This window comes from Citrobacter sp. B72 (assembly GCF_016894305.1).
Taxonomy (GTDB): Bacteria; Pseudomonadota; Gammaproteobacteria; order Enterobacterales; family Enterobacteriaceae; genus Citrobacter; species Citrobacter portucalensis.
Window position 1 is genome coordinate 4,313,551 of record NZ_CP069801.1, and the last position, 57,521, is coordinate 4,371,071.

Here is a 57,521-nt window from a genome sequence, read left to right on the forward strand (position 1 = left end):
TGGATTGCCCGCATGATCATGATGACCATGCACTTCATCAAAGATGAAAACGGCAAGCCGCAGGTTCCGTTCAAGACCGTCTACATGACCGGTCTGATTCGCGACGACGAAGGCCAGAAGATGTCCAAATCCAAGGGCAACGTGATTGACCCGCTGGATATGGTCGACGGTATCTCTCTGGCAGAACTGCTGGAGAAACGTACCGGCAACATGATGCAGCCGCAGCTGGCTGAGAAAATTGCCAAGCGTACCGAGAAGCAGTTCCCGGACGGCATCGAGCCGCACGGCACCGACGCCCTGCGTTTCACCCTGGCGGCGCTGGCCTCTACCGGTCGCGATATCAACTGGGACATGAAGCGTCTGGAAGGTTACCGTAACTTCTGTAACAAACTGTGGAACGCCAGCCGCTTCGTGCTGATGAACACCGAAGATCAGGATTGCGGCTTCAACGGCGGCGAAATGACCCTGTCTCTGGCGGACCGCTGGATCCTCGCTGAATTCAACCAGACCATCAAAGCGTACCGCGAAGCGCTGGATAACTTCCGCTTCGATATCGCCGCGGGCATTCTGTACGAGTTCACCTGGAACCAGTTCTGCGACTGGTATCTGGAGCTGACCAAGCCGGTCATGAACGGTGGTTCCGAATCTGAACTGCGCGGCACCCGCAATACGCTGGTTACCGTGCTGGAAGGTCTGCTGCGCCTGGCGCACCCAATCATTCCGTTCATCACCGAGACCATCTGGCAGCGCGTGAAAGTGATTTGTGGCAACACTGCAGATACCATCATGCTGCAGCCGTTCCCGGAATATAACGCAGCGCAGGTTGATGAAGCGGCGCTGGCCGATACCGAATGGCTGAAGCAGGCGATCGTCGCCGTACGTAACATCCGTGCGGAAATGAACATCGCCCCGGGCAAACCGCTGGAGCTGCTGCTGCGTGGTTGCAGCACTGATGCGATGCGTCGTGTGAACGACAACCGCAGCTTCCTGCTGAACCTGGCACGTCTGGAAAGCATTACCGTGCTGCCAGCCGATGACAAAGGTCCGGTCTCCGTGACCAAAATCATCGACGGCGCCGAACTGCTGATCCCGATGGCTGGCCTCATCAACAAAGAAGATGAGCTGGCACGTCTGGCGAAAGAAGTGGCGAAAATCGAAGGCGAGATTGCCCGTATCGAAGGCAAACTTTCCAACGAAGGTTTCGTTGCCCGCGCACCGGAAGCAGTCATCGCCAAAGAGCGTGAGAAGCTGGATGGTTACGCAGAAGCCAAAGCGAAGCTGATTGAACAGCAGGCGGTCATCGCCGCGCTGTAATTGCCTATGCCGGATAGCGCTGCACTTATTCGGCAAACGGGCACCGTCATCGTAGGTCGGATAAGCGTAGCGCATCCGACACCACAGACGATAAAGCCTCTGACGCATATGCTCAGAGGCTTTTTATTGAATTATCCTCGCTTGCGCTTCCCCTCACCGCAGTGGTATTAACTGCATATGTCTCACTTTTATGTCATGAGTTCGCTATGAGTGCCATTACCTCCGTCGCGGCAACGCTGCGCCGAATTTCTGCCGATGATAACGCCGCCATTGCCCGTGTTATCCGCAAAGTTTCCGCTGAATACGGGCTTACCGCCGATAAGGGCTATACCGTTGCCGACCCTAATCTGGACGAACTGTTCCAGGTTTACAGCCAGCCAGGCGCGGCCTACTGGGTGGTTGAGCAAAATGGTGAAGTCGTGGGCGGCGGCGGCGTTGCGCCGTTAGGATGTAGTGAACCAGGCATTTGCGAGCTGCAAAAGATGTACTTCCTGTCGAGCGCGCGCGGTCAGGGGCTGGCGAAAAAGCTGGCATTGATGGCGCTCGAACATGCCCGCGAGCAGGGTTTTAAACAGTGCTATCTGGAGACCACAGCGTTTCTGACTGAGGCAATCCGCCTGTATGAGCATTTAGGCTTTGAGCATATCAGCGAAGCGCTGGGCTGTACCGGGCACGTGGATTGTGAAGTGCGGATGTTAAAGCCCCTCTGACCTTATGCCGAGAGGCTTTAGCCGCGTTACTGCATCTCGGCTGAGAGCATCAGTCGAATAACGCCAGCCGCGCGGGCGGTTGGCAGCTTCAGCACCTGTGACCAGAGATCCTGCACTATCTCACAGGCAATCTTCTCTTTGCCGATCGCTTTAGTCGGATCGGCCATGATCTGAATATCCGGCCCATAGCGCTGTACTAACCCAGGGCTTATTGCTTGCAGATCCTGCAACGCCAGCTGTTTCTCTTCTGCCGTGACCGTATGTTTGTTCGGACCATAGGCAGCACGCATCATACTCATATCACTCGCCATACGACGGTTCATGATCTCACGCGGAACCAGACGTGCCGGGTTAATCCCCCCTTTCACTGCCGGAAACAGAAAGCGGAAGCATTCGTCATCACCTATTTTGGCCACAGCAGCGATCTGCTCAAGGTTAATCTTCATATATTCAATGACATTGGCATCTGGCGCCTGCTGCAATCTTGCCATTTGCAACTGAAGAATTTGTGGTTGTATCGCGTCGATAACCTGCTGTTCGCTACTCCCTGCTTTCTTCATCTGCGCTGCCTGGCTGATAATTTTTTGTGTCAGCTCAGGTTCCTGCTCCTTAATCACCTGAAATGCCGGATTGGAGAGCATCGCCTTTTCAAACTGCTGCTCTTCGGTCAGACCATAATCCGGGCTTTCGCGTGGGATCAGGTAGTGCACATCAAACAGATTCCACGCGATAATCGCCACCACAAAAACCACCGCGCCGGAGATCTTGCCCAGCCAGCCTTTTTTGCGAAACATGCCGACGACGATAGCAATCACCGCCCCGATATAACCTGCCAACAAAACGTGTGCCCAGTTCATTATTATCCTTTAAATCATCCGGAAGTAGCCAACATGGCAAACCAATACATCATAAAAATAATACACAATAAAAAATATACAAAATCAATACCATTCTCTATTTATAAATTCAAGCGCGTTCGTTATTCTTAAAAAATCATCATTTAGTTATTCCGATCACAAAGCCCTGTATTATTAACAACGTTCTGCAGCAAACTGAAGCTCACATCAATACAAGGATGTTTACTGATGCCTACCGCGTGTAAAACTCAGGAATCACACTCATTAATATTTCATGGAAAAGGTTCATCCTTTTTTATCATTTGTCTGGTAAATGTTATTTTATCAGTGATAACATGCGGCATATTTCTACCATGGGCAATCGTCCGTTGCCGCCGCTATATTTTTGAAAATATGGAACTGCGTGGTGCCCGATTTGATTACCATGCGAAAGGCAGAGATATATTTATAAGTTGGATTGCCATAACAGTCATAATGGTTCTTCTCAGTTTTATCGAGTTCGCATTGACTCACTCTGAGACTATTGTCTTTGTACCTTGGATATTTATCCTGACGCTCCCCTTCATGATGGTGAAAAGTCTGGGCTATCACGCAGCAATGACCTCTTTGAACAATGTGCGCTTTGGTTTTCAGTGCTCCATGCTACGTGCATGGTGGATTTTAATTGGCATGCCTGTTCTGGTCTTAGTATTGATGTCTATTGTTTTTATCGGCCTCATGCAGCTACTATGGCCATCAGACCTCGAACCAATGGTTTCGTTAATAGTTTGCCTGATCGTACTGTTCGTAATAGCCATATTCATGCTTAACGGTGTTGTTTACCGTAACTGGATAATGCTTTTTGCCAATAACTATAAGTTTGGTATTCATCGCTTCACTATAAATATTAAAGCATCAAGGTGCACTATTATTTTATTGATCTCATTAATTATCCAAACCCCCTTTATAGCTGTCATTGTAAATATTATGAATTCGCTTTTTCATGACATCTATAATTACGGTTTATTCGCGCTATTGTCCGGTGCACAAAGAACACTCACATTGACATACCTACTATATTTTGTAGGTATTCTGTTCTCGTCCGCTTACGCTTTTTCGGCATTGCGTAATTACACATTCAATCACCTGGCACTCGCGGGTAGTATTCACTTTCACTCATCGTTGAGATTCACCAGAGTGGCCCTCTATCTGCTACTGATAACCTTCATAACAATGATCACATGTGGTCTGGCCTATCCATGGTTGAGAATACGACTTCTGCGTTATCAGATCGAACAAACCGTTGTTATCGGCAACCTTGATGAATTGGATCTTACTAACGATGACATTCCTCTGGACACCGGTGCGTTTGCAATTATCTCTCGTGGCACAGCGACGGCACTGCCATTTATGTAACATCTACGGCCGGGAAACCCGGCCGTTTCTAACGTATCTTCACATTTAACAGGATGCCTTCAGGCCGGAACGCCGCTGTGAAAACGGAATTCATCGTCAGGAGAGGTGATCAACGCGGCTTCTACTTCGCCAAAAAACCGAACCCGGCTGCTGATATCATCGGCTGAAACCTGCTGCGCCAGCGCCAGGTAATCCTGATAATGTCGGGCCTCGGATCGCAGCAGCGACAGATAAAACGCCTGCAAATCGTCATCCAGATACGGTGCCAGTGCGGCGAACCTTTCGCAGGAACGCGCCTCAATGTAAGCCCCGCATATCAGTTTATCGATTAGCGTTAAAGGCTCATGGGTGCGTACCTCTTTGAGCATGCCTTTGGCATAACGGCTGGCGGTAATCTTGATATAGGGAATGTTACGGCTCATCATCGCCTCACGCACCTGCCAGAAGTGATGAAGCTCTTCTTTGATAAGCAAAACCATGCTGTCGATAAGCTTGCGTCCCCACGGGTCGTCGGTTTGCGGCATCACGCTTTTGCTTATCTGTTTATTCAGCGCGATAAAATCCGGCTCATCCCCTTCTCTGAAAGCAAACGCTTCATAGGGTTTCAGCCAGTCCAGCAGCGCCTGCGATCCCTGTTTATCCGCGACATACTTACGCACCAGCAGCATCGCCGTTTGCGCCGCTTTCAGCTCACAGACGAGGTGATCAGTCAATAACAGAGGCAGATTCGCCGGGTCTCGCGCTTTATCAAGCCAAGCCTGGGGCGTTTTACAGTGCAGGAAATTGTGGATCGGGGAGAGTATTTGCAGGTAATCCATACGTTGTCCTTGGCCTGCGGCAGCCTGGGCTACCGCAGGTCAGTAGATGACTTAGTGACGCACGCCGTCATCATCTTCGTCGACGAGGTCTTCATCGTCGCCGTCTTCGCCTTCTTCGCCGTTCGGGTCTTCAAAATAGGTGCCCCAACCGTCGTATTCCACATCATATTTTTCGGCCAGGTTCATCAGCTGCTCAACCTGAGCATCGATCAACTCCGCATTCAGTGCACATTCGCTCAGAATGTCACAGCAAATAACCGTGTCGCCTTCTTCCACTTCCAGCTCTTCCGGCTCGGTCACTTCATAACCCAGCTTGAAGGCTTCTACTGCCGCTTTTTCCAGGGTTTCGAAGTCATCCGCGGAAAGGTGATGCTCAATGGTGTACAGCGCGTCTGGATCGCTGCCATCTTCGAGTAACTCTTCAATAATCAAGCGCGTTTCTTCACGCTGTTCTTCCAGTAGTTCCGGGTTTGCCATGGCTCGTTCCTCATAATGTCCTGCCGATACTCTTATTGTCACATACCGCTGTCATTGCCTCCACCTTTCCAGGAAAGATTTGTTAAACAAGGTTGCAAATGAATAAACATACATATAAATTGAATTTTAATTCAATAAATGGCCTAAGCCATGTGAGGGAACCATGTCTGCGTTTTATCAGAAACATTTTTTGAAACTGCTTGATTTCACCTCTGCTGAACTCACGTCACTGCTTCAGCTCGCCGCACAGCTGAAGGCAGATAAGAAAAACGGCACTGAAGTCGCAAAGCTCACCGGTAAAAACATCGCGCTCATCTTCGAAAAAGACTCAACCCGTACCCGTTGCTCTTTCGAAGTTGCCGCATACGATCAGGGCGCGCGCGTGACATACCTCGGGCCAAGCGGCAGCCAGATTGGCCATAAAGAGTCGATCAAAGACACGGCCCGCGTGCTCGGCCGCATGTACGACGGTATTCAGTATCGGGGCCACGGTCAGGAGATTGTCGAGACGCTGGCGGAATATGCCGGAGTTCCGGTGTGGAACGGATTAACCAACGAGTTTCATCCCACCCAGCTGCTGGCGGATCTGTTAACTATGCAGGAACACCTGCCGGGTAAAACGTTTAATGAAATGACGCTGGTCTACACCGGTGATGCCCGCAACAATATGGGCAATTCCATGCTGGAAGCCGCCGCGTTAACCGGGCTGGATCTGCGTCTGGTTGCACCGCAGGCCTGCTGGCCGGAGGAAAGTCTGGTTGCGGAGTGCAAAGCGCTGGCACAGAAAAACGGCGGCAATATTACGCTGACCGAAGATGTCGCCACGGGCGTGAAAGACGCAGACTTCATCTATACCGACGTCTGGGTATCAATGGGCGAAGCAAAAGAGAAGTGGGCCGAACGTATTGCGCTGCTGCGTAAGTACCAGGTTAATAGCGCGATGATGGTGTTGACCGGCAATCCGCAGGTGAAATTCCTGCACTGCCTGCCCGCGTTTCATGACGATCAAACCACGCTTGGCAAACAAATGGCACAGGAATATGGTCTGCACGGTGGAATGGAAGTGACCGATGAGGTCTTTGAATCTCCCGCCAGTATCGTATTTGATCAGGCGGAGAACAGGATGCACACCATCAAAGCGGTGATGGTGGCGACGCTAGCGAAGTGAGGGCATGGATGAAAAGAATGCCGGATGGCGATGCTAAGCATCTTATCCGGCCTACAATAGTGCTCCGTAGGCCGGGCAAGGCGAAGCCGCCCCCGGCACATACGCTTATGCCACCCGCATTTTCACCACGGCTTTGCGTACCAGCGCTGGTGCACCGACCGCGCACAGCGGTTTATGCACTTCGCCCGGATAAAACACCACGAAATCACCTTCGTTCAGCACCACCGTTTTCTCCTGTCCCCCTTCCGGCAGGAAGGCGATATCTTTATCCGCCAGCCAGTCAGTTTCCGGCGCGCCCGCAGGCTGCGTGCTGAAGGTCATGCCTTCCTGACCTTTGAGCAGGATCTGAATATCCAGATAGCGCGCGTGATACTCAGCGCGGCGCTGTGCAAACGGCTCCGTCATATCTTCAGCAATCAGATAAAACAGACGATCGCCGTCGATGTCGTGCTTACCCTTTTCCGTCGCATCCGTCACATGCGCTTTAATGTGTTCAATCGCCTGACGCAGCTCTTCCGGCAGCCAGGCATCCAGGTTGTGAATATTGCCGACAATCATCTTAAACCCCTTAATTAAAACATCGTTTCATTTTAGTTGTTATACGAAAAAACGGTCTGCCATACTACTGCTATTTGCCGATATTTTGCGTCAACGCATGTTTATCTCATTGTTGCTGTTTGGCATTCAGGGTGAATGAATATTCATGAGAATCGTTTGCGATGAATAATTTGTGCATTTTTCGCTTGATCCCATAACGGAGCTGAGTATAATCGCGGACAATTTGCCGGGAGGATGTATGGTTCAGTGTGTACGACATTTTGTCTTACCGCGTCTGAAAAAGGACGCTGGCCTGCCGTTTTTCTTTCCGTTGATCACCCATTCCGAGCCCCTCAATTGAGGGGCTTTTTTTTTGCCCAGGCGTCAGGAGATAAACATGGCTAACCCGCTCTATCAAAAACACATCATTTCCATAAACGACCTCAGCCGCGATGACCTCAATCTGGTCCTCGCAACAGCGGCGAAATTAAAAGCTAACCCACAGCCGGAGCTGTTAAAGCATAAGGTTATCGCCAGCTGCTTCTTTGAAGCCTCAACCCGCACCCGTTTATCCTTTGAAACCTCCATGCACCGCCTGGGCGCCAGCGTGGTGGGTTTCTCTGACAGCAGCAATACCTCTCTGGGCAAAAAAGGTGAAACGCTGGCCGACACTATTTCCGTCATCAGCACCTATGTCGACGCCATCGTAATGCGCCATCCGCAGGAAGGCGCCGCGCGTCTGGCTACGGAGTTCTCCGGTAACGTTCCGGTACTGAACGCAGGCGACGGCTCCAACCAACATCCCACCCAAACGCTGCTGGATCTGTTCACCATTCAGGAAACTCAGGGTCGCCTGGACAATCTGCACATCGCCATGGTGGGTGACCTGAAATATGGCCGCACCGTCCATTCCCTGACCCAGGCGCTGGCGAAGTTCGAAGGTAACCGTTTCTACTTCATCGCCCCGGACGCGTTGGCGATGCCGCAATACATTCTGGATATGTTGAATGAAAAAGGTATCGCCTGGAGCCTCCACGGCACTATTGAAGAGGTGATGGCGGAGGTCGATATCCTCTATATGACCCGCGTACAAAAAGAGCGTCTGGACCCGTCCGAATACGCCAACGTGAAAGCGCAGTTTGTTCTGCGCGCCAGCGATCTGAACGGCGCCAGAGCAAACATGAAGGTACTGCATCCGCTGCCGCGTATCGATGAGATCACCACCGACGTCGACAAGACGCCGCACGCCTGGTATTTCCAGCAGGCTGGCAACGGCATCTTCGCCCGCCAGGCGTTACTGGCACTGGTATTGAATAGCGAACTGGCACTGTAAGGGAGAAAAAGAGATGACACACGATAACAAACTGCAGGTTGAAGCCATCAAACGTGGCACCGTGATTGACCATATTCCCGCACAGGTTGGTTTTAAGCTGCTGACGCTGTTCAAACTGACGGAAACCGACCAGCGTATCACCATCGGTCTGAACCTGCCGTCAGGCGAGATGGGCCGTAAGGACCTGATTAAAATTGAAAACACGTTCCTGACCGATGAGCAGGTAAACCAGCTCTCCCTGTACGCCCCGCAGGCAACGGTAAACCGCATTGACGATTACGACGTGGTGGGTAAATCTCGTCCGAGCCTGCCTGAGCGTATCGACAATGTACTGGTTTGCCCGAACAGCAACTGTATCAGCCATGCTGAGCCGGTTTCCTCCAGTTTTGCAGTGAAAAAGCGTGCTGATGACATCGCACTCAAATGCAAATACTGTGAAAAAGAGTTTTCGCATTATGTGGTGCTGGCCAACTAATTGGGGTTGGTTATGAGATCCCGGCTCCCTATAATGAGCGGGAACATTCTACTACCGCTGTAATTCAGGAGAAATCATGAGCAAGACTATCGCGACGGAAAATGCACCAGCAGCAATCGGCCCATACGTTCAGGGCGTTGACCTGGGTAGCATGGTAATCACTTCCGGTCAGATCCCGGTCGATCCGAAAACCGGTGCCGTAGCGGAAGACGTGTCCGCTCAGGCACGTCAGTCGCTGGAAAACGTAAAAGCTATCGTTGAAGCAGCAGGCCTGAAAGTGGGCGATATCGTAAAAACGACCGTCTTCGTAAAAGACCTGAACGATTTCGCAACTGTAAACGCGACCTACGAAGCGTTCTTCACCGAACACAACGCGACCTTCCCTGCGCGTTCTTGCGTAGAAGTTGCCCGTCTGCCGAAAGACGTGAAAATCGAGATTGAAGCGATCGCCGTTCGTCGCTAAGTCTTATTAGAGAGCCCTGCTCTGGCAGGGTTCCTTAAGTATTGCAGCCTATAACCGAAAAAATCAATTCTCTTCCATTATTCTTTAAGGTGATGGTTTCATTTTCGATTATCCCCACTCCCCAATTATATAATTCCATTTCCCCTTTCTGCTGTAATTCTATATTCTCTGAGAAACAGGTTTGTCCTAAAACCCAGTTCAACCTTGAACTATAAATATTAAATTTAATATCATCATCACTATCATTTTTCATCTTTTCCAATGTATAAACTATCTTATTGTGAATATTAAAACTAACAATATTGTTATATCTTTCAACTGAATTAATAGAAAAAAAACAGATAAAAATTATAATTAGTAAAAAAAATATTTTTAGAGTAGTTCGTCTTATAAAAGTGTTCATTGGTCATGTCCCCATAAAAAAGAATAGCCAGATGAACCAATGAGCGCTTTATTTTTTTCCTGACACTTAATTATCCCCCATTTCTCTGCGACCAAGGATATATCATTTTCATGTGCAATTTTACGGTAAACGTACCGGTAAGGCTGAAATGGATCGTGTAGAGGAGTGTTCATTTCCCTTACAATAATATTCCCAGACGATTTCTCCAAATAAACATATAAACCATGCCAAGATAAATTCTTTGCATAGTGGGTATTTGAATCATCGTTACGGCACCATTGTACAACCAGAAGATAGTGACTTTCACGCACGGGTAACCAGCAAACCGAAATAATATACAGCATATAACAAAAGGCACAAACTAAAGCGAAAGTGAGTATTTTTTCCATGTAAAATAAAGTGCTATGCTCAGTCATGCCATTTTACCTCTGACTCAATGGCACCAAAAATATTGTACTCTCTGGCCAGACACTCCTGATGAAACCTCCCCATAAAAGTATCACTCACAGGAACTACACTACCTAAACGAACGCCAGAATTTGCGACACTTACATTCCAGTTATACCTGTCAAAAAACTTAAACTGAAATGTCAAATTATAACTACATAATCTACTACCATTGCTCATCTTATTTTTATACTTATCTTCGGTAATTTGCACCCGACCTTTACCCCAGTATTGATAACCTCCTATAGCATAAAACAAGTCTGGATCGCTAGAAATAAAATCATCAGTATTAACATGCGCAGAAGTAAACTCATGTTGACCTGGCGGTAATGTTTTACAAAAACTCTTTGCCTCATTCAATAATTGCACATAATTATCCCTTAACTGGGCTGATTTTCCCATTATATCAGTTAAGTTAATATGTATGTCTTCACCCGTATTTTGCAAATAATGCAGTAAATTTTCTCGTGAAAAAGGATAGCGATACTTTAAATATAAGCTCCCATCAATCAACTGCTCCAGGTAATATTTATAATAATAAAATTGATCTGAAAAATTCCCCGCACTACACCATTCACCACTTCCAACATCAACACTATATTCAGGTTCCTCTCTCCCCAATATATAACCGATCATAATACTTCCTAAGAATAATTAACATGACAAGATGTTAACATTTATAATCTAGCATATTCTGTTGGAAGACACAGGCAATGCCATAATTCAGAAAATATTTAGCTGTATTGGGTGAAACACAAAAAAAACGGGCATGGAAGCCCGGAATGAATTTAGGTTGGCCCGGTAAGCGCGAGCGCCACCGGGCATTTATCACATCACACCAAACAGTTTCGGCAGGAACAGCGAAATCGCCGGAATGTACGTCACGAGCATCAGCACCAGGAATAGCACAAGGTAGAATGGCAACATCGCCTTCACCACCTGCTCTATTTTCTGTTTACTCACCGCACTGGCCACAAACAGCACCGACCCTACCGGCGGCGTAATCAGGCCGATCCCTAAGTTCACCAGCATGATCATGCCAAAATGAACCGGATCAATGCCGAGCGCGTTGGTCACCGGCAGCAGAACCGGCGTCAGAATGAGGATCAGCGGTGCCATATCCATCAGCGTACCGATCAGCAGCAGCATGATGTTAATACACATCAGGATGACGTATTTGTTGTCCGAGATGCTGGTGAAGGCTTCAGTGATACGCATCGGCAACTGCATATAAGTCATGACAGCACCGAACGCGGCGGCAAAGCCTATCAGGATCATGACGATAGTGACCGTTTTCACCGTGCGGAACATCAGCTTCGGCAGCTCAGACCATTTATAGTCACGATAGATAAACATGGTGACAAAGAAGGCCCACAGGCAGGCAATTGCCGCAGACTCCGTTGCGGTAAAGATACCTGACAGGATACCGCCCATGATGATCACAACGGTCATCAGGCCCCACAGCGTATCAACGAAAATCTTCAGTGCCTGGCGAAACGGTACACGTTCTCCTTTTGGATAACCGCGCTTGTGCGCAAAAGCCACGCACATCACCATCAGGCTGAGGCTTAACAGCAGCCCCGGCAGGATCCCGGCGATGAACAGCGCGGCAATCGACACCGTGCCACCGGTTGCCAGCGAGTAGATAACCGAGTTATGGCTGGGCGGCGTAAGAATCGCCTGTACCGAACCGCTGGCCGTTACCGCTGCGGCAAAGTCACGCGGATAACCTTTTTTATCCATCTCCGGGATCATTACCGAACCGATGGACGCGGTATCCGCCACGGACGATCCGGAAATAGCACCAAAAAAGGTTGATGCCACAATATTTACCAGCGACAGTCCGCCGCGGATAAAACCAACAAAAATATAGGCAAAGTTCACCAGTCGCCGCGCAATTCCCCCTTCGGCCATAATAGCCCCGGCCAGAATAAAGAATGGGATCGCCAGCAGCGAAAACTTATTCACCCCACTGGTCAGTTGGATCATTACCGCTTCCAGTGGAATATCTATGTACCAGGCCCCAATGATGGCGCTAATGCCAACTGCGTACGCTACCGGTACCCCAATCGCCAGCATAATGCCGAGCGTAAAGACGAGAATAAATGCATCCATCTGCTTTCCTTTCTGAAATGGGGGCGGTAACTAGCTAGTCGATCCCAGCATGACAACGGGACGTTGGTACTGCGGACCACGGAAAATCTTTTCAGCGATAAACAGCAGCGTTATGGCAGAGCCTATCGGCAACGGAAGATAGTTTTGCCCGGCGCTTAAAAGCGGGAATTCCGCCACAGGCTGGTCCCACAGTTCAAGACAGAGATTGGTTCCGTACCACAGAATGAACAGACTTATCGCCACCAACATAACGTCAGCGATTACCGAGCAATAACGGCGGGAAGCATCCCCCAGACGGTCAATCACCATGCTCACCGCGATATGCGAGCCTGCACGATAGCTCACCGCCGCGCCAATAAAGGTGAATGTCACCATACAGAGAATAGCGACGGGTTCAGGCCATGACAGGGCGTTATTCAGAACATAACGCGCGAATATGCCAATGGGGATAATGGCGACCATGACCAATAATGCGATACCGGCAATCCACATTGACACCCGATAAAGAAAATCCATTACCGATGAATAGCATTCACCCATAATTATCACCTCGAATTAATCAAAAGATTCAGGCGGAGGGTTGATATCCTCCACCTGATGAATTACTTCACATCCTGAATACGTTTGATCAAATCCTGGTGGTCTTTACCATAATTATCCCGCACTGACTGCGTGGCTTTATAGAAATAATCCGTATCAATATCGTGGAACTGAACGCCGTTGGCTTTCATGGTCTCCAGTGATTTCGCATTATAATCCTGCCAAAGTTTTCGTTGCTCTATCTGTGCTTCCTTGGCGAGTTTAATAATGAGATCCTGATCTTCTTTTTTCAACTTATCCCATTTAGCTTTCGAAAACAGAAAAAGCTCAGGAATAATAAAGTGTTTGCTCCAGGTATAGTTTTTCACGACCGGCAAATAGTTATGCGCAACAAACGTTGGCGGGTTATTTTCCGTGCCATCAATAACGCCGGTCTGCATGCCGCTAAATACTTCACTGACGCCCATGACAACGGAGTTAGCGCCCATCGCTTTCAGGGTATCCAGCGCTATCGGACTTCCTTGAACACGGATTTTCATACCGTGTAAATCTTCCGGTTTCACCACCGGATTTTTGGTGATCAGGTTACGCGTGCCGGCATCCATCCAGCCGAGAAACACCAGCCGCGATTTGGTATTGGCCGTCAGACGGTCGCCAATCTCCTGACCAATCATGCCGTCGAGAACCTTATGCAGATGGTCCTCATCGCGGAAAATATATGGCAGGGTAAACACGTTAATTTCAGGGAGAATGGCGGCAACAGGCGTCATTGAGACACGAATAATATCGATAGCGCCTAATTGCGCCTGTTCAATCATCTGTTTTTCATCGCCTAACACGCCACCAGGAAATGTTTTAATCTCCAGACGGCCGTCGGTCGCAGCGCTAAGTTTTTCCCCCATATGTTTCACTGCGACAACGTTCGGGTAATCAGCCGGATGCACATCTGCGGCGCGAAAAGTTTGTGCCAGCGTTGCATGACTCGCCAGGAATACAGACGCGCCAATACACAGACTTAACAGGTTTTTTGTCAGTTTCATTTGTCCTTCTCCAGAAGTTCATAATATCCATTAACAGGAATAGCTTGCAGAGCAAATGACTGCCGGAATTAAAAACGGGCAGCGAGAAACTTTCTTAACGACGTTACCTGCGCAGACTAACTGGTGTAACAATTTATTTCGATGACTGCGTTCACAAAAAATCGCAGACGCTTAAAATTTTTAGCACACTGTTTCATTTTTGCAATGCAGATCGTTTTATTGATAAAAAAACAACGCAAGGAAGGCGATTTGATACTAATAACACCCGTTAGCATTTCAATAAAAATAAAACACTAATGTTGCGAGGTAATATCTTCGAATGAAAATGAGGAATGCAGGATGGTATTAACACCATCCTGCTGAGGCGTTTGATGTTTACTGCCAGCCGTAGCGACGGCTATAAAAACCTTTCACTAATTGAGTCAATGTCATGTAACCCGCCAGAATCGCAATCAGCCACGGGAAGTAGCTCAGCGGCAATGCCTGCAATTGCAGATAGCTGGCCAGCGGCGAGAAGGGTAATGCAATGCCGACGACCATCACCACCAGCGTCATCAGCATCAGCGGCCACGCGGCGCGGCTCTGGATGAACGGCACGCGACGGGTACGAATCATATGCACAATCAACGTTTGCGACAGCAGGCCCACCACGAACCAGCCAGACTGGAACAACGTCTGATGTTCAGGCGTATTGGCATGGAAGACGAACCACATCAGGCAAAAGGTCAGAATGTCGAAGATCGAGCTGATCGGTCCAAAGAAGATCATAAAGCGGCCCAATTCGCTGGGATTCCAGCGCTGCGGCTTTTTGATCTGCTCTTCGTCGACGTTATCAAACGGAATCGCCACCTGGGATACATCGTACAGCAGGTTCTGAATCAGTAAGTGCAGCGGTAACATCGGCAGGAACGGTAAGAAGGCGCTCGCCACCAGCACGCTAAACACGTTACCGAAGTTTGAACTGGCCGTCATTTTGATGTACTTCAGCATGTTAGAGAAGGTACGGCGTCCTTCAATCACCCCTTCTTCCAGCACCATCAGGCTCTTTTCCAGCAGGATGATATCCGCCGCTTCACGCGCAATATCAACCGCGCCGTCAACGGAGATACCAATGTCCGCCGCACGCAGCGCCGGGGCATCGTTTATACCATCGCCCATAAAGCCGACCACATGGCCTTCGCGCTTGAGCAGCGTGACAATGCGCTCTTTGTGCATTGGCGTCAGACGGGCAAACAGCGTGGTGCGCTGAGCAAGCCGAGCCAGCTCATCATCGCTTAACCCTTCAATGCTGCTACCGATAACCACATCCCCCGCATCCAGGCCCACTTCATGACACACTTTTGCCGCCACCAATTCGCTATCGCCAGTGAGGATTTTCACCGTAATGCCGCTGGCTTTCAGCGCTTTAAGCGCAGGTGCGGTGGTCTCTTTCGGCGGATCGAGGAACGCAATATAGCCTTCGAGGATCAGATCTGATTCATCAATACGCTGGTAATCACCTTCACGCGCTGGCAGGTATTTCGTCGCCACCGCCACCACACGCAGCCCCTGGCGGTTCAGCGTGTCCGTAACGCGTTTCACCCGACGCAGCATGTTGTCATCTAACGGGACTATCTCACCGTTGTGACGCACCTGGGTACACACGCTGAGGATCTCCTGTAGCGCCCCTTTACAGACCAACTGGTGCACATCGGTTTCTTCTGCCACCACTACCGACATGCGGCGACGTTCAAAATCAAACGGGATCTCATCGATTTTCTGCCAGCGAGTCGAGAGCTGGCGGGCTGATTCTTCGTCCACACCTTCCAGCACCGCCGTATCCAGCAGATTCTTCAGCCCGGTCTGATAATGGCTGTTCAGCCACGCAGAATGCAGGACATGTTCGCTGGGTTTACCAGAGATATCCGTATGATTCTCAAGTACAATTTTATCCTGAGTCAGGGTGCCGGTTTTATCGGTGCACAGAATATCCATTGCGCCAAAGTTCTGGATAGCGTCGAGGTGTTTAACGATAACCTTTTGTTTTGACAGCTTCACCGCCCCACGCGCCAGCGTCGAGGTGACGATCATCGGCAGCATTTCCGGTGTCAGTCCCACCGCCACAGACAGGGCAAACAGCGCCGCTTCCCACCAGTCACCTTTGGTGTAGCCGTTGATGATAAGCACGATGGGCGCCATCACCAGCATAAAGCGGATCAGCAGCATGCTGACGCGGCTGATCCCTTTCTGGAAGGCATTCTGCTCGCTTTCCTGCTCGCTGACGCGACCGGCCAGTTGCCCAAACCAGGTATTGGCTCCGGTTGAAATCACGATGGCCTGCGCCGTGCCGCTCACCACGTTGGTGCCCATAAAGCACAGAGTATCGCATTCCAGCGGGTTGCTTTGCTGCGGATCGCGACTGGTTGCCACTTTCTCCACCGGCAGCGATTCACCGGTCAGCGAAGCCTGGGCTACGAACAGGTCACGAGCCTGTACCACGCGCAGATCGGCCGGGATCATATCCCCTGCCGCCAGCTTGATGACATCGCCGGGAACCAACTGGTCGATCGGCAGTTCAACCCAGCCGTTCTCCCCTTTCTCGTTGATAACGCGCAGCACCGTGGCGGTGTTGCTGACCATCGCTTTCAGCGCATCAGCCGCTTTGGTGGAACGCGCCTCTTGCACAAAATTCAGCAGCGTAGAGATGACGACCATCAGGGCGATGACGCCAGCGGCAAACAGATCTTCGGTGGCATAGGAAATCGCCCCGAGAATGGTCAGCAGTATATTAAACGGATTGCGGTAGCAGACCCACAGATGCACCCACCAGGGCGACGGCTTCTGCGCCGGCAACTGGTTCTCGCCATGTATTTCGCGGGCGTTTTCGACTTCTGCGGCGTTTAAGCCTTCCGGATGAGCGCCGAACGTTTTCCACAGCGCGTCTTCGTCCATCAGCGCCATTTTCAGGCAATGTTCGCTTAGCGATGGCGGGATCGGCGTGCTGGCAACGGTCTGAGCATTCGGCAATGGATCACGATGCACCAGACGATGCGGTAAATGGCGGTTTAGCCGGGCAAACAGCTGGCGGGTCATATTTTTGAACATAGGCAGTCCCTCTGCACTTGTATAAACAGGCGCAGTAAATCCTTCAGGCGTGGCAAAGCCTTGCCTGGTGGCAATATTAAAATCACAACAGGGACGTCAGAACGTCACTGTCTTACTGCTCCGGTAAGACAGTGAAAGACGGGCTTACCGGAAAGGGTTGTTTCTCCATCTCGGGAGAGGGGTGGGATCGGGATCCATATAGCCTCCGGTAAGTGAATGATTTGCGTCGCGGATTATACGCAGAAAACCATAAGGTTTGTGGCAATTATGGCGGTATGATAAACCATGGAAACTAAACCAAACGTATACCAGACTTTGCCCATTGCTCCGCGCTTGAGTAAAGTTATTCTCTATTTGGCATAACTTCACACGCAACACGGGAAAACAGGATGCAAAATCGGCTGACCATTAAAGACATCGCCCGCTTAAGCGGTGTGGGAAAATCAACCGTTTCCCGTGTGCTCAACAATGAAAGCGGCGTGAGTGAACGCACCCGCGAACGCGTTGAGGCGGTGATGAATCAGCACGGTTTTTCCCCTTCCCGCTCCGCACGCGCCATGCGCGGACAAAGCGACAAGGTGGTGGCGATTATCGTCACGCGCCTGGATTCTCTTTCAGAAAATCTCGCCGTGCAGACCATGCTGCCCGCCTTTTATGAACAGGGCTACGATCCGATCATGATGGAAAGCCAGTTCTCGCCCGAGCTGGTTGAAGAACATCTCGGCATGCTCAGACGCCGCAACATTGATGGCGTGGTGCTGTTTGGTTTTACCGGCATTACTGAAGCCATGCTCGCCTCCTGGCAGGATTCTCTGGTGCTTCTGGCAAGAGATGCCAAAGGCATTGCCTCCGTCTGCTATGACGATGAGGGTGCCATTCGTACCCTGATGCAGCGTTTATACGAACGCGAGCATCGCCATATTAGCTTTCTTGGTGTTCCGCATAGCGATGTGACCACTGGTAAACGCCGCCATGAGGCCTACCTGGCATTCTGTAAAAAACACAAACTACATCCTGTGGCCGCGCTGCCGGGTCTGGCCATGAAGCAGGGCTATGAGCAGGCCGCCAACGTCATCACCCAGGAAACCACCGCCTTAGTCTGTGCGACGGATACCCTTGCCCTTGGGGTCAGCAAATATCTGCAGGAGCAGCGGATTGAGAACCTGCAGTTGGCAAGCGTGGGCAGCACGCCGCTGATGAAATTCCTCCATCCGGAAATTATCACCGTCGATCCAGGATACGCCGAAGCCGGGCGACAAGCGGCCTCGCAGCTGATCGAACAGATCAACGGCCGTAGCGAACCACGACAAATCGTTATTCCTTCCACCCTCTCCTGATCGCTTTCTGAGCATTAATTTGTGATCTTCGCTGCGTTTCGGGAACGTTCCCATTTTTAAATATTCATCGAAGATATACTCTGGCGCCAACAACGAGAGAGTTGCCGAATGACGACGCAACAGCGTCTTTTCCGGTCTACGGGGAACACACACCATCATGAGCAAAATAAAACAAGCAGACATCGACCGGCTAATTGAGCTGGTTGGCGGGCGCGACAATATCGCTACGGTGAGTCACTGCATTACTCGCCTGCGTTTTGTGCTGAATCAGCCTGCAAACGCCAGGCCGAAAGAGATCGAATTGTTGCCAATGGTCAAAGGCTGCTTCACCAACGCCGGGCAGTTTCAGGTGGTAATTGGCACCGAGGTGGGCGATTACTACAAAGCGCTGTTGGCGACAACCGGTCAGGCCAGCGCCGACAAAGAGCAGGCAAAGAAAGCGGCGCGGCAGAATATGAAATGGCACGAGCAGTTGATTTCTCACTTCGCGGAGATCTTCTTCCCTCTGCTGCCAGCACTGATTAGCGGCGGCCTGATCTTAGGTTTCCGTAACGTGATCGGCGATCTGCCCATGAGTAACGGGCAGACGCTGGCGCAGATGCATCCTTCGCTGAAAACCCTCTATGACTTCCTGTGGCTGATTGGCGAAGCGATCTTCTTCTATTTGCCGGTCGGGATTTGTTGGTCGGCGGTCAAGAAAATGGGCGGTACGCCGATCCTCGGTATTGTGCTGGGCGTGACCCTGGTTTCTCCGCAACTGATGAACGCCTATTTGCTCGGTCAGCAGGTGCCGGACGTGTGGAACTTCGGCCTGTTCAGCATTGAGAAAGTGGGCTACCAGGCGCAGGTCATTCCGGCACTGTTGGCCGGGCTGGCGCTCGGGTTTATTGAAACACGCATGAAGCGCATCGTCCCGGATTACCTGTATCTGGTGATCGTCCCGGTGTGCTCGCTGATCCTTGCGGTATTCCTTGCGCACGCCTTTATTGGTCCATTTGGCCGCATGATCGGCGACGGTGTCGCGTTTGCGGTCCGTCATCTGCTGACCGGCAGTTTTGCTCCGATTGGCGCGGCGCTGTTCGGCTTCCTGTACGCCCCGCTGGTGATCACCGGTGTGCATCAGACCACGCTGGCTATCGACATGCAGATGATTCAGAGCATGGGCGGTACGCCGGTATGGCCACTGATCGCCCTGTCGAATATCGCTCAGGCCTCTGCGGTGGTCGGGATCATTATCTCCAGTCGCAAACACAACGAACGTGAAATTTCCGTTCCTGCCGCGATCTCCGCCTATCTCGGGGTAACTGAACCAGCGATGTACGGGATCAACCTGAAATACCGCTTCCCAATGCTGTGCGCGATGATCGGCTCCGGTCTCGCCGGACTGCTGTGCGGCCTGAACGGTGTGCTGGCGAACGGGATTGGCGTCGGCGGTTTGCCGGGCATCCTCTCCATCCAGCCGACTTACTGGCAGGTCTTTGGCATGGCGATGGTCATTGCGATTGTCATCCCAATGGTACTGACCTCATTCGTTTACCAGCGTAAACACCGTCTGGGCACATTACAGATTGTCTAACTTTTCTTCGGGGCGCAGTTGCGCCCCAGCGTATTTCCAGGAAACAACCATGAATATTCCCCACTGGTGGCAAAACGGCGTTATCTATCAGGTTTACCCCAAGAGTTTTCAGGACACCACCGGCAGCGGCACCGGAGATTTACGCGGCGTGACGCAGCGCCTCGACTATCTGCAAAAGCTGGGCGTTGATGCCATCTGGCTGACGCCGTTCTATATTTCACCGCAGGTTGATAACGGTTACGACGTCGCAGACTACACGTCTGTCGATCCGGCCTACGGCACGCTGGAAGACTTTGACGAACTGGTGGCGCAGGCGAAAGCGCGCGGCATCCGTATTATTCTCGACATGGTGTTTAACCACACCTCAACCCAGCACGCCTGGTTTCGTGAAGCGCTGGATAAAGACAGCCCGTATCGTCAGTTTTATTTCTGGCGCGACGGCACGCCAGACTGCCCGCCAAATAACTGGCGCTCCAAGTTTGGCGGCAACGCCTGGGGCTGGCACTCCGAAAGCGAGCAGTACTATCTGCACCTCTTTGCTCCGGAGCAAGCCGACCTGAACTGGGAAAACCCGGCGGTACGCGCCGAGCTAAAGAAAGTGTGCGAGTTCTGGGCCGATCGCGGCGTGGACGGATTGCGCCTCGACGTGGTGAATCTTATCTCTAAAGATCAGGACTTCCCGAACGACCCCGACGGCGATGGACGCCGTTTTTATACCGACGGCCCACGCGCGCATGAATTTTTGCGTGAGATGAACCGCGATGTTTTTACCCCACGCAACCTGATGACGGTCGGCGAAATGTCTTCCACTACGCTTGAACATTGCCAGCAGTACGCCGCACAAGATGGTAGTGAACTGTCGATGACCTTTAACTTCCACCACCTGAAAGTAGATTACCCCAACGGTGAGAAGTGGACGTTAGCAAAACCCGATTATGTGGCGCTAAAAGCCCTGTTCCACCACTGGCAGCAGGGCATGCACAATCAGGCATGGAACGCGCTGTTCTGGTGTAACCACGATCAGCCGCGCATCGTGTCGCGTTTTGGCGATGAAGGTAAATACCGCGTTCCGTCGGCCAAAATGCTGGCGATGGTGCTGCATGGCATGCAGGGAACCCCCTACATCTACCAGGGTGAAGAGATTGGCATGACCAACCCGCACTTCCGCCAGATTACCGATTATCGCGATGTGGAAAGCCATAACATGTTTGCCGAGTTGAACGGCCAGGGACGCGATGCGCAAGAACTGCTGGCGATCCTCGCCAGTAAATCACGCGATAACAGCCGCACGCCGATGCAATGGGATAGCAGCAAACACGCGGGCTTCACCCGCGGCGAGCCATGGATCAATCTGTGTGACAACGCGGCAGACATCAACGTGGCGGCAGCACTGAACGATACCGAGTCGGTGTTCTACACCTATCAGAAGCTGATCGCCTTGCGCAAAGCGGAGCCGGTTATCACCTGGGGCGACTACCAGGATCTGCTACCGGACAGCCCGCATCTGTGGTGCTATCAACGAGAGTGGCAAGGGCTGCGGCTGCTGGTCATTGCCAATCTAAGCGATACCTTCCAGAGCTGGCAGCCATCCCAGACCGACGGAAACTGGCAGGTGCTGATGCACAACTATGCCGAGGTTGCCAGCCAACCTGGGGACATGACACTGCGTCCTTTTGAGGCCGTCTGGTGGTTGCAAAAATAGCTTGCAATTATGTTCAGGCCCGGTACGCATAGCGCTACCGGGCGTTGCTACATACGCTTAGCTTAGCTTCCTGTTTTTGTTGAATAATTAATCAGAATTTTCTGCCCACAATTTACAATCGCTGTACTGCCCGTCATCTGTACGCTCCGATTTTTACTTTGCGCTACATCAAATAAATCGTAAACATCCTTGATGCAAATCACTACATATAGAACTTAAAATGCACGCCGACCCAATATGTTGTATTAATCGACTACAATTGCTACAACTACAGTGCACCGTTTAACGGTGGAATTGTGGATAAAGTGGGTCAGGATTGCGGGAAGTCATTGGCCAGATAGATGAATAAAGCCATGGCCGCTTCTCCAACCTCTGTGGATAACCTGTTCTTATAAATATGGAGTGATCATGACACCGCATGTGATGAAACGAGATGGCTGTAAAGTGCCGTTTAAATCAGAGCGCATCAAAGAAGCCATTCTGCGTGCAGCTAAAGCAGCGGGAGTCGATGACGCAGATTACTGTGCCACCGTCGCAGAAGTCGTTAGTAGCCAGATGAATGAGCGCAGCCAGGTCGATATCAACGAGATCCAGACAGCGGTAGAAAACCAGCTGATGTCTGGTCCGTACAAGCAACTCGCCCGTGCGTACATCGAATATCGCCACGACCGTGATATACAGCGTGAAAAACGTGGCCGTCTGAACCAGGAAATTCGTGGTCTGGTTGAGCAAACCAACTCTGCTCTGCTGAACGAAAACGCCAACAAAGACAGCAAAGTGATCCCGACCCAGCGCGACCTGCTGGCCGGTATCGTCGCCAAACACTATGCGCGTCAACACCTGTTGCCGCGTGATGTCGTCCAGGCGCACGAGCGTGGTGATATTCACTATCACGATCTCGACTACTCTCCGTTCTTCCCAATGTTTAACTGCATGCTGATCGACCTGAAAGGTATGCTGACGCAGGGCTTTAAGATGGGTAACGCGGAGATTGAGCCGCCAAAATCCATCTCCACCGCGACGGCCGTCACCGCGCAAATTATCGCGCAGGTTGCCAGCCATATTTATGGCGGTACCACCATTAACCGTATTGACGAAGTTCTCGCACCGTTCGTGACCGAGAGCTTTAATAAGCATCGCAAAACCGCTGAAGAGTGGCAGATCCCAGATGCCGACGGTTATGCGCATTCCCGTACCGAGAAAGAGTGCTACGACGCATTCCAGTCCCTTGAGTATGAAGTGAATACCCTGCATACCGCCAACGGTCAGACGCCGTTCGTTACCTTCGGTTTCGGCCTGGGAACCAGCTGGGAATCGCGTTTGATCCAGCAGTCCATTCTGCGTAACCGCATTGCTGGCCTGGGTAAAAATCGTAAAACCGCCGTGTTCCCGAAACTGGTGTTTGCGATTCGTGACGGTCTGAACCACAAGTTTGGCGATCCGAACTATGACATCAAGCAGCTGGCGCTGGAGTGCGCGAGCAAGCGTATGTATCCGGATATCCTGAACTACGATCAGGTGGTTAAAGTGACCGGCTCCTTCAAAACGCCGATGGGCTGCCGCAGCTTCCTGGGCGTATGGGAAAACGAGAACGGCGAACAGGTCCACGATGGCCGTAACAACCTCGGCGTTATCAGCCTTAACCTGCCTCGTATCGCGCTGGAAGCTCATGGCGATGAAACCACCTTCTGGAAACTGCTCGACGACCGTCTGATCCTGGCGCGTAAAGCGCTGATGACCCGCATTGCGCGTCTGGAAGGCGTGAAGGCCCGCGTTGCACCAATCCTGTATATGGAAGGGGCCTGCGGCGTGCGTCTGAAAGCAGACGATGACGTGTCAGAAATCTTTAAAAACGGCCGCGCGTCGATTTCTCTGGGTTACATCGGCATTCACGAAACCATCAACGCGCTGTTTGGCGACAAACACTTGTACGACAGCGAGCAGCTTCGGGCTAAAGCTATCGCCATTGTGGAACGTCTGCGTCAGGCGGTCGATCAATGGAAAGACGAAACCGGCTACGGCTTTAGTCTGTACAGTACACCAAGCGAAAACCTGTGCGATCGTTTCTGCCGTCTGGATACCGCCGAGTTTGGCGTGGTGCCGGGTGTTACCGACAAAGGTTACTACACCAACAGCTTCCACCTCGACGTGGAGAAAAAGGTTAACCCGTACGACAAGATCGATTTTGAAGCGCCGTACCCGCCGCTGGCGAATGGAGGTTTCATTTGCTACGGCGAGTACCCGAACATTCAGCACAACCTGAAAGCACTGGAAGACGTCTGGGATTACAGCTATCAGCACGTGCCGTATTACGGGACCAACACGCCAATCGATGAATGCTACGAGTGCGGCTTTACCGGTGAGTTCGAGTGCACCAGCAAAGGCTTTACCTGCCCGAAATGTGGTAACCACGACGCCGCGCGCGTATCGGTCACTCGCCGCGTATGCGGTTATTTAGGCAGCCCGGACGCTCGTCCGTTTAACGCCGGTAAGCAGGAAGAAGTGAAGCGCCGCGTTAAGCATTTAGGTAATGGGCAGATCGGTTAATTTCGACAGTATTATTGCCTGGCGATGTGACGCTTTTCGCAAAGCAATTGGCGCCAGGACAAGGCGGCAAGCAAGCGAATCCCGGGGAGCTTACATAAGTAAGTGACCCGGGTGAGCGAGCGCAGACAACGCAGTAATGGCGTCAATTGAGAAGCGAAAATGCGATACCATCAATACTATCCTGTCGATATCGTCAACGGCCCAGGAACCCGCTGCACCCTGTTTGTGTCGGGATGCGTGCATGAATGCCCTGGCTGCTATAACAAAAGCACCTGGCGACTCAATTCCGGCCAGCCGTTTACCAAAGAGATGGAAGACAAGATCATTGCCGATCTGAACGACACGCGAATCCCTCGCCAGGGTATTTCGCTGTCCGGCGGCGATCCGCTGCATCCGCAAAACGTGCCGGATATCCTGCAACTGGTACAGCGTATTCACGCTGAGTGTCCGGGGAAAGATATCTGGGTGTGGACCGGCTACAAGCTTGATGAACTCAACGCCGCACAAATGCAGGTGGTGGATCTCATCAACGTGCTGGTCGATGGTAAATTTGTGCAGGATCTTAAAGACCCGGCGCTGATCTGGCGCGGTAGCAGCAACCAGGTTGTACATCATTTGCGTTAATCGCTAAAGCCGTTTGTTTGCATCGTGATAAACGGCTGAATGTTCTCGCTTACCTACCGCGACAACAAACACGACCACAACCTCATCCCGAACCTGGTACACCAGACGGTACCCGGACGATTTAAGCTTAATTTTATAGCAGTCAGGAAGACCATTTAAACGGGCAGAGTCAATTCTGGGGTTCAACAACACGTCGGCCAACTTCTTCTTAAACTGAGTCTTCACCGTATCACCCAGTTTATGCCACTCTTTTAAGGCTCTCGGGTCGAATTCCAGTTCATAAGTCATCCAGACTAACCTTGATTCCCTTTTGCGGGCTGGCAAGCCTTTCCCGGACTGTCTGAATGAGTGCATCTTCACTGTCGCTAAGGGTGACGGTTTTCACCGGCATGCGCCCCGTTTCCGCGACGTACTGAAACAGTAATCGCACAGCTTCCGTTGGAGTAATATTCAGTTTTTCCAGCACGGCATAAGCCTCATTTTTGAGTTTGTCATCCAGACGGACGTTCAGCGTGGCCATTATGCCTCCAGTAAAATCGAATGTGTAATGCAGTTTAGCATTACATTCGCATTACATCGAATTCTGGATAACGCCTCTCAAAAACGGCTCACACACTCCATCGCAACCGCTTTGAACTCGGTGAAATTCCGGCACGCGCAGAGTCGCGTCATCGCGCGTTCGCGCAGGAAGGTGACGAAGATATCGTAGATAGCCATCGCCTCTTCGTATTCACTCTTGCTGATAGCGAGCAAGAAGATCACGTGGGCCGTTTCATCGCCCCAGGCGATACCCTGCGGGGCGAGGATGGTGTAGACCACCGTTTTCTTTGCCAGCAGACCAAGGGCGTGCGGCAAGGCAATGCTGTCACCCAGCATGGTGCTGACGATGGCCTCACGCTCAACCACCGAATCAAGAAACTCCGCATCGACAAAACCTTCATCCTGCAACTGACGGCATAAGGTTTTGAACAACGTTTGTTGATCCATTGACTCGTCAATCACACGAAAATGGGCGGCATCGAAGAATTTGTTCAACATCCACGGACGGGTTCTGTCGACCAGCACCAGTTTGCCAATCTGCTCCAGCTGATAATCGGTAGGGAATGGCGCAATCATCACCACCGGCTTATCTTTTTCACCAATCCGCGCGGTTGAGATGACAAAATCTTCGCTGATGCTTTCCCGCTGTTCGTAGTCACGAAGCGTTACGGTATCGACGATCTCTATCTGCGGATACTTACGCGCCAGTACCGCTTCAATCATCCGCGCCATCGCATTTCCGGCATCGCATACCAGCAGAACCTTCGGCTGCCTCTGGTAACCGATGTTGTAACTACGCTCCAGCCCGACGCCAATATGCAGCACGAGGAAGCCAATCTCATTTTCACTGATGGTGTACGGCGTATATTTTCCCCATCCCGAGACGGCGGCCAGCGTCATGTCCCACGCCATGGGGTAGTGCTGTTTAATATTTTCCAACAACGGATTGGGGATCATTATCTGGTAACGCACCCGGGTGATCATCGTCTTAATATGCGTCAGCAGGTCAGCATGCAACTGTTTATCATTCAACAGGTTGTAGTTGTACTGGGTGTTGATAAAACGCAGGATGTAATTGACCAACGCTTCGTCATCATCCGCATTGATAGCACTGGGCGCGATCTCCTGAACCTGGCGGGCAGCAATATGCACCTGTAGCCAGTTTTCTTCGGAAACGGAAAGCGGTTTGTCTGCCAGGCGGTGCAGTACCGCCGCGATTTCCCGCGTGGCCAGGCACACCGATTGATCGGCTTCTTCTGCGGCAAAATCCGGGAGTGGATATCCTTCGCTAATCCGCCGTACCGCCACCGCGCAGTACAAGCGTAAAAACAGCTCGCCCTCATCGGTCAGACGAATATGGAAACGGGCAAAAATGTCCTGCAAAACAGGTTGCAACTGTTCAGGGAGCCCCGCATTCAGCGCTTCTTGCGTCACTAACGGGTGCTGCGGATCCTGCTGCGCCAGCGTCCACAGCAGATCGGTCAAACAGGCGCGGATCGCCATTTCGCTGCCGAACAGCTTCATGCCGTGACGGGGACGCGTTTCCAGCGTCAGATGATAACGTTGCAGATGCTCGCGCACCTCAGCCATATCGTTTTGCAGCGTCGCTCGGCTGATAAACCATTCATCAGCTAAATCTTCCAGCTTCAGTGAGAAAGCCGATGTCAGAAAACGTACCACCAGCCAGTGTATCCGTTCCTGGCTGGTGCGTGGGATGCGCAGCAACGTATTGGGCTGCTGCGTTTGCAGGGTGTGAAAGCTTGCCGGGTCGTCAATTTTGAGCTGATATCCATTACCCCGGCTGAGGACAAACTGTGCGCCATACTGGGTGAGCAGCGCGTTTAGCGCGGTGATATCCGCCCGTACGGTGCGTGTGGAAACCGACAACCGCTGCGCCAGCTCGTCCTGTGGAAGCGCTTCGTTTTGCAACATGGCAAACAGCTGTGCTAAACGTTGGTTGGGGAATCGCACGTCAGTTTCCTCATCAGTCAGTTAGCCTACGCAGGCCCGGGTCATCGCCATCAGTTGGCGTACGTCGTCCGGACGAGTGTTACCACTCACCTTATCAATAATCGAACTATAGATGTGAGGAATGATTTTACTCACTCCGGCATCGAGGGCAATTTGCAGGATTTCAGTGAAATTATCCAGATCGATACCGCCGGTTGGCTCCAGCCAGAAGTCATGACGGGCGCAGGCCTGCGCGACCGCAATGTACTCGTCACGGCATTTCAGGCCGCCCATCGGGAAGTATTTAATTGAGCTACCGCCCATGTCTTTGAGCAGCGCAATCGCGGTTTCTACCGACACAATACCGTCCGGCGACTGGCTGCTTAGCGGACCAGTGGAGATTTTCACCCTGCCCGGCGTGCCGGTTGGCGAGACCAGACCGTTGACCACTGTATCCTGCTGGCCCAGCAGCGCGCGACTGGTAGCCACGCCGGTAAAGACCTGATTGACATGCTGTGGCTGCACCTGACGGGAGATTTCACTGACCATCGCCGACTGGTTAGGATCGCCCGCCCCCAGCCCCACGGAGAGCGCATTGTCGATAAGGGCCGCGTATTCACGCATATCCGCTACCGCGCTTGCGACATCCGGGTAATTTTTTGACAACACGCCAACCAGCACGTGTCCTTCCGCCGCCGCATAAATGTCCCGGGCATTTTCTTTGGAGCCTGCCAGCACGTTCAGGCAGACGCGGTCACGATAAAAGTTAGGGGTCAGTTTCATGCGTTTTTCTCCTGCGAAATCACTTCACCAATTCGACGGGCCACAATCTCCAGCTGCGCGCGATCGACGCTGCGCACATCGGCTTCGATAATGCCTTCATTGGCTTTGTAACCACGGAAGTAAATCGCGTACTCCCCCTGTTTCAGCGCATCGACCAGTTCCCCCGTGGCGATCCCGGTGACCGCTTCATCAAACTTAATTTCCGTGCGCGCGATGTCGCGCCCTGCACTATCCCACACCACGCGGGCGCTCACGCCGTTAAGCTGGTTCAAGGCATTAATGAACGGCGTCATTTTCTCGACCATCTCCGCGCCGCTCTCTTTCTGCGCGTTCAGATACAGTTCGATGGCGCAGGTCAGGCCAAGAATCCCCTCTTTGCCCACCTTCATCGCCCGGCCAATTCCCGCCGTCTGGCGCTTCACCCACTCAACGTATTGGGTTTTACCAATCACCAGACCACTGGTTGGTCCTTCTATCGCCTTGGCGCCGCTATAAATCACCAGATCTGCACCAACCCGGTAGTAGCACTGCAAATCCTCTTCCGCCGCCGCGTCCACGATCAGCGGCAGATTATGCGTACGCGCCACCACCGCAGCCTGCTCCACGCTGAGCATACTTTTCTGGACGCAGTGGTGAGATTTGATATACAGAATGGCCGCCGTACGCGGTGTAATGGCCGCCGCCAGCTGCGCCGCGGAACATTCGTTGGCATAACCGGCTTCCACTAACTTGCCGCCGCCAAGCGCTACCATGGTGCCTACCGGAGCGCCAAAGTTGACGTTGTGACCTCTGGGCAGCACGATTTCGTTGTTCTCGATGGGCGTGACGTGCAGGTTCTCCAGCAGCCAGTCGCTGTCTTTAACCAATACGCCAGCCACCGACAGGGCAATCCCGGCCGAGGCGCAAGAGACAACCGTTGCCCCTTCCACTTCCAGTAATTTCGCGATGTAGTCGCCGGTTTTATTGACCAGGTCTTTCATCTCGAAATATTGGTTCATTCCCGCCATCGCGGCTTCAACCACTTCTGGTCGCGGCGTGGAAACGCCGAGCGCCGTCATGCGGCCGGAGGTATTAATCACCTGTTTTAAATCGTATTTCTCAAAAATCGAAGGCATGTTCCGCGCTCCCTTGTTCGGTCATATAGCCCTTGCCCGCACGTATTGCGGCAAGCGGCACCAGCAGTTGTTCAGCCTGCAGGCTGTCGTTTTCTGCATCTACCAGCACGGTTGGCTGGCGCTTAAGCGTAAAGAGGGTTAAATCGGCGTCCAGACCGACCTGCAGCCGCCCCTTCTGTTTCAGGCGCAGACCATCGGCGGCATTGGCGGTAACGCATTCAATGACCTGCGGAAGCGACATCCCAATGGCGAGGAATTTCGACATCACATTCGCCAGGGAATGCACCGGGCCGCTGATACGGTTACGACAGTAAATATCGGAGCTGATGGTGTGCGGCAAAATACCCAGTTCGATAGCGCGTTTTGCCACCGCAAAGCTCAGGCTGGCGGTGCCATGCCCAACGTCCAGACGCACGCCGCGTGAAATCGCCCGCGTCACTGACGCCCGCAGCTCGCCTTGCGGCGTCAGAATGCGATTCGGCTTACCGTTGTAACAGTGGGTAATGATGTCACCTGCGCTCAGGCGCTCGGCGATCTCATCCAGGTCCGGTGGGTTGTTGCCGATGTGCACCATCAGCGGCAGATCACCGTTCTGCGCTTGCATCGCTTTGGCGCGATCCAGCGGCGTGATGCCATTTTCACCGACTACGCTGCTGCTCATACGTGCCTTCAGACCGACGATAAAATCAGGGTGGCGTTTCACCGCCTCTCGTACCGCATCAGCGTCAATATTGGCCATGTTGGCCAGCTCATTCTGGGCGATAAGCCCAACGCGGGAGATATTCAGCAACGCGTACACTTCGGTGGCAGCTTCCCGGGTCAGGGTGTAAAAATCGTCGATGTCATCCGCCCCGGTACTGCCCGCATCCACTACGGTAGTGACGCCGGTCGCAATACCAACGCTATCCGGCTGGTCGTGGTAAATCGGGGATTTCGCGTAGCAATGAACGTGGGAGTCAATCCAGCCTGCGCTGACGTAGCACTCACCGCCCAGCTCGATGGTTTTCAGCGCCGGGCCATCAACGTCACCCAACGCCGCGATCTTGCCGTCTTTGAGCGCAATATCGCTCACCGTATCGTCAACGAGGCGCGCACGGCGCAGGAGTAAATCAAACATGTCTCTCTCTCCTGTTGAAATGGGGGCGGTCGTGTAGGCCTGATAAGCGCAGCGCCATCAGGCGTCATTGCCGGATGGCGGCTGCGCCTTATCCGGCCTACAACGACACACCATCAACTAATGGCAATCGGGAAGATGGACCCGAGGATCATCGCGCCGAGGATCGCCCCGCCGGTAATCGGTTTTTGCCACAGGTAAAACAGCAGCGCGCCTGCCAGAGAACCGATTCCGATAGGAATCGAAGCCGTCATCGCGCTGAGGATAATCAACGGCCCGAGGAAGCGTCCGGAGGCGTTACCGGCCCCCATCATGACGTCCGCACCGTAGGTCGAGTCGCTCTGGTTGATGGTGAACTTACGCGCCAGAATGATGATGTAGCCAATCGCCAGACCAATCACCAGACCGGTGACCAGCGAGGCGGCGAAGTTGGCGACCGGGAAGATAATGCCCGCGCCCAGCAGCAGCGCCGGAACACCTAACCCAACCCCGGTCTGAATCGCCCCGCCGATATCCAAAATCCCCACCAGCGAACCTTCAATAATGCGGGCAAACAGGAAGCTTGCGCCAAATGCCGCCACTGCTCCGTAGGATCCGGTATCCATTCCCGCCTTCAGCATCGCCACAAAAGCCACTTCGTTAAATGCGCCAATACCGTACAGGTAGTACATGTGTGTTCCGGCAAACACGCCAGAGGAGAGCAGGCCCACAAAGATCGGGAACGACCAGTCAGCGAACCAAAAACCTTTATTCTGTTCCATGATGACCTCCGTTATTTGCCGCTGAGCGAGTTGTGGATAAGTTCGAGCCAGTTAGGCACGGTCAGATGGAAGGATTCGATCATCTTCATATCGAAGCCACGGAAGAAGCCACTCAGGACAAACAGCGCGACGATAGCCACCATCATCACTTTAGTGACGTGGTTCCAGCCGCTCTCTTCAACACCTTTGCCGATCAGAATGCCGAGAACCAGACCCGGAACGGCGTTACCCATGATCAGCTGCGCCGCGCCGCCAAAAACGGTGGCCCAGAAGCCAGATTTCTTACCGGCGTCGATCGCCGCCAGCCAGAAGATTACTGGCATCACGGTGTTAACCAGCAGGTTAGCCGCGGGCACCAGCACCTTGACGGCGGTAACCTGCAACGCTTCCGGTACGGATGATGCGGTGAGGTTCAGGAAGGTCACCACGATCATCCCGATAACGCCGCAGGCAATTGCCATGCGTTTGGGGTCGTGCAGCGTTTCACCGACGTTGCGATTTTTAATCATCAGCGCGGCGGCGCCCCAGTTGGGGATGATGCGATGGTCGACGTCCTGCGTGAACGCCCCCGCCGCAACAGAGGAAGCCCAGGCGTTAAAGAAGAAGCCCAGGCCGAACGAGAAGTGAGAAGCCGGATCCCCTTCGCAGGAATTCAGTTCTCCCAGAGTACGAAACGCGCCCATCCCTTGAGTGGTAGGCGCATGAAACATGCGTGCAGCCCCAGCGCCGACACCAACGCCAACCAACGCGCCGATGATGAGCGATTTTATTAATATTATCAGGAACATAATTATGCCTTTTAATAGAAAATCAGCGTTGCGTAACGAAATCCACCTTGTCGAGATTGATGGCAGTCACGTTGACGGTCACGTCCAGCTCCACGCTGAAAGTGCGTCTTTCCCGGCGCAAAAAGAGGAATAAAAACGCCTCTTTACGCACCGATTCACGCGCTTGAACAACCTGCACATCCTGTGGCTCAATACGCAGTAAGATATGCGGCGACGCTTTCATCACCGCAGCCTGAACGTGGTTCAGGGCATCGGCAAAGGCGCGAGCTTTGGTCTCGCCCTTACCCGTGACTCTCACCGTGGTGGTGAATTGCTCTTTCATGCTTAAGCGCCGTGTTTCTTTTGCCACGCCTGCACCAGGCGCTCGCCGAGCTCTTCTTTGTCCATAAAGCCGAATCCCAGTACGTTGCACCCTTCGTTGATGGCGGTTACCCCTTCATCGACCGATCGCATGCCGTATTTCGCCTTGTAGCCGTATTTGGTCTGCGCGGTAATCGCACCCGCACCACCGCTGCCGCAAAACGAGATACCAAAGGTGGCGTTTTCCGCTTTCATCACGTCACCCAGCTTCATATCTGCTGCAACGCCCGGCACCACAACGGCACGACCACCCGCTTTCTCTACGCCTGCCGCCACTTTCTGGCCTTTACCCAGACGATCGCCAATCACTACGGTAATCTGTTCCATCTTTTGCTCCTTAAAGGTTGTCTTTCGCGACTTCGAAGTGCACCGACAGCAGCCAGGCCTCTTCCTCAGGAAGATTGCCAAACTCGGCGACCACGTCGCGGGCAAGCGCCATTGATTCGGCAGATATTTCATCAAACAAGCTGGCATCGACCTCTGGTAAGGGTTCACCCGTTACCGAGCGGTGCGCCATGGCGCGAACATGCGACGTCAGCATCTGTTCCTGTACGGCGTTGGGAATAATGTTGCGTTCACGCAGCAAGGCATACACCTGCGCCAGCATGCGGTCGGCCAGTTCCACCGATTCCCCCATGTCATTCATTACAGCTCCGTTATTCACTCGTCTTACCCCGTTAATGTCTCTGAGGATAAATTAGCGACGGAGGTTATGAGTTTGTAGCGAGTTGTTTTCCACTTCGAAGTGGAAAGGTGTGCAGCGATAGTGATCTGTGCCGCAAAAAGAGCTGGAACCACGATTTATCACTGGAAGAATGTGATTGAGATCGCAAGAGCGAGCAGAAAAATGGAAGGAAGTGCGAACAATGAATGGGCGATAAAAATGAAAAAATGTGATGGGGATAGCGTTTACTTATGGGACGTGCAGTAGCGGGGTGTTGTATCCGACCTACGGGTATGCAGGCCGGATAGCGCAGATTAGCGGAACTTCTTGTGGTTTTCGTTGCGCGTGGTTTTCAGCTCTTCCGCAACGGCTTTCGCCTCTTTAACTTTACCTTCGTTCGCCAGCTTCAACGCACCGTCGATCTGACCGATCAGCGTGTCAAAGCCGTGGCGGAAATCCTTCATCTCCGGGCTGTCCGGGGATTTGTTTTCCAGCTTCGGCGGCGTTCCCTTTTGCGCGTCCAGCGCAGCTGCACGCATTTTGGTTAACGCATCTTTCAGCTCAGTCGCATTATCCGTTTTTTCGACGATTTTCAGGTTGTCGTTGAGGATCCCCATATCGTCTTCAAGATCGGCTGCAAACGCAGAAGAACCAAGAACCAGCGTTGAAGCTGCGACGATCGCTAACAGGTGTTTACGCATTGCTCACTTCCTTTTTTATTATTCAAAAATAAACAAACGCCAGATACCCTCAATAATTCACGCCACAGCTTGAAGTATGACGGGTATTATTGCCCGGCGATCTTCATCTCCGGCAACAGGACCGAACCACACTGAATATTACTGCGCGTTTCAATATCGTTGCCGACGGTGACGATATTACGCCACATCTCTTTTAAGTTACCGGCGATGGTAATTTCACTCACCGGGTACTGAATTTCGCCGTTTTCGACCCAGAAGCCCGCCGCGCCGCGCGAGTAATCGCCGGTAATGCCGCTTACGCCCTGTCCCATCAGCTCGGTAACCACAAGACCTGTGCCCATCTCTTTGAGCAACTGCTCGAAGCTTAGACCCTGTCCCGGAATTCGCCAGTTGTGGATCCCGCCTGCATGTCCGGTGCTCTTAAGCCCCAGCTTACGTGCAGAATAATTGGTCAGCAGCCACTGAGTCAGCACACCGTCTTTAATAATGTCGCGGCGTTCGGTCCGTACGCCTTCGCTGTCGAACGGTGAAGACGCCAGCCCTTTCAGCAGGTGCGGATGTTCTTCAATGGTCAGCCATTCCGGCAGAATTTGTTTGCCCAGCGAGTCGAGCAGGAAGGTGGATTTGCGGTACACCGAGCCGCCCGCAATGGCGCCAACCAGGTGTCCGAATAGTCCAGTCGCCACTTCATTGGCGAAAATCACCGGCGCTTTCATGGTGGAAAGCTTACGCGGAGACAGGCGTGATAAGGTACGGCGAGCGCAGTCTGCCCCCACCCACTCCGGCGTTTGCAGATCGCCCATCGCCCGGCCAATGGTGTAAGCGTAATCACGCTCCATATCACCATTTTCTTCTGCAATTACGCAGCTGGAAAGGGAATGGCGCGTGGAGCAGTAGCCCTGCAGCATACCGTGGCTGTTGCCAAACACTTTGATACCATAGTGGCTGTTAAAGCTGCCGCCTTCGGTGTTGGTGATGCGTTTGTCGGCCTGCAACGCCGCCTGTTCAGCGCGGGCAGCCAGTTCGATAGCTTCGTCAGGGGAAACTTCCGCCGGGTGGAACAGGTCCAGATCGGGCGCATCAAAGGCCAGCAGTTCTTTATCTGCCACGCCCGCACACGGGTCCGGCGATGTGTAACGTGCAATGTCCAGTGCGGCCTGCACGGTGCGTGCAATCGCCTGCGGGCTTAAATCGGTGGACGATGCGCTGCCCTTACGGTTCTGGTGGTAAACCGTAATCCCCAGTGCACCATCGCTATTGAATTCGACGTTCTCCACTTCACCATAACGGGTGCTGACGCTAATACCCGTGGTCTTGCTCACAGCGACTTCCGCGCCATCCGACTTACCTGATGCTAATTCCAGTGCCGTCGAGACTGCTTCTTCCAGAATCTTACGCTGCGCTTCAACTTGTGAGATTACTTTCATCGCAAATGCCATAATGTAGAGAGAGTTTCTCTGAAGTCTAACAGAGAACCGTTTTTCAGTGCGCATCTTAACTGGTAACATTAGCCTCTTTTTTTAAGGAGCCTGACATGACTAAGCAGCCCGAAGACTGGCTCGACGACGTTCCCGGTGATGACATCGAAGACGAAGACGATGAAATTATCTGGGTCAGTAAAAGTGAAATAAAACGTGACGCCGAGGAGTTAAAACACCTGGGTGTGGAACTGGTAAAACTGGGGAAAAACGCGCTGGATAAAATCCCGCTCGATGCGGATTTACGTGCCGCGATTGAGCTGGCCCAGCGTATTAAGATGGAAGGTCGCCGTCGTCAGCTGCAGCTGATTGGCAAAATGTTGCGCCAGCGCGATGTTGATCCTATCCGTCAGGCGTTGGACAAGCTGAAAAACCGTCACAACCAACAGGTCGTTGTCTTCCATAAGCTGGAGCAACTGCGTGACCGTATGGTTGACGGTAGCGATGAAGCTATCGAAGAAGTGATGAACCTGTGGCCTGACGCCGACCGTCAGCAACTGCGTTCGCTGGTGCGTAACGCCAGGAAAGAAAAAGCGGGCAACAAGCCGCCAAAATCTTCCCGCCAGATCTTCCAATATCTGCGTGAACTGGCGGAAAACGAGGCCTAACCTCTTCGTCCGCCGAAAGTGCCGGATGGCGGTGCAAATACCTTATCCGGCCTACGATCCGTTGTAGGCCCGGTAAGCGTAGCGCCACCGGGCATTTTTTTACTCTTCTTCTGCCTGAGCTTTCTTCGCCAGACCATCCAGCAGTTTTTGATGAATACCGCCAAACCCGCCGTTGCTCATCACCAGAATGTGATCGCCAGGCTGTGCGGTTTTCACCACCATATCTGCCAGTGCATCCACATCGCCGCTCCAGTGTGCCGGCTGAACGCAGGCTTCAGCGACTTCTGCTACCTGCCACGGAATGTGCGGGGGTTGCAGCAGGAACACTTCGTCTGCACGCCCTAACGACGGCGCCAGATCGTCTTTGCACAGACCCATTTTCATGGTGTTCGAGCGAGGTTCCAGCACCGCGATGATGCGCGCCGTGCCGCCCACTTTACCGCGCAGTGCCGCAAGCGTTGCCAGAATGGCCGTCGGGTGATGGGCAAAATCGTCATACACCGTCACGCCATTGGCTTCACCGCGCAGCTCAAGACGGCGACGGGCGTTGATGAACGAGCCCAATGCATTGGCCGCATCCGCAGGCACGACGCCAACATGACGCGCGGCTGCAATCGCCATCAGGCCGTTGTGCATGTTGTGCTCGCCCACCAGGCCCCACTTCACTTCGCCGACTTTTTCACCGTCCAGCCACACTTCCCACTCGGAGGCATCGGTGGTCAGCTTTTTCGCCTGCCAGTGACCTTGTTCGCCCACCAGCTCTTGTTCGCTCCAGCAGCCCATCGCCATCGTCTGTTTCAGATTGATGTCGTTTTCCGGGTAGATGATGCGTCCCTGGCCCGGCACGATACGCACCAGATGGTGGAACTGTTTCTGAATAGCTTTAAGATCGTCAAAGATATCCGCGTGATCGAACTCAAGATTATTGAGGATCAGCGTGCGCGGGCAGTAATGTACGAATTTAGAACGCTTGTCGAAGAACGCACAGTCGTACTCATCCGCTTCAATCACGAAGAAGTCGCTCTCGCCGAGGCGCGCGGAAACCTCAAAGTTGCCCGGAACGCCGCCGATCACAAAGCCAGGTTTATAGCCGCAGGCTTCGAGGATCCAGGTCGCCATTCCGGCGGTAGTGGTTTTGCCGTGCGTACCCGCAACCGCCAGTACCCAGCGATCGCGCAAGACAAAGTCATGCAGCCACTGCGGGCCAGACATGTACGGAATGTTCTTTTCCAGCACCGCTTCCACGCACGGATTACCACGGGTCATGGCATTGCCGATGATCACCAGGTCCGGCTGTGGGTCGAGCTGGCTGGCATCGTAACCCTGAATCAGATCAATGCCTTGCTTCTCAAGTAAGGTACTCATCGGCGGATACACATTGGCGTCCGAACCGGTTACTTCATGACCGAGCGAGCGCGCCAGCATCGCCAGACCGCCCATGAAAGTGCCACAAATTCCCAAAATATGAATGCGCATACGTCACTATCCTTTTTTAATCTGGGGGCCATTTTACGCACATGTCCGGCAAGTGAGAAACGCATTTCAGGATATTCCGCAGTTTGCTGGCGCGATTCACCTAAGCGCAACAAAGGAAATATTTGTTAATATTGTTGCGGTCGCTTTACTCCACATAAATTGCAGGGAAAGTGTTATGAAAACGTTAGGTGAATTTATTGTCGAAAAGCAGCACGAGTTTTCTCATGCTACCGGTGAGCTCACTGCTTTGTTGTCGGCAATAAAGCTGGGCGCCAAGATCATCCACCGCGATATCAATAAGGCCGGTCTGGTCGATATCCTGGGTGCCAGCGGTGCTGAGAACGTGCAGGGAGAGGTTCAGCAAAAACTCGATCTGTTCGCGAACGAAAAACTGAAAGCTGCACTGAAGGCGCGCGACATTGTGGCGGGCATTGCCTCAGAAGAAGAAGATGAAATCGTCGTCTTTGAAGGCTGTGAACACGCTAAATACGTTGTGCTAATGGATCCGCTGGATGGCTCATCCAACATCGATGTTAACGTCTCTGTCGGTACGATTTTCTCTATTTACCGCCGCGTAACCCCAGTCGGCACACCGGTCACGGAAGAGGATTTCCTGCAACCGGGCAACAAGCAGGTTGCTGCAGGTTACGTTGTTTATGGTTCTTCCACCATGCTGGTGTATACCACCGGCTGTGGCGTACATGCCTTCACTTACGATCCTTCTCTGGGCGTATTCTGCCTCAGCCAGGAACGTATGCGCTTCCCGGCGAAAGGCAGCACGTACTCCATTAACGAAGGTAACTACATCAAATTCCCGAACGGCGTGAAGAAGTACATTAAATTCTGCCAGGAAGAAGATAAGCCAACCCAGCGCCCGTATACCTCGCGCTACATTGGCTCTCTGGTTGCAGATTTCCATCGCAATCTGCTGAAAGGCGGGATCTACCTGTACCCAAGCACCGCCAGCCACCCGCAAGGGAAACTGCGTCTGCTGTATGAATGCAACCCGATGGCCTTCCTGGCCGAGCAGGCGGGCGGCAAAGCCAGCGATGGTAAAGAACGCATTCTGGATATCACCCCAGAAAGTCTGCACCAGCGCCGCTCCTTCTTCGTGGGGAACGACCATATGGTTGAAGATGTAGAACGCTTTATCCGCGAGTTCCCGGACGCGTAAGTATCATTCATCGCACGGACGTAGGCCGGATAAAACGCGTAGCGTTGCCATCCGGCCTACAAAATCCATCGTCCGGTTACGCTTTCTGTAGCTTAAATACGGCCATTGCTTCGATTAGCGCTGAAGACTGCTCTTCCAGCGAGCGGGTAGCCGCTGAAGACTGCTGTACCAGCGCCGCGTTTTGCTGCGCCGTTTCATCCATCTGAATCACCGCGATATTCACCTGCTCTATGCCGCGACTCTGTTCCTGGGACGCACTGGCAATTTCACGCATCAGTTTGGTCATACGCATAACCTCGGTCGCGATTTCATCCATGGTTTCGCCCGCCTGCTGCGCCAGCTCGCTGCCTTCCCCCACATGGGTGTGCGAATCGCTGATTAGCGTACGGATCTCTTTGGCCGCCTCGGCGCTGCGGCTGGCCAGATTACGCACTTCACCAGCCACAACCGCAAAGCCCCGCCCCTGCTCACCAGCCCGCGCCGCTTCAACGGAAGCATTGAGCGCCAGAATATTGGTCTGGAAAGCAATGCCATCAATCACGCTGAGGATGTCGGCGATTCGGCTGGAACTTCCGGAAATATCGCGCATTTTCTCGATCACATAGCATACCATTTCGCTACCGCGATCGGCGGTATCCGACACCGATTTTGCCAGCTGGTGCGCCTGTTCCGCGTTCTGCGCATTCTGTTTCACCGTCGCCGTGAGTTCTTCCATGCTGGCGGCGGTCTGCTCCAGCGAAGTGGCTGTCGATTCAGTGCGTTGCGCCAGGTGCTGGTTACCGGCCGTTAGTTCACGACTGCCAATATCAATTTGCGAGCTGGCATCGCGTACGCGCTGTACCGAGTCGCCCAGCGCATGGCGCATGTCATCCATTGCTGCGTTCAGGCGGTTGAATTCGGCGCTGGCCGACAACGCGGTAACCGGCGACAAATCCCCCGTTGCCAGACGTTCCAGTTGCTCAACCATGTTATCCAACGGTTTGAGAAACTTATTTCGCAGCATAAACCAAATGACCGCCAGCAATGCGATAGCAGCCAACATTGCAGCGCTCATAATACCGTGATAAATCAAAGAGGTAATGACACGGGTAGACGCATATAGCCCCATGCCACCGGTCAGTAACAGAAGGAACGTCAGCAGAGACAATAACACCAACAAACTTGATCGAATTGAAAGGGATTTTGGCATCGTTATATTTCCGGTTGTAGGGTTAAAACAGACCTGTACAGAACCTATCGACTACAACCGGAAAAAGTTTAGGTATTTAAATGTTTTGTGCAAAATCAGGATGTTACTTTGGTGTTGCCGCCGTACCCACTCGGGTAACCGGCGAGCTTTGACGATTTTCCCAAAGCACCGTCAGACCGCGTTGTAACGCTATAAAAATAAACAATAAAATGCCAATCGCGATCTTCGTCCACCAGGAACTTAATGTGCCGTCAAAATTAATGTAGGTCTGGATCAGCCCCTGAATAGCGACGCCAAACAACGTCCCTAACACTGTACCGACCCCACCGCTGAGCAGCGTTCCGCCAATCACAACTGAGGCTATCGCATCCAGTTCGACGCCAACGCCCGCCAGCGCATAGCCCGCCTGGGTGTAAATGGAAAAGACAATGCCGGCAAGCGTCGCAAGCCCGGTAGACAGCATATAAATGCGGATGGTGGTGCTGCGGGTTGAGATGCCCATCAGGTTGGCAGAAGTGGCGTTGCCGCCAATCGCGTAAACCTGATTACCAAAGCGCGTACGGTGCGCCAGGAATATGCCGATGACGACAACCGCCAGCATCAACAATCCCATCGCGCTCAGGCGACCACCGCCGGGAATTTTCCATGCCAGGCTTGAGAGCATGTCATAAACCGGATGGTTAATTGGGATGGATTCTTCTGAGACCAGATAGCTGACGCCGCGCAGGAAGAACATTCCCGCCAGAGTGATAATAAATGCTGGGATCTTCAGCGCATCAATCAGTAACCCCATAAACGCACCAAACGCGCAGCCCATCAGCAAAACCAAAGGGAACGCCAGCAGCGGAGAAATGCCCCAATAGCCAATGGCCTTTGCCAGAAATACGCCGGTAAAGGCGATCACCGAGCCAACGGAAAGGTCGATCCCGCCAGAGAGGATCACGAAGGTCATGCCTACGGCAATAATGCCCAGAAAGGCGTTATCGGTCAGGATATTGCAAATGACCCGGGTGGAAGCAAAAGCGGGAAACTGCGTCAGGCAGTAGAGATAACCCAGCACAAACACGCCGAGGGTGATCATCAGCGGTAAATTACGTTTTATCATGACCACGCACTCCTTTTATCAGGCTGATAAATCGTTGCGACTGCACGACCAGCACACACAACACCACCACGGCTTTGACCACCTGATTCAGTTCCGGCTGGAAGCCCGACAGCAAAATCCCGGTGTTCATGCCCTGAATAATCAATGCGCCTACCACCGACAGCAGCAGGTTAAAGCGCCCGCCCATCAGCGACCCGCCGCCGATAACCACCGCCAGGATGGCATCCAGCTCCAGCCATAATCCGGCGTTATTGGCATCTGCCCCGCGAATGTCCGCCGTGACGATAATGCCAGCGATAGCCGCGCACAGGCCGCTCAGCACATAGGTGAGCATCACGATAATGCGGGTGTTCACTCCGGCGTTTTTTGCCGCACGAATGTTGATACCCACCGCTTCGATAAACATACCCAGCGCCGTTTTCCGCGTCAGCAGCCAGAACACCACCAGCGTGAGCAGTGCAATAATTACCGGCGTAGGGAACAGTAAGAGCGAGCCGCTGCCAAACCATGACAGTTCGGGCGAGTTAAAGGTGACGATCTGCCCGGAAGTGATAAGCTGCGCCACCCCGCGCCCGGCCACCATCAGGATTAGCGTGGCGACAAACGGTTGGATCTTGAGGATGGCCACCAGAATCCCATTCCACAGCCCAGCCAGAATGCCGGATCCTAAGGCGGCAAGCAGCACCACCGGCAGACTGTGCCCGGCCACCGTCATCGCCGCGGTAGTGGCGCCAGCAATAGCCATGACGGCCCCCACGGAAAGGTCGATGCCACCGGTTGCAATCACCAGCGTCATACCAATCGCCAATAGCGCCACGGGCGCGGCACGGTTGAGAATATCAATCGGGCTACCGAACAGCCGACCATCCTGCAAAATCACCTGGTAGAAGTGCGGGGCGACCAGGCTATCCACCAGCAGCACCAGCAGTAACGCCACCAGCTGTGGCATCCCCTTTGGCCAACGGAACCGCCGTTTAGACGGATTGGATTGAGGGAGAGATTGAGGCATCACCATAGTCTCCTTAGGCCGCAATGGCATTCATGATCGCCGGTACGGACAGTTCAGCCAGGGGGATCTCGGCCACCTGTTTGCGATCGCGCATAATAATGACCCGATCGGCATAGCCCACTAACTCTTCCAGTTCGGATGAAATGACCAGCAGCGCCAGACCATCCGCGCACAGCGTTTCGATCAGGCGGATGATCTCCGCATGCGCGCCAACGTCGATCCCACGCGTGGGTTCATCGAGGATCAGGAACTGCGGTTTGGTCAGTAACCAGCGCGAGAGCAATACTTTTTGCTGATTGCCGCCGGAGAGAAATTCGATCGGCTGCTCAGCGTTCGGAGTACGAATACCAAGCTGGCGGATAAAACGCTCGGCAATCTCGTTTTGCTCTTTCCGAGGAATAGGCCGCAGCCAGCCGCGCTGTGCCTGCAATGCCAGAATGATGTTTTCCCGCACCGAAGCGGCGGCAATAATGCCATCCGTTTTGCGATCCTCCGGACAGAAGCCGAGCCCCAGACACGAAGCCTGATGTGGCGATCGCAAGGTCTGCGGTTTGCCTTTGATCAGCGCACTTCCGCTGTCGGCGGGTTTAATACCGAAGATCACCTCCGCCGTTTCCGTTCGCCCGGATCCCAGTAATCCGGCGAGACCGACGATCTCACCGGGACGCACCTGTAGATCAAATGGCGCGATGGTGCCTTTTTTGCCAAAGCCGCTGAATGCCGCCACCGGTTTATCACTCAGCAACGTGCGGCCCGCACGCTGTAGAGCATGGGTATCCAGTTCACGGCCCAGCATCATTTTGACCAGTTCGATCTGAGGCAGTTCTCGGGTTTCACGGCAGCCAACGAAGCCGCCGTTACGCAGAACGGTAATGCGATCGCTGACCTGATAAACCTGATCAAGAAAGTGGGTGACGAAGATCAGACTGACGCCCCGATCGCGCAGATGTCGCATCAGGCCAAACAGCATTTCAACTTCCTGGGTATCGAGGCTGGCGGTGGGTTCATCGAGGATCAGCACTTTCGCGGAGAGATCGATCGCCCGACAGATGGCGACGATTTGTTGCATCGCCACGGAAAAGCGGTTCAGCGGCTCGCGCACGTCAAGGGAAAAACCGTATGACGCCATCAGTTCCGTCGCGCGTTTTTCCATCTGCTTGCGCTGAAGCAGGCCAAAACGCCGCGGTTCACGACCAATAAATAAGTTATCGGCAACCGACATATTGGGCAGCAGGTTCACTTCCTGGTACACGGTGCCAATCCCCAGTTGTTGGGCATGGGCGGTGTTTTTGGGGGTGATCGGTTGGCCTTCGAGCCAGATAGTGCCGCGATCGGCATGGTAAACGCCGGTCAGCGCTTTGATGAGCGTCGATTTGCCGGCTCCGTTTTCTCCCAGCAGCGCCATAATCTCGCCACGACGCAAACTGAAATCCACGTTATCCAACGCTTTGACGCCGGGAAAGAATTTGCTTAATCCTTCGGTGCGGAGGATTTCCTGATGTTGGTCGGTGGTCATGGTTCCCCCTGCATCACGCCGGATGGCGCTACGCTTATCCGGCCTACAAAAGAGCGTAATGTAGGCCGGGCAAGCGCAGCGCCCCCGGCATTTTCATGAAGGCTTAGTAGCCCATGTTTTTCTTCTTCTCTAACTCTTCTTTTGCCGTATCCGGCAGATAGAGGATCGACTTGGTAATGGTCAGCTTCTCAGGCATCGTGCCGTCTTTTTTGAATTTCTCCAGCGCGTCGAATGCCGGGCCGGCCATATTCGGCGTCAGTTCGACGCTGGCGTTGGCTTCACCATCAATCATCGCTTTGTAGATATCCGGTACGCCATCGATAGAACCGGTGAGAATATCTTTGCCAGGTTTCAGGCCCGCTTCTTTGATCGCCTGAATCGCACCGATCACCATGTCATCGTTGTGGGCGTAAACCATACAGATGTTCTTGCCGTTGTTTTCCGCTTTGATAAAGCTCTCCATCACTTCTTTCCCTTTACTGCGGGTGAAGTCACCGGACTGAGAGCGAATAATTTTGATGTTTGGCGCATTAGCGATAGCTTCAGCAAAGCCTTTCTTACGATCGATCGCCACGCTGGCCCCAACGGTCCCTTGCAGCTCAACGACGTTACACGGCTTGCCATCCACTTGTTTAATCAGCCAGTCGCCGATCAATTTACCTTCCAGCACGTTGTCGGCGGTGACGGTGGTCATATAGAGAGATTTGTCTTTTACATCGATGGAACGATCGAGCAAAAAGACCGGAATGTCGGCATCTTTAGCTTCTTTTAAAACCGGCTCCCAACCCGTTGCCACGACCGGCGCAATAAAGATGGCGTCGACGCCCTGCGCAACAAATGAGCGGACTGCTTTAATCTGGTTTTCCTGCTTTTGCTGGCCATCAGCGATTTTCAGCGTAATTCCCCGCTTTTCGGCCTCGCTTTTCGCGACGTTGGTTTCTGCGGCGCGCCAGCCGGATTCAGAGCCAACCTGCGAAAATCCTACGGTTAAAGGGGCTGCCATTGCCATAGACGACATGGCTGCCGAAACTGCTGTGACTAAAAGTAAGCGCTTCCACATAAGTGCGTCCTCGTAGGGTGATTATTGTTGGTTAATTAACCGTTGCGAAAAAACTATAGACAATTGAGCATGTAACGGATTGCGTTACATCACACTTCAAAAAAGTAAATAAAACGTTAATCACAACTTTGTAATCGCTTTCATCTCACTATGAAAAATGCGGCTGAAGATATGGATTTTTCTGTCACGAGAGAGAGGTAAAAAGAAGAAAATGCACGCAGAGAAAGCGAAAACAAGCGGAGACATTCCGCGCGAGTTGGCTATAATACCCGCCACTTGTTTGCCATAGCTTATTTAAAGGAAACAGACATGAGCTTACTCAACGTCCCTGCCGGTAAAGACCTGCCGGAAGATATCTACGTTGTTATCGAGATCCCTGCGAACGCAGATCCGATCAAATACGAAGTTGACAAAGAGAGCGGCGCCCTGTTCGTTGACCGCTTCATGTCCACCGCGATGTTCTATCCGTGCAACTACGGTTACATCAACCACACCCTGTCTCTGGATGGTGACCCGGTAGACGTTCTGGTCCCGACTCCGTACCCGCTGGAGCCAGGTTCAGTGATCCGCTGCCGTCCGGTTGGCGTACTGAAAATGACCGACGAATCCGGTGAAGATGCGAAACTGGTTGCGGTACCGCACACCAAGCTGAGCAAAGAATACGATCACATCAAAGATGTGACCGACCTGCCGGAACTGCTGAAAGCGCAGATCACCCACTTCTTCGAACACTACAAAGATCTCGAAGCGGGCAAATGGGTGAAAGTTGACGGTTGGGACAACGCTGAAGCTGCTAAAGCTGAAATCGTTGCTTCCTTCGAGCGCGCGAAGAAGTAAGTTCGCGTTAGCGTAAAGCCCTGAACACCAGCCCCTGGTTAGTAAGGGTTTTTTAATTTCTACTTTCTTTTCCCCCTCCCCTTCGCTGTTTTCTTTTTGACCTACCAGATTGGGTAGTCACATTTCATTTATCTTAATTGCGAATGAGATTAGATCTCATTATCATTCTCAGCATGTAAATAAATGTGAATAAAAGTCAATGAACCTCCACAATGTGAAGTCCCTGAAACGCTATTCCTGCGTGGCTCTCGCCACAGCACTGTTATTTACCAGCCTGTCCAGCGTGGCGCAGACGCTACCTGAGCAAGATTTTCTGACCCGCGACGTTGGCAACGGCGTGTATGAACTGGCGGTTGATAGCCAGCAGAATGCGCTTTTTGCTGCCTCGTCGCCGTCGTTTGATAAAGATAAAACCAGCGGGCTTATCTATAAACTCGATCTGGAGAAACTCACCACGACTGAAGTTATCGAAACCAGCCGTCGTGCCTTTGCCACTGCCCTGGATGCAGAAAACCAGGTGCTGTATGTCGGCAACACGCTGGAGGGTTCGGTCACGCTCATTGATACCCGCAGCGGTAAAGAGCTGGCGATACTGCAACTGAGCGAAGCCAAAAACCCGAAAGAAATTGTCCATACCCGCGAAATGGTGCTCGATAAACAGCATCACCGCCTGTACGTTTCCGGCGTGGCTGAAAAGGGTATTGTCTGGGTGGTGGATACGCAAAAGCGCGAGAAAATCGCCACCCTTGAAAACATGGGCCAGTATCCGACCGGCATGGCCGTAGATGCCAATAAGAACCGCCTGTATATCGTAAATGGCCGCAACGAACTTATTACGCTGGATACCACTAACCATCAAATTATTAACCGCTTTAGTATTGAGCCAGGCAAAAAACATTTTTTCCTGAATATTGCTTTGGATGCAAAAAATAATCGCGCATTCCTGACCGATCCTGATTTAGCGGATGTACTGGTTGTTGATATTAATACCGGTAAGGTTATTGCGCCCATTAAGGTTATCAACTCGCTGGCAGTGATATATAACGAAAATCGCAAGGAAGTGTATATCACCCACCGTAATGCAAAGCGCATCAGCATTGTGGACAGCAAAACTTATCAGGTAAAACAAAGCATTGAAACCAATGCGTTACCTAACAGCCTGGCGCTCTCGTCTGATGCCAACACTCTGTATGTCAGCGTCAAACAGCCGGAAAAAACGGCAGGTGTGAAGCCCGATTACGTGCTGAAAATCGACCTCTCCAAATATTAATAATTAAAAACGCTTCTGACACCTTGCAGCTTTTCTGGGCTGCAAGGTGATGCTTTTATTTTTTACTTTTCAGGTGTCTATATTATGAAAACGCGTCAACTTATTACGCTGACAGGGATCGTTGCATTCTCAGGCGGTGTTATTTTCCCCACTCAGGCAGAAGAACTCACCGAAACCTCACGCAATAGCGAAGATGAAATGGTGATCACCGCATCCGGGTTCTCGCAGCAAAAGCGCGAAGCGCCGGCCACCATTTCCGTTATCGATCGTAAAACGCTGGATATTCAGCCGGACCGTAGCATTGGTGAAGCGATTAAAAACCTTCCTGGCGTCTCGGTCACCAACAGCAGCGGTATGAACGCTGGCAGCATTATGATCCGCGGCATGGACCCGTCCTATACCGCGTTTATGGTCAACAGCGTCAAACAAAATACCGGTGAATCTCGCCCTTACGGACATGACATCGGTACTGAAGCCAACTTCTTACCGCCGATGGAGGCCATTGAGCGTATCGAAGTTATCCGCGGGCCCATGTCCTCGCTGTACGGCTCAGATGCCATCGGCGGTGTGGTCAACGTGATTACCAAAAAACCGTATGGCGCAAAAGAGTGGACGACGGCAATTGCCGCCAATACCTGGCTTCAGGAACACCAGTATTTGGGTAATACCAGCCAGATGAATCTGTTTACCATGGGGCCGATTGTGCCCGATGTTCTCGGCCTTAGCGTAGCGGCCGACTGGCTCGACCGTCGCGATGACGATCGCAATAACTATTTCGGCAAACACAACCGTAAATCCGTTGATATGACGCTGGGCCTGGCCGCTAGCGAAAATAACCTGTTCGATCTCAATGTGGTCACCGGTGAGCAGGAGAAAAACCGTACCCAGAAGCGCGGCGCGCCGTGGTCATGGCTGTTCGATCGTAACGCCGCCACCCTAACGCATACCGGCTGGTATGCCGACGACACCATCGCAACGACCAACTACATAAACTATGAAAAAGGCCGTTCGAAGTACGTTTATGACAGCCAGTCGCCGCAGTATGTGCAGATGGAGAACTACGTCGCCAATTCGCAAACCACCTTCACGCTCGACAACCATAAACTGACCGTTGGGGCGAATTTCACCCGCGAAGAGCTGAATGACCGCTTTGATGTGGCCAACAAAACGCTGCCCGGATCTGAGCCAGTGACAAAAATCAGCCGTAACGGTTGGGCATTGTTTGCTGAAGACGGCTGGAGCATTGACGACTTCATCCTGACCACATCAGCGCGTATGGACCAGGATGATAACTTTGGCACACATATTACGCCGAAAATGTACGGTAACTGGGCCTTCAGCAATGACTGGGCGCTGAAGGGCGGCGTTTCCGCAGGTTATAAAAAACCTGAGCTGCGTGCGACATCCAGCGACTTTGTCACCCCATACGGCTCGACTGTACCTTATCCCTTCCTGACCGTCGGTAACGACGATCTGAAACCAGAACAAAGCGTTAACTCTGAGCTGGGCCTCTACTGGACGGGGAATGCGCTGTCACTGGATAGCACCGTCTTCTATACGCAGTTCAAAGACAAAATTGCTGAACAAACCATTTGCGAAACCACATCGACGAATCAGTGCTCCGTGAATGGCTACAAGGCGGACTCCGTCAGTAAATACTTCAACGTCAGCAAGGCGGACGTGTACGGTATAGAACTGAATGCCGACTGGCAGATTAGCGCCGATGTGAAAGCCAACGCTAACTACACCTTGAACCACAGCGAACAGAAAAGCGGCGTAAACAAAGGCTACGCGCTCAACGATTATCCGCGCCATATGGCGAACCTGTCGCTGAGCTGGGCGGCAACGCAGAGTCTGGACGTATGGAGTACGGTGAATTACCGCAGCAGTAACCGCAACAGCGGCAATAACTATAAGTACGATGACTACACGATGGTCGACGTAGGCGTACGTTATAAGCTCAATAAGCACACGCAGCTGATGGCAGGGATCTACAACGTGCTGGATGAAGATCCGAAACTGACGACTGCATGGAATGAATCCGCGCAGGTGGAAGGACGCCGCTATAACCTCGGCGCGCGCGTGGAGTTTTAAGCCTTTAATAAACAACGCCACCCGAAGGCGGCGTTGTTTATTCTGGTAGACGATATATCAGTACTGGTCTCTGTCTAACCAGTTACCGCTTTCAATCAGCGTTAAGCCATCAACCGGACGTTGGTACACGTACATCCATGCACTTCCGTACGGCGTTTGAATTAACTGGCGTGCGTATTCACCGCCGCGGGTACGCAGAGCGTCAAGCTCTGCCAGCGTGGCGTTATCAATACGATAAACTTCCCCGTGTACTGTTCCATTTCCCGGAACCGCGCCTGGATAGTGGCCCAGGCTGTACAACTGGTAGTTATCGATACTGAAATTTCCCAGCAACAGGGCATTGGTCATCCAGTGGCTGTTGCCTTGTTTGGTTCGTAAACTGCCGTAGACAAATATTCGCATTGCTAAAACTCGAACTGATAGAGCAAATCAAGTGCCTGATCTACGCCAGACACTGCTTCCAGATATAGCTTAGGCATCAGACGATAACGTAGCGTGAGTGTCGCTAAGGAGTCAAATATACCCACACCATATTTCACCTGCAGACCTGGCAGTACGTATCCGCTGACAACCACCTGAGATGAGTCGCCCACCCCTTGCGTGTCCAGTGCCAGATTGCTTACGCCAAATGTCTCCCCGATTTTACCCACAACCTGACCACTTTGTGCAACCCCCAGACCAATAAGCATTGAAGTCATCGCTGCGCTATCGCTCTGTTCGCTATCCAGCCCTTGTCCACGTAGCAGGTAGGAAAGCGCCATTTGCTGCGACATTGCCGGGTCGGAGAAGATCTCCGCCTTCGGTTCATCGGCGGTACCGGTGACGCGAACGCCAGCGATCACGTCGTCTTCGGTGGCATCTGGGTTACGAATCGCTTCGATGTTGAGCAACGGCTGATCCGGCGGACCGGAGAACAACAGCTCGCCCTTACGCACAATCAGATCCTGACCATAGGCGTGGAAGCGACCGCTCGGGATATTAATTTGCCCGTTAAGCCCCAGACCTTGCTTATCCTGCACCACTTTCAGATCGCCCGTCAGACGCGCTTTCAGACCAAAGGCGTCAAGACGCACGTTGTTACCGACGTGGATGTTCAGGTTGCTGTTGATCGGAATACCGGCGGTCTGCGGTTTCTCCGGCTGCAGATTGTTGTTAAGCATAACCATATCGCTGGAAACCCCAACCGCGCTTTCCGGCAGGTCATGTACCACGATACGCGCCCACGGCACATCCACGTTGCCATCGAGAGTAAACAGGCTCGGCGTGGCTTCAAAGACCACGTCCGGCGATACGTCGAGGCGGACCATCGGCGGTACGGTAATACGTACCCTGCTGCCTTTAGCCGCGACACGCGCCCGCCAGTTGTCTATCTGACTCCAGTCGGCATCGCCGCTCAGGTTAATTTCGCCCTGCTGCGTACGCACCACGCCCGCCAGCGTTGAGCGTGTTCCGGTGAAGTTAACGGCTAACTGGCTTGGCTGCATGTCAAACGGCATGAAGTTACCGTCGATATCCAGACCACTCAGTTGCAGCTGTCCGAGCAACTGCGGGCTTTGCACATCGCCGCCCAGCCGCAGGTTGGCGTTGATCATCCCTGCCGCTTTTTCACCGCGCGAGAAGATGGGGTTCACCATCGCCAGATTGAAGTTGCGAATATTGACGTTACCGCCCAGATTACGACGCCCTTGCGGGTCCGTTACCTGCACCTGTCCGTCAAACTGCCCGTTGTTGGTCAGACGAATCAGCCAGCCCAACTCGGCACGGTTATTGTGCAGGTCGGCGGTCAGATTCAGCGTTTCAAACGCCACGGGGAGCGGGGCATCATTCACGCTTTGCGTGACCTTGACGTTACGTCCGCTCAGGGTGACCTGCCCCTGTGGCAGCCCCTCTTTGGTAGTGTCCCAGCTCACATCAGCTTTGCCGGTGAACACTCCGCTGGCCTGGGTTGTCTCCGGCATAAACGGTTTTAGCATAGCCAGGTCGAAGCGGTTAAGATTCACCACCGCGCGACCTTCTGCACCGGCATCAATGGTTTGTGGTACGCACAGCTCCGCATTCGGGTTGTTCCAGCAGTGTGGCCCGATACTAATTTTCTGTTCCTGATTACGATAATCCAGCGCGATAGCCCGGTTGAGCGACCACGGACCGACCGGCGTCTGGAAGCGGGTATTGCTTAACTCCCCTTTCCAGCGCTGTTCTTTGCGATCAAAGCTCCCGGCAAGATCCAGTTGCCCGGAAACCGGCTCACCCTGAATACGTAACTGCAGTTCATGCTGCTTTTCACTGCCTTTGGCGTTGAGCGTTACCAGACCAATATTCACGTCAGGTTGTACAATTCGCTCTACGCGAACGTTGAGATTACCGGCGATTTGCTCGGCCGATTTCACATCGCCTTCGACGCGCACCTGAGCAACGGAAAGTTCCTGCCAGCGCAGACCACGGGCGGTAATATCCGCCAGCAGCTGTGGTGCTTCAACCGTACCGCGAACTTTTACCAGCCCTTTCGCCGTACCGCCCAGCCCCGGCAGCGCGTTATCCAGGCTTGGGGCATCAATCGTCGCGTCGAGGTTGAGGTCTTTAACCCCCAGCTCGCCTTTTACGTCCGCACTGTTGCGTCCCAGCTCCAGATGCAGGCCCGGAATCGTCCACTGCAGGTAACTGTTCCCCTTCAGCGAACCGTTCACATTGACCTTGTTCTGCTTCACGTTGCCGGTCAGCTTCAGCTCCGGAACCTCCATCTGCCAGCTTCCGCCGTACAGACTGCCGCGCGTTTTCACCAGGCCATTCAGTTTTGACGGCCAGTCCGGGATCGCTTTCGCGGTATTGATACCATCCAGCGTTAGCTCCCCGCGCCAGCTGATCGCCTGCTGCCAGTCCACCAGCGCTTTCAGCTCGGTTTTCCCTTCCAGCGCCGCAACGCTGAGTTTGTCGAGATTGATCTGCTGCTCGTTGCCTTTGGCGTCCAGCGTGATAGTAGCTGGAGGAATATCCTGACCTTTCACGGCGGTACGCATCGACAGCGTATAGTCGGTCATCTTGCCGGTCAGTTTGAGCTTGATGTCATCGGCCTGGAACTGTTTCTCACCGGTAAACGGCCAGTAAACCTGCTTACTCACCACCTCAATGTTGAGCGGCAATCCGGCTTCTGCCAGGCGCGTCTGTGCACGCAGGTCCATATCTACCGGACCAGACAGATTGACGCCGACTTCCAGCTGTTCGCGCAGCGCGCCGCCAACCTTCAGCTTCACCTTTTCGCCTTTTAACGGGTCGATGTTTAGCGTGCTGTTTAACGTAATATCAACCGGCCACGTGTCGGTCAGTTGCGCCGTGCCGCTGGCTTTTACCGTTCCCTGATTCGAGTCGATATCCAGCGCGTCGAGCTTCATGTTGCCGTCAATGCTGCTCACTTTCAGCAGCATACTATGTACTGTTAAATCCGTATCCCCGGTCACGCGCAGCTGCTCGCCGCGAAACTCTTCAATATTGAGATTGAGCGGCAGATGGACATCGGTCATTTCCGGCAGTACCGGCTTTGAGAACAGATCTTTTAGCGTTTCCCCGAGCGGCTTTTCATCCGGCTGCGGGTTTTGAATCTTCGGTTCGACAACCTCTTCCTGTGCCACTTCCGCCACTTTAGGCAGAGCAATCAGCAGCCCCTGTAATGACGTTGGCTTCAACGTCAGCGTTTTTTCCTGCCAGTTCAGGCCAGAGGTAAAATCCAGCACTGAAACCGTGGTGTCATCGATTTTGATATTGATGTTGTTCAGCGCCACGCGCGAAAGCGTGATGGGGTAAGGCGTGGAAAGATTAAGCGGACCGCTCTCTTCTTCCTCAACCGGCGCTGAGGGCGGCATTTTTTTGCTGTCGATCGCCACGTTGATGTTTTTCAGCGCCAGATCGTTGACGCACAAGCTGCTGTCCCACAGACAGTTAAGCCCCACGGCCAAATGCACTTCACCAGCATTCACCGCCACGCCAGGCTGGTCGTAGCGAATATTTTTCAGTGATAGATCCCGCCAGCCGCCGGTGACCTGACCAATTTCCAGACCTGGAACCCAACGATTAGCTGCTTTGAAGATCAGATGCAGGCCCGAGGTGGTACCGACGAGGAACGCCACCGTGCCTAACAACAGCAGGATAAATACCAGCACGCCGAGGCTTATCTTCTTCCATAAACTCATAATTCAGGCCCCAGACCGATGTAAAACTGTAAACCATGTTCATCTTTGTCGCCGACCGGGACGGCAAAGTCGAGCTTGATAGGTCCAACCGGCGATTGCCAGCGTACGCCGACCCCGGCACCGGTTTTGAAATCGCTTCGGCGAATGTCGCTGACCGCTTCACCGCTATCGACAAACATCGCCCCCCACCATTTACCGGTCACGTTGTACTGGTATTCCAGCGAGCCAGTTGCCAGCTTGGAGGCCCCTTTCAGCTTGCCGTCGCTGCCTTCCGGCGAAATAGATTTGTATTTATAGCCGCGAATACTGCGATCGCCCCCGGCAAAGAAACGCAGGTCCGGCGGCACTTTGTCGAAGTCGCCGGTTTCAATCCAACCGAGATTACCGCGCATCACAAAACGATGCCTGTCGTACAGCGTGCGGATCCAGACGTTTTGCGCCTGGAAAACGGAGAAATCAACATCTGAACCCCAGGCGGTGTTCGAGTAATCAATAGAGTAACGCTGAGAGTCGCCCCAGACAGGCATCAGGCCGCCGCGTGAACGCGTCCGGCTGATCATCACGCCCGGATAGAGCAGCATAGTGGTGTTGGTGACGTTACCCTGGGTAAAGTGGTCGAGGCTCCAGCGCAGGTTAATCGCGCGCTGCCAGCCGCTGGAGAGGTCCCAGTAACGGGAAACCGCAAGCGTTGTGGAATCCTGCTCGGTGTCGTTTAAATCGGTACGCTTAAAGCCGCCCTGTACCAGGTAATACTGCTCCAGCGGGTTCTTTAACAGCGGCATTTTATAGCTGAAATCAAGCACCTGCTCTGGCGCCGAGATACTGGCGCTGGTCGTCAAGCTGTGACCGTAGGAGTTCATCCACGGCTTTTTCCACGAGGTCTTCACCCGTGGCCCGACGTCAGTTGAATAACCGACCCCGGTTTCGATGGTGTTTTCGGTTCGCGGTGAGACCACGCCTTTCAGGGGTAGCACCTTGGTTTTGCGGGCTTTATCAAACTCCGGTGCGACGACCACGGAATTAAACCATCCGGTCGCCGACAGACGACGGTTCAGTTCGCCCAGATCTTTCGACTCGTACTCTTCACCTTCTTTAAAGGGCACCAGATTTTGCAGATACTCATCGCGAATTTGCGAGCCTTCAAAGGTGACATGCCCAAAGCGATAGCGTTCGCCGCTGTTGTAATCGATATCCCAGAACGCCTGGCGGCGCTCAAGCGCTATCCCGAGCTGGCTTTTATTAAATTCACTGTCGAAATAACCTTTACGCAGCGCCACGCTGGTGAGTGACTTTTTGAAGTTGTCATAGTCCCCCTGATTCAGCACGGTGCCGATTGCCGGGCGTGTTTTCAGCAGATCCAGATAATCTTTATCCGTACGCGCGCCACCGCGCAAAATCACCTCAGTGCCACCAATCAGCACCGGCTCGCCGGGGGTCACTTTGGCAATCAGCACCTGGCGGCCTTTTGCCGGCGGTGGACGCAGCTCAAAATCGATGGTCGGCTCAAAGTAGCCCAGCGCTTTTAGCCCTTCGCGGATGGCATCATCAACGCGCGCACGAAAGCGTCGGTCTGGAGTGACTTCATCACTTTGAATCGTGGACAGCTGCGCACGGACGTTTTTCTCCAGCGGTCCTGATAATCCTTCGACCTGTAAGCGAACATTCGCGGCGGCGGCGGAGCCACTTAAGCACAGTAATCCCACCCAACATAACTGACGGATATGTGGCACATTTTCTCCTGAATATCCTTTTTTCCCACCCCTGGAAAAAAATACTATGCCGTTCCTCGGCTTAACAAAAAATCAACAATAAGAGTTGAAAAACAGACGACAACCCAAATATTTCTTATGTTTAACTCTAGACGTATTCACGCCGTTTATTGTGGGCAAAGACGCGTCTCGTTACAACCTTAACCCAAATGACTGATTTCGGGAGAACGGCCATGAGTTTATTTGATAGAAAGCATCTTGTTACTCAAGCAGATGCGCTACCTGGACGCAACACCCCGATGCCAGTGGCAACGCTGCATGCGGTTAACCAACATTCGATGACCAACGTGCCCGACGGTATGGAGATAGCTTATTTCGCCATGGGATGTTTCTGGGGCGTTGAGCGTTTATTTTGGTCATTGCCAGGGGTCTACAGCACAGCGGCCGGGTACACCGGCGGCTACACCCCAAACCCAACCTATCGTGAAGTGTGTTCTGGCGATACCGGGCATGCCGAAGCGGTACGCATCGTCTATGACCCGCATGTTATCAGCTACGAACAACTGCTGCAGGTGTTCTGGGAAAATCACGACCCGGCTCAAGGCATGCGTCAGGGGAACGACCAGGGCACGCAGTATCGCTCCGCCATTTACCCGTTAACGCCGGAACAAACCGCCGCCGCACAGGCCAGCCTTGAACGTTTTCAGGCAGCAATGACCGCCGCAGGCGACGAGCGCACCATTACCACGGAAATCACTACGGCAACCCCGTTCTATTATGCCGAGGACGATCACCAGCAGTATCTGCACAAAAATCCTTACGGATATTGTGGCATTGGTGGTATTGGTGTTTGCCTGCCCCCACAAGGATAATTTCCCCCTCTGGCGACTTTACAGTACCTTACGCTATACTAGCTTCTGAATTTACCGGCTCACTTCCACGAGCCGGTTTTCAATGAATATTCCATTGGATTTATACTCTAAGGATTTCGAGTTGCAGGCAGGCGGCAAACTCGTGAATCCCCAGGAGCATAGAGAACTATGTGACTGGGGTGAATGAGTGCAGCTAACGCACCTGCAGCTTGAAAGACGACGAGTATCAACTTCTCCCTTCCGAGGATCTGACCCGAACGGTCGGATAAGATATGTTAAACAGTATTTTAGTCATTCTCTGCCTGATCGCCGTGAGTGCGTTTTTCTCGATATCTGAGATCTCGCTTGCTGCATCACGCAAAATAAAACTTAAACTGCTTGCCGATGAAGGCAACGTAAACGCACAACGTGTTTTGAAGATGCAGGAAAACCCCGGCATGTTTTTTACCGTCGTGCAAATTGGCCTTAACGCGGTCGCCATTCTCGGCGGTATCGTCGGTGATGCAGCATTCTCTCCGGCGTTTTACAGCCTTTTCTCGAAGTACTTCGCTCCAGAGCTGTCCGAACAGTTAAGCTTTATTCTGTCGTTCTCGCTGGTTACTGGCCTGTTCATCCTGTTCGCGGATTTAACCCCGAAACGCATCGGTATGATTGCGCCAGAAGCTGTGGCTTTGCGTATCATCAACCCGATGCGCTTCTGCCTGCTGGTCTTCCGCCCGCTGGTGTGGTTCTTTAACGGTCTGGCAAACAACATTTTCCGTCTGTTTAAGATCCCAATGGTGCGTAAAGACGACATCACCTCGGACGACATTTACGCCGTGGTCGAAGCGGGTGCGCTGGCGGGTGTTCTGCGCAAGCAGGAGCATGAGCTGATTGAAAATGTATTCGAACTGGAATCCCGTACCGTCCCGTCTTCAATGACCTCGCGCGAGAATATTATCTGGTTCGATCTCCATGAAGATGAGCAAAGCCTGAAGAACAAGGTGGCGGAACATCCGCACTCCAAATTCCTGGTGTGTAACGAAGATATCGACCACATCATTGGTTATGTTGATTCAAAGGATCTCCTCAACCGCGTACTGGCGAACCAAAGCATGGCGCTGAACAGCGGCGTACAGATCCGCAATACGCTGATCGTCCCGGACACGCTGACGCTCTCTGAAGCGCTGGAAAGCTTCAAGACCGCAGGCGAAGACTTTGCCGTCATCATGAACGAGTACGCGCTGGTGGTGGGGATTATCACCCTCAACGACGTTATGACGACGCTGATGGGCGATCTGGTAGGTCAGGGTCTGGAAGAGCAGATAGTGGCACGTGATGAAAACTCATGGTTAGTCGACGGCGGTACGCCGATTGATGACGTGATGCGCGTGCTGGATATCGACGAGTTCCCGCAGTCCGGCAACTATGAAACCATTGGTGGTTTTATGATGTTTATGCTGCGTAAAATCCCGAAACGCACCGACTCGGTGAAGTATTCAGGCTACAAATTTGAAGTGGTGGATATCGATAACTACAAGATCGATCAGCTGCTGGTGACGCGTCTGGACAGCAAACCTACTGTTCTGGTACCAAAACTGCCAGATGCAAAAGAAGAGGCAAAGGCATCTTAACGCCTTACAGAAACATCAACGGCTCCCATCAGGAGCCGTTTTTTTAACTACTGCATAGCACTTTGATCAAGCCATCTCAGTTTGCAGACGCAAGACCTGACGGTTAACTTCGGACATCACGGAAAAATGCAGCTTGTCCTTCACTTTTGGGATAAGAATCTTACCCTTATCAAATTCAAAAGCGCCTACATCCTTGATATATAACCGTCCACGAAACAGGATCTTCACGTACTTCGCCACCTGCAGCGGGTTGTATCGTTGGAAAATTTTCATTGTTGTCTCCTGCTGAGCATTACGCCTTTGCGGTACCACAATCGGTCCGACAATCCTCAGGCGCAAATTTTAATGCCCTATGACTATAGACTATCTCGTTGATGTTTCCAGCGTGTATAAGTTTATTTACCTTCAAGTTACAATTATTCAGAATTATCTTTTCAACGCTTCGCTGTCTTCAGTATAAGCCTTCATTTTTCGCAGGATTTGTGCGCCCGTCCGCAAACTGGCATCGCGCTTGCGGGAAAAAGCATCATTCGCACATATGATTAAATTCCAGACCCAAGTGGTCGGATCACCTGCAAAATAAAAGAAAGAA

The 57,521-nt window shown here is 52.6% G+C and carries 56 protein-coding genes (1 of these 56 running past the window's edge); 21 read left to right on the forward strand and 35 right to left on the reverse strand.

All coding sequences use genetic code 11. The annotated features are described in order from the left end of the window. Together JQN59_RS20620 and JQN59_RS20625 are read left to right on the forward strand one after the other, a co-directional pair. Positions 1-1,314 carry the 3' portion of a valine--tRNA ligase gene (locus tag JQN59_RS20620; protein WP_149607505.1) on the forward strand. Its footprint begins 1,542 nt before the window's first position, so 1,314 of the gene's 2,856 nt are visible here — the last part of the coding sequence; the start codon falls outside the window, past its left edge; it ends in the stop codon at positions 1,312-1,314. A gap of 206 nt (positions 1,315-1,520) precedes the next feature. Then, positions 1,521-2,024, forward strand: coding sequence for a GNAT family N-acetyltransferase (locus JQN59_RS20625; protein WP_003830259.1), 504 nt, complete (start codon positions 1,521-1,523; stop codon positions 2,022-2,024). 26 nt (positions 2,025-2,050) lie between these two features. Here the strand turns inward: JQN59_RS20625 and JQN59_RS20630 are convergent, their stop codons facing one another. Then, on the reverse strand, positions 2,051-2,881 hold the full coding sequence (locus tag JQN59_RS20630; protein ID WP_060682819.1) for a hypothetical protein: 831 nt from the start codon (positions 2,879-2,881) through the stop codon (positions 2,051-2,053). Positions 2,882-3,109: 228 nt separating this feature from the next. Between JQN59_RS20630 and JQN59_RS20635 the strand changes: the two genes are divergently transcribed. Then, the gene (locus JQN59_RS20635) at positions 3,110-4,276 is read left to right on the forward strand and encodes a YjgN family protein (protein WP_149607504.1); all 1,167 of its coding nucleotides are present in this window, start codon (positions 3,110-3,112) and stop codon (positions 4,274-4,276) included. A gap of 59 nt (positions 4,277-4,335) precedes the next feature. Here the strand turns inward: JQN59_RS20635 and miaE are convergent, their stop codons facing one another. Both miaE and rraB read right to left on the reverse strand, forming a co-directional pair. Continuing rightward, on the reverse strand, positions 4,336-5,094 hold the full coding sequence (miaE, locus tag JQN59_RS20640) for a tRNA isopentenyl-2-thiomethyl-A-37 hydroxylase MiaE (RefSeq protein ID WP_008786061.1): 759 nt from the start codon (positions 5,092-5,094) through the stop codon (positions 4,336-4,338). A 51-nt stretch (positions 5,095-5,145) separates the two neighbouring features. After that, the gene (rraB, locus tag JQN59_RS20645; protein ID WP_003025845.1) at positions 5,146-5,571 is read right to left on the reverse strand and encodes a ribonuclease E inhibitor RraB; all 426 of its coding nucleotides are present in this window, start codon (positions 5,569-5,571) and stop codon (positions 5,146-5,148) included. Positions 5,572-5,669: 98 nt separating this feature from the next. On the opposite strand from rraB, the gene argL reads away from it, so the two are divergent. Continuing rightward, on the forward strand, positions 5,670-5,765 hold the full coding sequence (argL, locus tag JQN59_RS27260; RefSeq protein WP_373371225.1) for a putative translational regulatory protein ArgL: 96 nt from the start codon (positions 5,670-5,672) through the stop codon (positions 5,763-5,765). Then, positions 5,735-6,739: an ornithine carbamoyltransferase gene (gene argF / locus JQN59_RS20650; protein WP_149607503.1), complete on the forward strand. Its 1,005-nt coding sequence runs from the start codon at positions 5,735-5,737 to the stop codon at positions 6,737-6,739. Before argL ends, argF begins: the two co-directional genes overlap by 31 nt. Positions 6,740-6,844: 105 nt before the next feature. Here the strand turns inward: argF and JQN59_RS20655 are convergent, their stop codons facing one another. Continuing rightward, complete coding sequence (locus tag JQN59_RS20655; protein WP_079934456.1) at positions 6,845-7,297, reverse strand: YhcH/YjgK/YiaL family protein; 453 nt, start codon at positions 7,295-7,297, stop codon at positions 6,845-6,847. A gap of 238 nt (positions 7,298-7,535) precedes the next feature. Here JQN59_RS20655 and pyrL point away from each other — a divergent pair, with 238 nt between their 5' ends. From pyrL to ridA, 4 genes are all read left to right on the forward strand, one after another. Next, positions 7,536-7,637, forward strand: a complete 102-nt coding sequence (pyrL, locus tag JQN59_RS20660; protein WP_003025819.1) for a pyr operon leader peptide — start codon at positions 7,536-7,538, stop codon at positions 7,635-7,637. 36 nt (positions 7,638-7,673) lie between these two features. Further along, the gene (gene pyrB / locus JQN59_RS20665; protein ID WP_003025818.1) at positions 7,674-8,609 is read left to right on the forward strand and encodes an aspartate carbamoyltransferase; all 936 of its coding nucleotides are present in this window, start codon (positions 7,674-7,676) and stop codon (positions 8,607-8,609) included. A gap of 13 nt (positions 8,610-8,622) precedes the next feature. Then, complete coding sequence (pyrI, locus tag JQN59_RS20670) at positions 8,623-9,084, forward strand: aspartate carbamoyltransferase regulatory subunit (protein ID WP_003025816.1); 462 nt, start codon at positions 8,623-8,625, stop codon at positions 9,082-9,084. 76 nt (positions 9,085-9,160) lie between these two features. Next, entirely contained in the window at positions 9,161-9,547 is a 387-nt protein-coding gene (gene ridA / locus JQN59_RS20675) for a 2-iminobutanoate/2-iminopropanoate deaminase (RefSeq protein WP_000047544.1), read from the forward strand. Between the two features lie 34 nt (positions 9,548-9,581). Here the strand turns inward: ridA and JQN59_RS20680 are convergent, their stop codons facing one another. The 8 genes from JQN59_RS20680 to mgtL form a co-directional block, all read right to left on the reverse strand. Then, on the reverse strand, positions 9,582-9,950 hold the full coding sequence (locus JQN59_RS20680) for a hypothetical protein (protein WP_149607502.1): 369 nt from the start codon (positions 9,948-9,950) through the stop codon (positions 9,582-9,584). After that, positions 9,947-10,366, reverse strand: a complete 420-nt coding sequence (locus JQN59_RS20685) for a hypothetical protein (RefSeq protein WP_149607501.1) — start codon at positions 10,364-10,366, stop codon at positions 9,947-9,949. The genes JQN59_RS20680 and JQN59_RS20685 overlap by 4 nt, the downstream gene beginning before the upstream one ends. Next, on the reverse strand, positions 10,359-11,033 hold the full coding sequence (locus tag JQN59_RS20690; protein ID WP_239484205.1) for a hypothetical protein: 675 nt from the start codon (positions 11,031-11,033) through the stop codon (positions 10,359-10,361). The genes JQN59_RS20685 and JQN59_RS20690 overlap by 8 nt, the downstream gene beginning before the upstream one ends. Positions 11,034-11,225: 192 nt before the next feature. Further along, complete coding sequence (locus JQN59_RS20695; RefSeq protein WP_003830349.1) at positions 11,226-12,512, reverse strand: TRAP transporter large permease; 1,287 nt, start codon at positions 12,510-12,512, stop codon at positions 11,226-11,228. A gap of 30 nt (positions 12,513-12,542) precedes the next feature. Continuing rightward, positions 12,543-13,052 (reverse strand): TRAP transporter small permease, encoded by a 510-nt coding sequence (locus JQN59_RS20700; protein ID WP_020996255.1) that lies wholly within the window; start codon positions 13,050-13,052, stop codon positions 12,543-12,545. 62 nt (positions 13,053-13,114) lie between these two features. Beyond that, positions 13,115-14,092 (reverse strand): TRAP transporter substrate-binding protein, encoded by a 978-nt coding sequence (locus JQN59_RS20705; protein WP_048215053.1) that lies wholly within the window; start codon positions 14,090-14,092, stop codon positions 13,115-13,117. Positions 14,093-14,467: 375 nt separating this feature from the next. Further along, positions 14,468-17,176 carry a magnesium-translocating P-type ATPase gene (gene mgtA / locus JQN59_RS20710; RefSeq protein ID WP_048215054.1) on the reverse strand — a complete coding sequence of 903 codons (2,709 nt, stop codon included), beginning with the start codon at positions 17,174-17,176 and terminating at the stop codon, positions 14,468-14,470. Positions 17,177-17,320: 144 nt separating this feature from the next. Further along, positions 17,321-17,374 (reverse strand): mgtA regulatory leader peptide MgtL, encoded by a 54-nt coding sequence (gene mgtL, locus JQN59_RS27265; RefSeq protein WP_223240846.1) that lies wholly within the window; start codon positions 17,372-17,374, stop codon positions 17,321-17,323. Between the two features lie 191 nt (positions 17,375-17,565). Between mgtL and treR the strand changes: the two genes are divergently transcribed. The 5 genes from treR to nrdG all read left to right on the forward strand — a co-directional run bounded on the left by treR (position 17,566) and on the right by nrdG (position 24,962). Continuing rightward, positions 17,566-18,513, forward strand: a complete 948-nt coding sequence (gene treR / locus JQN59_RS20715) for a trehalose operon repressor TreR (protein ID WP_149607499.1) — start codon at positions 17,566-17,568, stop codon at positions 18,511-18,513. A gap of 157 nt (positions 18,514-18,670) precedes the next feature. After that, positions 18,671-20,089 carry a PTS trehalose transporter subunit IIBC gene (treB, locus tag JQN59_RS20720; RefSeq protein ID WP_048215055.1) on the forward strand — a complete coding sequence of 473 codons (1,419 nt, stop codon included), beginning with the start codon at positions 18,671-18,673 and terminating at the stop codon, positions 20,087-20,089. A gap of 49 nt (positions 20,090-20,138) precedes the next feature. Beyond that, positions 20,139-21,791 carry an alpha,alpha-phosphotrehalase gene (treC, locus tag JQN59_RS20725; protein WP_149607498.1) on the forward strand — a complete coding sequence of 551 codons (1,653 nt, stop codon included), beginning with the start codon at positions 20,139-20,141 and terminating at the stop codon, positions 21,789-21,791. 408 nt (positions 21,792-22,199) lie between these two features. Next, positions 22,200-24,338 (forward strand): anaerobic ribonucleoside-triphosphate reductase, encoded by a 2,139-nt coding sequence (gene nrdD / locus JQN59_RS20730; RefSeq protein ID WP_048215057.1) that lies wholly within the window; start codon positions 22,200-22,202, stop codon positions 24,336-24,338. Positions 24,339-24,497: 159 nt separating this feature from the next. Further along, on the forward strand, positions 24,498-24,962 hold the full coding sequence (gene nrdG / locus JQN59_RS20735) for an anaerobic ribonucleoside-triphosphate reductase-activating protein (protein WP_048227187.1): 465 nt from the start codon (positions 24,498-24,500) through the stop codon (positions 24,960-24,962). Between the two features lie 3 nt (positions 24,963-24,965). Here the strand turns inward: nrdG and JQN59_RS20740 are convergent, their stop codons facing one another. The 13 genes from JQN59_RS20740 to pmbA all read right to left on the reverse strand — a co-directional run bounded on the left by JQN59_RS20740 (position 24,966) and on the right by pmbA (position 35,177). Then, the gene (locus JQN59_RS20740) at positions 24,966-25,250 is read right to left on the reverse strand and encodes a type II toxin-antitoxin system RelE family toxin (RefSeq protein WP_048227188.1); all 285 of its coding nucleotides are present in this window, start codon (positions 25,248-25,250) and stop codon (positions 24,966-24,968) included. Beyond that, positions 25,240-25,482, reverse strand: coding sequence for a type II toxin-antitoxin system RelB/DinJ family antitoxin (locus JQN59_RS20745; RefSeq protein ID WP_003830370.1), 243 nt, complete (start codon positions 25,480-25,482; stop codon positions 25,240-25,242). Before JQN59_RS20745 ends, JQN59_RS20740 begins: the two co-directional genes overlap by 11 nt. Positions 25,483-25,559: 77 nt before the next feature. After that, a complete protein-coding gene (locus JQN59_RS20750; RefSeq protein WP_149607497.1) occupies positions 25,560-27,473 on the reverse strand; it encodes a BglG family transcription antiterminator in 1,914 nt (637 codons plus the stop codon). Positions 27,474-27,494: 21 nt separating this feature from the next. After that, the gene (gene dagF / locus JQN59_RS20755) at positions 27,495-28,235 is read right to left on the reverse strand and encodes a 2-dehydro-3-deoxy-phosphogluconate aldolase (protein WP_149607496.1); all 741 of its coding nucleotides are present in this window, start codon (positions 28,233-28,235) and stop codon (positions 27,495-27,497) included. Further along, the gene (locus JQN59_RS20760; protein ID WP_032942188.1) at positions 28,232-29,350 is read right to left on the reverse strand and encodes a DgaE family pyridoxal phosphate-dependent ammonia lyase; all 1,119 of its coding nucleotides are present in this window, start codon (positions 29,348-29,350) and stop codon (positions 28,232-28,234) included. Before JQN59_RS20760 ends, dagF begins: the two co-directional genes overlap by 4 nt. Then, complete coding sequence (locus JQN59_RS20765) at positions 29,334-30,467, reverse strand: amidohydrolase/deacetylase family metallohydrolase (RefSeq protein ID WP_048236266.1); 1,134 nt, start codon at positions 30,465-30,467, stop codon at positions 29,334-29,336. The genes JQN59_RS20760 and JQN59_RS20765 overlap by 17 nt, the downstream gene beginning before the upstream one ends. 113 nt (positions 30,468-30,580) lie before the next feature. Beyond that, positions 30,581-31,225, reverse strand: coding sequence for a DUF4310 family protein (locus JQN59_RS20770; RefSeq protein WP_003830379.1), 645 nt, complete (start codon positions 31,223-31,225; stop codon positions 30,581-30,583). 11 nt (positions 31,226-31,236) lie between these two features. Continuing rightward, positions 31,237-32,013 carry a DUF4311 domain-containing protein gene (locus JQN59_RS20775; protein ID WP_003025764.1) on the reverse strand — a complete coding sequence of 259 codons (777 nt, stop codon included), beginning with the start codon at positions 32,011-32,013 and terminating at the stop codon, positions 31,237-31,239. Positions 32,014-32,035: 22 nt separating this feature from the next. Beyond that, on the reverse strand, positions 32,036-32,335 hold the full coding sequence (locus JQN59_RS20780) for a DUF4312 family protein (RefSeq protein WP_003025762.1): 300 nt from the start codon (positions 32,333-32,335) through the stop codon (positions 32,036-32,038). A 2-nt stretch (positions 32,336-32,337) separates the two neighbouring features. Continuing rightward, a complete protein-coding gene (locus JQN59_RS20785) occupies positions 32,338-32,700 on the reverse strand; it encodes an SFCGS family glycine-rich protein (RefSeq protein WP_003830384.1) in 363 nt (120 codons plus the stop codon). 10 nt (positions 32,701-32,710) lie between these two features. Continuing rightward, positions 32,711-33,019, reverse strand: coding sequence for a glycine dehydrogenase (locus JQN59_RS20790; protein WP_003025758.1), 309 nt, complete (start codon positions 33,017-33,019; stop codon positions 32,711-32,713). Positions 33,020-33,351: 332 nt separating this feature from the next. After that, positions 33,352-33,738 carry a cytochrome b562 gene (gene cybC / locus JQN59_RS20795; RefSeq protein WP_003025756.1) on the reverse strand — a complete coding sequence of 129 codons (387 nt, stop codon included), beginning with the start codon at positions 33,736-33,738 and terminating at the stop codon, positions 33,352-33,354. Between the two features lie 86 nt (positions 33,739-33,824). Next, entirely contained in the window at positions 33,825-35,177 is a 1,353-nt protein-coding gene (gene pmbA / locus JQN59_RS20800; RefSeq protein WP_003830385.1) for a metalloprotease PmbA, read from the reverse strand. Positions 35,178-35,272: 95 nt separating this feature from the next. Here pmbA and yjgA point away from each other — a divergent pair, with 95 nt between their 5' ends. After that, positions 35,273-35,824, forward strand: coding sequence for a ribosome biogenesis factor YjgA (yjgA, locus tag JQN59_RS20805; protein ID WP_008786039.1), 552 nt, complete (start codon positions 35,273-35,275; stop codon positions 35,822-35,824). A 99-nt stretch (positions 35,825-35,923) separates the two neighbouring features. Here yjgA and mpl read toward each other — a convergent pair whose 3' ends face one another. After that, positions 35,924-37,300, reverse strand: coding sequence for a UDP-N-acetylmuramate:L-alanyl-gamma-D-glutamyl-meso-diaminopimelate ligase (gene mpl / locus JQN59_RS20810; RefSeq protein WP_003830388.1), 1,377 nt, complete (start codon positions 37,298-37,300; stop codon positions 35,924-35,926). Positions 37,301-37,475: 175 nt separating this feature from the next. On the opposite strand from mpl, the gene fbp reads away from it, so the two are divergent. After that, complete coding sequence (fbp, locus tag JQN59_RS20815) at positions 37,476-38,474, forward strand: class 1 fructose-bisphosphatase (RefSeq protein WP_003830390.1); 999 nt, start codon at positions 37,476-37,478, stop codon at positions 38,472-38,474. A gap of 76 nt (positions 38,475-38,550) precedes the next feature. On the opposite strand, the gene JQN59_RS20820 is transcribed toward fbp, so the two are convergent. From JQN59_RS20820 to ytfQ, 5 genes are all read right to left on the reverse strand, one after another. Further along, positions 38,551-39,663 carry a methyl-accepting chemotaxis protein gene (locus JQN59_RS20820; protein WP_008786037.1) on the reverse strand — a complete coding sequence of 371 codons (1,113 nt, stop codon included), beginning with the start codon at positions 39,661-39,663 and terminating at the stop codon, positions 38,551-38,553. A 103-nt stretch (positions 39,664-39,766) separates the two neighbouring features. Next, positions 39,767-40,768 (reverse strand): galactofuranose ABC transporter, permease protein YjfF, encoded by a 1,002-nt coding sequence (gene yjfF, locus JQN59_RS20825; RefSeq protein WP_048215066.1) that lies wholly within the window; start codon positions 40,766-40,768, stop codon positions 39,767-39,769. Then, positions 40,755-41,777, reverse strand: a complete 1,023-nt coding sequence (gene ytfT, locus JQN59_RS20830) for a galactofuranose ABC transporter, ATP-binding protein YtfT (protein ID WP_003830397.1) — start codon at positions 41,775-41,777, stop codon at positions 40,755-40,757. The genes yjfF and ytfT overlap by 14 nt, the downstream gene beginning before the upstream one ends. Positions 41,778-41,790: 13 nt before the next feature. Further along, on the reverse strand, positions 41,791-43,293 hold the full coding sequence (gene ytfR / locus JQN59_RS20835; RefSeq protein WP_149607495.1) for a galactofuranose ABC transporter, ATP-binding protein YtfR: 1,503 nt from the start codon (positions 43,291-43,293) through the stop codon (positions 41,791-41,793). 103 nt (positions 43,294-43,396) lie between these two features. After that, a complete protein-coding gene (ytfQ, locus tag JQN59_RS20840; protein ID WP_008786033.1) occupies positions 43,397-44,353 on the reverse strand; it encodes a galactofuranose ABC transporter substrate-binding protein YtfQ in 957 nt (318 codons plus the stop codon). Positions 44,354-44,662: 309 nt separating this feature from the next. Here ytfQ and ppa point away from each other — a divergent pair, with 309 nt between their 5' ends. From ppa to JQN59_RS20855, 3 genes are all read left to right on the forward strand, one after another. Further along, positions 44,663-45,190 (forward strand): inorganic diphosphatase, encoded by a 528-nt coding sequence (gene ppa / locus JQN59_RS20845; protein WP_003025726.1) that lies wholly within the window; start codon positions 44,663-44,665, stop codon positions 45,188-45,190. A gap of 199 nt (positions 45,191-45,389) precedes the next feature. After that, positions 45,390-46,460 carry a 7-bladed beta-propeller protein YncE gene (gene yncE, locus JQN59_RS20850; RefSeq protein ID WP_149607494.1) on the forward strand — a complete coding sequence of 357 codons (1,071 nt, stop codon included), beginning with the start codon at positions 45,390-45,392 and terminating at the stop codon, positions 46,458-46,460. A gap of 84 nt (positions 46,461-46,544) precedes the next feature. After that, the gene (locus tag JQN59_RS20855) at positions 46,545-48,554 is read left to right on the forward strand and encodes a TonB-dependent receptor domain-containing protein (RefSeq protein WP_149607493.1); all 2,010 of its coding nucleotides are present in this window, start codon (positions 46,545-46,547) and stop codon (positions 48,552-48,554) included. A 57-nt stretch (positions 48,555-48,611) separates the two neighbouring features. Here the strand turns inward: JQN59_RS20855 and JQN59_RS20860 are convergent, their stop codons facing one another. The 3 genes from JQN59_RS20860 to tamA are packed head-to-tail and all read right to left on the reverse strand — an operon-like array spanning position 48,612 to position 54,465. Continuing rightward, positions 48,612-48,956 (reverse strand): gamma-glutamylcyclotransferase family protein, encoded by a 345-nt coding sequence (locus JQN59_RS20860; protein WP_003025723.1) that lies wholly within the window; start codon positions 48,954-48,956, stop codon positions 48,612-48,614. Between the two features lie 2 nt (positions 48,957-48,958). Then, on the reverse strand, positions 48,959-52,735 hold the full coding sequence (tamB, locus tag JQN59_RS20865) for an autotransporter assembly complex protein TamB (protein WP_149607492.1): 3,777 nt from the start codon (positions 52,733-52,735) through the stop codon (positions 48,959-48,961). Further along, complete coding sequence (gene tamA, locus JQN59_RS20870) at positions 52,732-54,465, reverse strand: autotransporter assembly complex protein TamA (protein ID WP_003025718.1); 1,734 nt, start codon at positions 54,463-54,465, stop codon at positions 52,732-52,734. Before tamA ends, tamB begins: the two co-directional genes overlap by 4 nt. A gap of 212 nt (positions 54,466-54,677) precedes the next feature. Here tamA and msrA point away from each other — a divergent pair, with 212 nt between their 5' ends. Continuing rightward, complete coding sequence (gene msrA, locus JQN59_RS20875; RefSeq protein WP_003830412.1) at positions 54,678-55,316, forward strand: peptide-methionine (S)-S-oxide reductase MsrA; 639 nt, start codon at positions 54,678-54,680, stop codon at positions 55,314-55,316. Positions 55,317-55,588: 272 nt separating this feature from the next. Continuing rightward, on the forward strand, positions 55,589-56,929 hold the full coding sequence (locus JQN59_RS20880) for a hemolysin family protein (protein ID WP_003025713.1): 1,341 nt from the start codon (positions 55,589-55,591) through the stop codon (positions 56,927-56,929). Between the two features lie 66 nt (positions 56,930-56,995). On the opposite strand, the gene JQN59_RS20885 is transcribed toward JQN59_RS20880, so the two are convergent. Further along, entirely contained in the window at positions 56,996-57,202 is a 207-nt protein-coding gene (locus JQN59_RS20885) for a DUF1107 domain-containing protein (protein ID WP_003025710.1), read from the reverse strand. Positions 57,203-57,521 lie beyond the last annotated feature (319 nt).

Excerpts from the sequence above, each read along its gene's own strand:
- JQN59_RS20630 (WP_060682819.1), bottom strand. The coding sequence starts at position 2,881 with ATGAACTGGGCACACGTTTTGTTGGCAGGTTATATCGGGGCGGTGATT.
- yjgA (WP_008786039.1), top strand. The coding sequence starts at position 35,273 with ATGACTAAGCAGCCCGAAGACTGGCTCGACGACGTTCCCGGTGATGAC.
- yjfF (WP_048215066.1), bottom strand. The coding sequence starts at position 40,768 with ATGATAAAACGTAATTTACCGCTGATGATCACCCTCGGCGTGTTTGTG.
- JQN59_RS20770 (WP_003830379.1), bottom strand. The coding sequence starts at position 31,225 with ATGGAACAGAATAAAGGTTTTTGGTTCGCTGACTGGTCGTTCCCGATC.
- mgtA (WP_048215054.1), bottom strand. The coding sequence starts at position 17,176 with ATGTTCAAAAATATGACCCGCCAGCTGTTTGCCCGGCTAAACCGCCAT.
- pyrB (WP_003025818.1), top strand. The coding sequence starts at position 7,674 with ATGGCTAACCCGCTCTATCAAAAACACATCATTTCCATAAACGACCTC.
- dagF (WP_149607496.1), bottom strand. The coding sequence starts at position 28,235 with ATGAAACTGACCCCTAACTTTTATCGTGACCGCGTCTGCCTGAACGTG.
- JQN59_RS20740 (WP_048227188.1), bottom strand. The coding sequence starts at position 25,250 with ATGACTTATGAACTGGAATTCGACCCGAGAGCCTTAAAAGAGTGGCAT.
- JQN59_RS20785 (WP_003830384.1), bottom strand. The coding sequence starts at position 32,700 with ATGGAACAGATTACCGTAGTGATTGGCGATCGTCTGGGTAAAGGCCAG.
- ytfQ (WP_008786033.1), bottom strand. The coding sequence starts at position 44,353 with ATGTGGAAGCGCTTACTTTTAGTCACAGCAGTTTCGGCAGCCATGTCG.
- JQN59_RS20690 (WP_239484205.1), bottom strand. The coding sequence starts at position 11,033 with ATGATCGGTTATATATTGGGGAGAGAGGAACCTGAATATAGTGTTGAT.
- JQN59_RS20790 (WP_003025758.1), bottom strand. The coding sequence starts at position 33,019 with ATGAATGACATGGGGGAATCGGTGGAACTGGCCGACCGCATGCTGGCG.
- nrdG (WP_048227187.1), top strand. The coding sequence starts at position 24,498 with ATGCGATACCATCAATACTATCCTGTCGATATCGTCAACGGCCCAGGA.
- pmbA (WP_003830385.1), bottom strand. The coding sequence starts at position 35,177 with ATGGCATTTGCGATGAAAGTAATCTCACAAGTTGAAGCGCAGCGTAAG.
- JQN59_RS20765 (WP_048236266.1), bottom strand. The coding sequence starts at position 30,467 with ATGTTTGATTTACTCCTGCGCCGTGCGCGCCTCGTTGACGATACGGTG.
- JQN59_RS20860 (WP_003025723.1), bottom strand. The coding sequence starts at position 48,956 with ATGCGAATATTTGTCTACGGCAGTTTACGAACCAAACAAGGCAACAGC.
- JQN59_RS20820 (WP_008786037.1), bottom strand. The coding sequence starts at position 39,663 with ATGCCAAAATCCCTTTCAATTCGATCAAGTTTGTTGGTGTTATTGTCT.
- JQN59_RS20885 (WP_003025710.1), bottom strand. The coding sequence starts at position 57,202 with ATGAAAATTTTCCAACGATACAACCCGCTGCAGGTGGCGAAGTACGTG.
- JQN59_RS20635 (WP_149607504.1), top strand. The coding sequence starts at position 3,110 with ATGCCTACCGCGTGTAAAACTCAGGAATCACACTCATTAATATTTCAT.
- JQN59_RS20880 (WP_003025713.1), top strand. The coding sequence starts at position 55,589 with ATGTTAAACAGTATTTTAGTCATTCTCTGCCTGATCGCCGTGAGTGCG.
- ridA (WP_000047544.1), top strand. The coding sequence starts at position 9,161 with ATGAGCAAGACTATCGCGACGGAAAATGCACCAGCAGCAATCGGCCCA.
- pyrI (WP_003025816.1), top strand. The coding sequence starts at position 8,623 with ATGACACACGATAACAAACTGCAGGTTGAAGCCATCAAACGTGGCACC.
- rraB (WP_003025845.1), bottom strand. The coding sequence starts at position 5,571 with ATGGCAAACCCGGAACTACTGGAAGAACAGCGTGAAGAAACGCGCTTG.
- tamB (WP_149607492.1), bottom strand. The coding sequence starts at position 52,735 with ATGAGTTTATGGAAGAAGATAAGCCTCGGCGTGCTGGTATTTATCCTG.
- nrdD (WP_048215057.1), top strand. The coding sequence starts at position 22,200 with ATGACACCGCATGTGATGAAACGAGATGGCTGTAAAGTGCCGTTTAAA.
- ytfT (WP_003830397.1), bottom strand. The coding sequence starts at position 41,777 with ATGCCTCAATCTCTCCCTCAATCCAATCCGTCTAAACGGCGGTTCCGT.
- fbp (WP_003830390.1), top strand. The coding sequence starts at position 37,476 with ATGAAAACGTTAGGTGAATTTATTGTCGAAAAGCAGCACGAGTTTTCT.
- msrA (WP_003830412.1), top strand. The coding sequence starts at position 54,678 with ATGAGTTTATTTGATAGAAAGCATCTTGTTACTCAAGCAGATGCGCTA.
- JQN59_RS20700 (WP_020996255.1), bottom strand. The coding sequence starts at position 13,052 with ATGGGTGAATGCTATTCATCGGTAATGGATTTTCTTTATCGGGTGTCA.
- argF (WP_149607503.1), top strand. The coding sequence starts at position 5,735 with ATGTCTGCGTTTTATCAGAAACATTTTTTGAAACTGCTTGATTTCACC.
- ppa (WP_003025726.1), top strand. The coding sequence starts at position 44,663 with ATGAGCTTACTCAACGTCCCTGCCGGTAAAGACCTGCCGGAAGATATC.
- JQN59_RS20695 (WP_003830349.1), bottom strand. The coding sequence starts at position 12,512 with ATGGATGCATTTATTCTCGTCTTTACGCTCGGCATTATGCTGGCGATT.
- ytfR (WP_149607495.1), bottom strand. The coding sequence starts at position 43,293 with ATGACCACCGACCAACATCAGGAAATCCTCCGCACCGAAGGATTAAGC.
- JQN59_RS20855 (WP_149607493.1), top strand. The coding sequence starts at position 46,545 with ATGAAAACGCGTCAACTTATTACGCTGACAGGGATCGTTGCATTCTCA.
- miaE (WP_008786061.1), bottom strand. The coding sequence starts at position 5,094 with ATGGATTACCTGCAAATACTCTCCCCGATCCACAATTTCCTGCACTGT.
- JQN59_RS20760 (WP_032942188.1), bottom strand. The coding sequence starts at position 29,350 with ATGCCTTCGATTTTTGAGAAATACGATTTAAAACAGGTGATTAATACC.
- JQN59_RS20780 (WP_003025762.1), bottom strand. The coding sequence starts at position 32,335 with ATGAAAGAGCAATTCACCACCACGGTGAGAGTCACGGGTAAGGGCGAG.
- JQN59_RS20680 (WP_149607502.1), bottom strand. The coding sequence starts at position 9,950 with ATGAACACTTTTATAAGACGAACTACTCTAAAAATATTTTTTTTACTA.
- yncE (WP_149607494.1), top strand. The coding sequence starts at position 45,390 with ATGAACCTCCACAATGTGAAGTCCCTGAAACGCTATTCCTGCGTGGCT.
- JQN59_RS20655 (WP_079934456.1), bottom strand. The coding sequence starts at position 7,297 with ATGATTGTCGGCAATATTCACAACCTGGATGCCTGGCTGCCGGAAGAG.
- JQN59_RS20745 (WP_003830370.1), bottom strand. The coding sequence starts at position 25,482 with ATGGCCACGCTGAACGTCCGTCTGGATGACAAACTCAAAAATGAGGCT.
- cybC (WP_003025756.1), bottom strand. The coding sequence starts at position 33,738 with ATGCGTAAACACCTGTTAGCGATCGTCGCAGCTTCAACGCTGGTTCTT.
- argL (WP_373371225.1), top strand. The coding sequence starts at position 5,670 with ATGAATAAACATACATATAAATTGAATTTTAATTCAATAAATGGCCTA.
- JQN59_RS20685 (WP_149607501.1), bottom strand. The coding sequence starts at position 10,366 with ATGACTGAGCATAGCACTTTATTTTACATGGAAAAAATACTCACTTTC.
- treB (WP_048215055.1), top strand. The coding sequence starts at position 18,671 with ATGAGCAAAATAAAACAAGCAGACATCGACCGGCTAATTGAGCTGGTT.
- JQN59_RS20775 (WP_003025764.1), bottom strand. The coding sequence starts at position 32,013 with ATGTTCCTGATAATATTAATAAAATCGCTCATCATCGGCGCGTTGGTT.
- mpl (WP_003830388.1), bottom strand. The coding sequence starts at position 37,300 with ATGCGCATTCATATTTTGGGAATTTGTGGCACTTTCATGGGCGGTCTG.
- JQN59_RS20705 (WP_048215053.1), bottom strand. The coding sequence starts at position 14,092 with ATGAAACTGACAAAAAACCTGTTAAGTCTGTGTATTGGCGCGTCTGTA.
- pyrL (WP_003025819.1), top strand. The coding sequence starts at position 7,536 with ATGGTTCAGTGTGTACGACATTTTGTCTTACCGCGTCTGAAAAAGGAC.
- treR (WP_149607499.1), top strand. The coding sequence starts at position 17,566 with ATGCAAAATCGGCTGACCATTAAAGACATCGCCCGCTTAAGCGGTGTG.
- treC (WP_149607498.1), top strand. The coding sequence starts at position 20,139 with ATGAATATTCCCCACTGGTGGCAAAACGGCGTTATCTATCAGGTTTAC.
- JQN59_RS20625 (WP_003830259.1), top strand. The coding sequence starts at position 1,521 with ATGAGTGCCATTACCTCCGTCGCGGCAACGCTGCGCCGAATTTCTGCC.